Annotated in this window: 54 protein-coding genes, 1 tRNA gene and 3 pseudogenes (1 of these 58 running past the window's edge); 33 read left to right on the forward strand and 25 right to left on the reverse strand. The window is 61.6% G+C overall.

The annotated features are described in order from the left end of the window. Positions 1-32 precede the first annotated feature (32 nt). The 11 genes from eno (at position 33) to X760_RS46445 (ending at position 10377) form a co-directional block, all read left to right on the forward strand. Entirely contained in the window at positions 33-1307 is a 1275-nt protein-coding gene (eno, locus tag X760_RS46395) for a phosphopyruvate hydratase (protein WP_023717560.1), read from the forward strand. Between the two features lie 209 nt (positions 1308-1516). After that, the gene (locus X760_RS46400) at positions 1517-1837 is read left to right on the forward strand and encodes a septum formation initiator family protein (RefSeq protein ID WP_023717561.1); all 321 of its coding nucleotides are present in this window, start codon (positions 1517-1519) and stop codon (positions 1835-1837) included. A 225-nt stretch (positions 1838-2062) separates the two neighbouring features. Continuing rightward, a complete protein-coding gene (gene pdhA / locus X760_RS46405; protein ID WP_245278530.1) occupies positions 2063-3049 on the forward strand; it encodes a pyruvate dehydrogenase (acetyl-transferring) E1 component subunit alpha in 987 nt (328 codons plus the stop codon). Positions 3050-3064: 15 nt separating this feature from the next. Next, positions 3065-4486 (forward strand): pyruvate dehydrogenase complex E1 component subunit beta, encoded by a 1422-nt coding sequence (locus X760_RS46410; RefSeq protein WP_023717563.1) that lies wholly within the window; start codon positions 3065-3067, stop codon positions 4484-4486. Between the two features lie 18 nt (positions 4487-4504). Then, on the forward strand, positions 4505-5920 hold the full coding sequence (locus tag X760_RS46415; RefSeq protein ID WP_023717564.1) for a pyruvate dehydrogenase complex dihydrolipoamide acetyltransferase: 1416 nt from the start codon (positions 4505-4507) through the stop codon (positions 5918-5920). A 17-nt stretch (positions 5921-5937) separates the two neighbouring features. Beyond that, the gene (locus X760_RS46420; RefSeq protein ID WP_023717565.1) at positions 5938-6357 is read left to right on the forward strand and encodes a hypothetical protein; all 420 of its coding nucleotides are present in this window, start codon (positions 5938-5940) and stop codon (positions 6355-6357) included. Further along, positions 6354-6992: an SGNH/GDSL hydrolase family protein gene (locus X760_RS46425; protein ID WP_023717566.1), complete on the forward strand. Its 639-nt coding sequence runs from the start codon at positions 6354-6356 to the stop codon at positions 6990-6992. Before X760_RS46420 ends, X760_RS46425 begins: the two co-directional genes overlap by 4 nt. Before the next feature lie 12 nt (positions 6993-7004). After that, positions 7005-8450 (forward strand): dihydrolipoyl dehydrogenase, encoded by a 1446-nt coding sequence (gene lpdA / locus X760_RS46430; protein ID WP_023717567.1) that lies wholly within the window; start codon positions 7005-7007, stop codon positions 8448-8450. A gap of 95 nt (positions 8451-8545) precedes the next feature. After that, positions 8546-8803 carry a GlsB/YeaQ/YmgE family stress response membrane protein gene (locus tag X760_RS46435; protein WP_023717568.1) on the forward strand — a complete coding sequence of 86 codons (258 nt, stop codon included), beginning with the start codon at positions 8546-8548 and terminating at the stop codon, positions 8801-8803. A gap of 134 nt (positions 8804-8937) precedes the next feature. Further along, positions 8938-9903 (forward strand): lipoyl synthase, encoded by a 966-nt coding sequence (gene lipA / locus X760_RS46440; protein WP_023717570.1) that lies wholly within the window; start codon positions 8938-8940, stop codon positions 9901-9903. A gap of 12 nt (positions 9904-9915) precedes the next feature. Further along, positions 9916-10377, forward strand: coding sequence for a type II toxin-antitoxin system RatA family toxin (locus X760_RS46445; protein WP_023717571.1), 462 nt, complete (start codon positions 9916-9918; stop codon positions 10375-10377). Here the strand turns inward: X760_RS46445 and X760_RS46450 are convergent. Together X760_RS46450 and X760_RS46455 are read right to left on the reverse strand one after the other, a co-directional pair. After that, on the reverse strand, positions 10353-10862 hold the full coding sequence (locus X760_RS46450; RefSeq protein WP_023717572.1) for a CinA family protein: 510 nt from the start codon (positions 10860-10862) through the stop codon (positions 10353-10355). The two genes, X760_RS46445 and X760_RS46450, sit on opposite strands and share 25 nt — an antisense overlap. Continuing rightward, entirely contained in the window at positions 10859-12079 is a 1221-nt protein-coding gene (locus X760_RS46455; RefSeq protein ID WP_023717573.1) for a bifunctional 2-C-methyl-D-erythritol 4-phosphate cytidylyltransferase/2-C-methyl-D-erythritol 2,4-cyclodiphosphate synthase, read from the reverse strand. Before X760_RS46455 ends, X760_RS46450 begins: the two co-directional genes overlap by 4 nt. A gap of 181 nt (positions 12080-12260) precedes the next feature. Between X760_RS46455 and dusB the strand changes: the two genes are divergently transcribed. The 8 genes from dusB to hflX all read left to right on the forward strand — a co-directional run bounded on the left by dusB (position 12261) and on the right by hflX (position 22478). After that, positions 12261-13286, forward strand: a complete 1026-nt coding sequence (gene dusB, locus X760_RS46460; RefSeq protein ID WP_023717574.1) for a tRNA dihydrouridine synthase DusB — start codon at positions 12261-12263, stop codon at positions 13284-13286. Next, on the forward strand, positions 13283-14422 hold the full coding sequence (locus tag X760_RS46465) for a nitrogen regulation protein NR(II) (RefSeq protein WP_023717575.1): 1140 nt from the start codon (positions 13283-13285) through the stop codon (positions 14420-14422). The genes dusB and X760_RS46465 overlap by 4 nt, the downstream gene beginning before the upstream one ends. Continuing rightward, positions 14419-15879, forward strand: coding sequence for a nitrogen regulation protein NR(I) (ntrC, locus tag X760_RS46470; protein WP_023717576.1), 1461 nt, complete (start codon positions 14419-14421; stop codon positions 15877-15879). Before X760_RS46465 ends, ntrC begins: the two co-directional genes overlap by 4 nt. 127 nt (positions 15880-16006) lie before the next feature. Next, on the forward strand, positions 16007-18292 hold the full coding sequence (locus tag X760_RS46475; protein ID WP_023717577.1) for a PAS domain-containing sensor histidine kinase: 2286 nt from the start codon (positions 16007-16009) through the stop codon (positions 18290-18292). After that, a complete protein-coding gene (locus X760_RS46480) occupies positions 18282-19643 on the forward strand; it encodes a sigma-54 dependent transcriptional regulator (protein ID WP_023717578.1) in 1362 nt (453 codons plus the stop codon). The genes X760_RS46475 and X760_RS46480 overlap by 11 nt, the downstream gene beginning before the upstream one ends. 188 nt (positions 19644-19831) lie before the next feature. Further along, positions 19832-20695, forward strand: a complete 864-nt coding sequence (locus tag X760_RS46485) for a D-amino-acid transaminase (protein WP_023717579.1) — start codon at positions 19832-19834, stop codon at positions 20693-20695. Between the two features lie 145 nt (positions 20696-20840). Beyond that, positions 20841-21086, forward strand: a complete 246-nt coding sequence (hfq, locus tag X760_RS46490) for an RNA chaperone Hfq (protein WP_006202172.1) — start codon at positions 20841-20843, stop codon at positions 21084-21086. After that, complete coding sequence (gene hflX / locus X760_RS46495) at positions 21087-22478, forward strand: GTPase HflX (RefSeq protein WP_023717580.1); 1392 nt, start codon at positions 21087-21089, stop codon at positions 22476-22478. A gap of 5 nt (positions 22479-22483) precedes the next feature. On the opposite strand, the gene mazG is transcribed toward hflX, so the two are convergent. After that, on the reverse strand, positions 22484-23308 hold the full coding sequence (gene mazG / locus X760_RS46500) for a nucleoside triphosphate pyrophosphohydrolase (RefSeq protein WP_023717581.1): 825 nt from the start codon (positions 23306-23308) through the stop codon (positions 22484-22486). Between the two features lie 135 nt (positions 23309-23443). After that, positions 23444-24628, reverse strand: a complete 1185-nt coding sequence (locus tag X760_RS46505) for an amino acid aminotransferase (protein ID WP_023717582.1) — start codon at positions 24626-24628, stop codon at positions 23444-23446. A gap of 227 nt (positions 24629-24855) precedes the next feature. Here X760_RS46505 and X760_RS46510 point away from each other — a divergent pair, with 227 nt between their 5' ends. From X760_RS46510 to X760_RS46525, 4 genes are read left to right on the forward strand one after another with little or no spacing between them, the layout of a single operon-like run. Continuing rightward, the gene (locus tag X760_RS46510; RefSeq protein WP_198030460.1) at positions 24856-25377 is read left to right on the forward strand and encodes a sigma-70 family RNA polymerase sigma factor; all 522 of its coding nucleotides are present in this window, start codon (positions 24856-24858) and stop codon (positions 25375-25377) included. Next, positions 25374-26147: an anti-sigma factor gene (locus X760_RS46515; protein WP_023717584.1), complete on the forward strand. Its 774-nt coding sequence runs from the start codon at positions 25374-25376 to the stop codon at positions 26145-26147. Before X760_RS46510 ends, X760_RS46515 begins: the two co-directional genes overlap by 4 nt. A 27-nt stretch (positions 26148-26174) precedes the next feature. After that, positions 26175-26882 (forward strand): Bax inhibitor-1/YccA family protein, encoded by a 708-nt coding sequence (locus X760_RS46520; protein WP_023717585.1) that lies wholly within the window; start codon positions 26175-26177, stop codon positions 26880-26882. Between the two features lie 31 nt (positions 26883-26913). Further along, positions 26914-27408: a DUF2076 family protein gene (locus X760_RS46525; RefSeq protein ID WP_156948023.1), complete on the forward strand. Its 495-nt coding sequence runs from the start codon at positions 26914-26916 to the stop codon at positions 27406-27408. 121 nt (positions 27409-27529) lie between these two features. On the opposite strand, the gene X760_RS46530 is transcribed toward X760_RS46525, so the two are convergent. The 11 genes and pseudogenes from X760_RS46530 to X760_RS46560 all read right to left on the reverse strand — a co-directional run bounded on the left by X760_RS46530 (position 27530) and on the right by X760_RS46560 (position 37209). Further along, the gene (locus X760_RS46530; RefSeq protein ID WP_023717586.1) at positions 27530-28114 is read right to left on the reverse strand and encodes a hypothetical protein; all 585 of its coding nucleotides are present in this window, start codon (positions 28112-28114) and stop codon (positions 27530-27532) included. 204 nt (positions 28115-28318) lie between these two features. After that, positions 28319-29137: an MBL fold metallo-hydrolase gene (locus X760_RS46535; RefSeq protein ID WP_023717587.1), complete on the reverse strand. Its 819-nt coding sequence runs from the start codon at positions 29135-29137 to the stop codon at positions 28319-28321. 3 nt (positions 29138-29140) lie between these two features. Continuing rightward, positions 29141-29848 (reverse strand): annotated as a pseudogene (locus tag X760_RS0137180) (TatD family hydrolase); the annotation flags it as partial. Next, complete coding sequence (locus tag X760_RS0137185) at positions 29833-30090, reverse strand: TatD family hydrolase (protein ID WP_031193561.1); 258 nt, start codon at positions 30088-30090, stop codon at positions 29833-29835. The gene X760_RS0137185 and the pseudogene X760_RS0137180, both read right to left, overlap by 16 nt. Beyond that, positions 30090-31676: a methionine--tRNA ligase gene (gene metG, locus X760_RS46540; protein ID WP_280940409.1), complete on the reverse strand. Its 1587-nt coding sequence runs from the start codon at positions 31674-31676 to the stop codon at positions 30090-30092. The genes X760_RS0137185 and metG overlap by 1 nt, the downstream gene beginning before the upstream one ends. 120 nt (positions 31677-31796) lie before the next feature. Next, entirely contained in the window at positions 31797-32852 is a 1056-nt protein-coding gene (locus X760_RS46545) for a DNA polymerase III subunit delta' (protein WP_023717589.1), read from the reverse strand. Next, positions 32849-33274 (reverse strand): annotated as a pseudogene (locus X760_RS0137190) (thymidylate kinase); the annotation flags it as partial. The gene X760_RS46545 and the pseudogene X760_RS0137190, both read right to left, overlap by 4 nt. A 45-nt stretch (positions 33275-33319) precedes the next feature. Further along, positions 33320-33642 (reverse strand): annotated as a pseudogene (gene tmk / locus X760_RS0137195) (dTMP kinase); the annotation flags it as partial. A gap of 64 nt (positions 33643-33706) precedes the next feature. After that, on the reverse strand, positions 33707-34837 hold the full coding sequence (locus X760_RS46550; protein WP_036244342.1) for a D-alanyl-D-alanine carboxypeptidase family protein: 1131 nt from the start codon (positions 34835-34837) through the stop codon (positions 33707-33709). A 132-nt stretch (positions 34838-34969) separates the two neighbouring features. After that, positions 34970-36187: a septal ring lytic transglycosylase RlpA family protein gene (locus X760_RS46555; RefSeq protein WP_023717591.1), complete on the reverse strand. Its 1218-nt coding sequence runs from the start codon at positions 36185-36187 to the stop codon at positions 34970-34972. A 275-nt stretch (positions 36188-36462) separates the two neighbouring features. After that, positions 36463-37209, reverse strand: coding sequence for a hypothetical protein (locus tag X760_RS46560; protein WP_245278523.1), 747 nt, complete (start codon positions 37207-37209; stop codon positions 36463-36465). Between the two features lie 447 nt (positions 37210-37656). Here X760_RS46560 and X760_RS46565 point away from each other — a divergent pair. The 5 genes from X760_RS46565 (at position 37657) to rimO (ending at position 41325) form a co-directional block, all read left to right on the forward strand. Next, positions 37657-37746: transfer RNA gene (locus tag X760_RS46565), tRNA-Ser, on the forward strand. A gap of 27 nt (positions 37747-37773) precedes the next feature. Further along, a complete protein-coding gene (locus X760_RS46570; RefSeq protein WP_023717593.1) occupies positions 37774-38595 on the forward strand; it encodes a hypothetical protein in 822 nt (273 codons plus the stop codon). 15 nt (positions 38596-38610) lie between these two features. Continuing rightward, entirely contained in the window at positions 38611-39012 is a 402-nt protein-coding gene (locus X760_RS46575) for a DUF930 domain-containing protein (RefSeq protein ID WP_023717594.1), read from the forward strand. 193 nt (positions 39013-39205) lie between these two features. Next, positions 39206-39865, forward strand: coding sequence for a TerC family protein (locus X760_RS46580; RefSeq protein WP_023717595.1), 660 nt, complete (start codon positions 39206-39208; stop codon positions 39863-39865). A 146-nt stretch (positions 39866-40011) separates the two neighbouring features. Beyond that, the gene (gene rimO, locus X760_RS46585; RefSeq protein ID WP_023717596.1) at positions 40012-41325 is read left to right on the forward strand and encodes a 30S ribosomal protein S12 methylthiotransferase RimO; all 1314 of its coding nucleotides are present in this window, start codon (positions 40012-40014) and stop codon (positions 41323-41325) included. Between the two features lie 66 nt (positions 41326-41391). On the opposite strand, the gene X760_RS46590 is transcribed toward rimO, so the two are convergent. The 8 genes from X760_RS46590 to X760_RS46625 form a co-directional block, all read right to left on the reverse strand. Beyond that, the gene (locus tag X760_RS46590; RefSeq protein ID WP_023717597.1) at positions 41392-42459 is read right to left on the reverse strand and encodes a BMP family ABC transporter substrate-binding protein; all 1068 of its coding nucleotides are present in this window, start codon (positions 42457-42459) and stop codon (positions 41392-41394) included. Positions 42460-42506: 47 nt separating this feature from the next. After that, positions 42507-43427: an ABC transporter permease gene (locus X760_RS46595; protein WP_031193566.1), complete on the reverse strand. Its 921-nt coding sequence runs from the start codon at positions 43425-43427 to the stop codon at positions 42507-42509. Next, on the reverse strand, positions 43427-44539 hold the full coding sequence (locus X760_RS46600; RefSeq protein ID WP_031193567.1) for an ABC transporter permease: 1113 nt from the start codon (positions 44537-44539) through the stop codon (positions 43427-43429). The genes X760_RS46595 and X760_RS46600 overlap by 1 nt, the downstream gene beginning before the upstream one ends. After that, entirely contained in the window at positions 44536-46101 is a 1566-nt protein-coding gene (locus X760_RS46605) for an ABC transporter ATP-binding protein (protein WP_023717600.1), read from the reverse strand. Before X760_RS46605 ends, X760_RS46600 begins: the two co-directional genes overlap by 4 nt. A 179-nt stretch (positions 46102-46280) precedes the next feature. Beyond that, entirely contained in the window at positions 46281-47258 is a 978-nt protein-coding gene (locus X760_RS46610; RefSeq protein ID WP_023717601.1) for a quinone oxidoreductase, read from the reverse strand. Between the two features lie 18 nt (positions 47259-47276). After that, positions 47277-48092, reverse strand: a complete 816-nt coding sequence (gene pcsA / locus X760_RS46615; RefSeq protein WP_023717602.1) for a phosphatidylcholine synthase — start codon at positions 48090-48092, stop codon at positions 47277-47279. Then, on the reverse strand, positions 48089-48703 hold the full coding sequence (locus X760_RS46620; protein ID WP_023717603.1) for a DUF1326 domain-containing protein: 615 nt from the start codon (positions 48701-48703) through the stop codon (positions 48089-48091). Before X760_RS46620 ends, pcsA begins: the two co-directional genes overlap by 4 nt. Before the next feature lie 13 nt (positions 48704-48716). Next, entirely contained in the window at positions 48717-49655 is a 939-nt protein-coding gene (locus X760_RS46625; RefSeq protein WP_023717604.1) for a DUF2182 domain-containing protein, read from the reverse strand. Between the two features lie 61 nt (positions 49656-49716). Here X760_RS46625 and X760_RS46630 point away from each other — a divergent pair, with 61 nt between their 5' ends. Next, positions 49717-50928, forward strand: a complete 1212-nt coding sequence (locus X760_RS46630) for a UbiH/UbiF family hydroxylase (RefSeq protein ID WP_023717605.1) — start codon at positions 49717-49719, stop codon at positions 50926-50928. Between the two features lie 220 nt (positions 50929-51148). Next, positions 51149-51472 (forward strand): heat shock protein HspQ, encoded by a 324-nt coding sequence (gene hspQ / locus X760_RS46635; RefSeq protein WP_023717606.1) that lies wholly within the window; start codon positions 51149-51151, stop codon positions 51470-51472. 123 nt (positions 51473-51595) lie between these two features. Here the strand turns inward: hspQ and X760_RS46640 are convergent, their stop codons facing one another. After that, entirely contained in the window at positions 51596-52225 is a 630-nt protein-coding gene (locus X760_RS46640; protein WP_023717607.1) for an invasion associated locus B family protein, read from the reverse strand. A 230-nt stretch (positions 52226-52455) separates the two neighbouring features. On the opposite strand from X760_RS46640, the gene X760_RS46645 reads away from it, so the two are divergent. Together X760_RS46645 and X760_RS46650 are read left to right on the forward strand one after the other, a co-directional pair. After that, the gene (locus tag X760_RS46645; RefSeq protein ID WP_023717608.1) at positions 52456-54276 is read left to right on the forward strand and encodes an extracellular solute-binding protein; all 1821 of its coding nucleotides are present in this window, start codon (positions 52456-52458) and stop codon (positions 54274-54276) included. A gap of 23 nt (positions 54277-54299) precedes the next feature. Next, positions 54300-54977, forward strand: a complete 678-nt coding sequence (locus X760_RS46650) for a DsbA family protein (RefSeq protein ID WP_023717609.1) — start codon at positions 54300-54302, stop codon at positions 54975-54977. A gap of 6 nt (positions 54978-54983) precedes the next feature. On the opposite strand, the gene X760_RS46655 is transcribed toward X760_RS46650, so the two are convergent. Beyond that, on the reverse strand, positions 54984-55418 hold the full coding sequence (locus X760_RS46655; RefSeq protein WP_023717610.1) for a hypothetical protein: 435 nt from the start codon (positions 55416-55418) through the stop codon (positions 54984-54986). 642 nt (positions 55419-56060) lie between these two features. On the opposite strand from X760_RS46655, the gene X760_RS46660 reads away from it, so the two are divergent. Continuing rightward, a protein-coding gene (locus X760_RS46660; protein ID WP_023717611.1) for an ABC transporter ATP-binding protein/permease crosses the window boundary here: on the forward strand, positions 56061-57398 show its 5' portion. It continues 552 nt past the right edge of the window; 1338 of the gene's 1890 nt are visible here — the first part of the coding sequence; its start codon is at positions 56061-56063; its stop codon lies off the right edge, out of view.

Consider the following 57398-nt stretch of genomic DNA (forward strand, 5'->3'; position numbering starts at 1 on the left):
GACGCTTCAATCGATCAATCGGGGACATCGCAATGACGGCCATCATCGACATTGTCGGGCGTGAAATCCTGGACAGCCGCGGAAATCCGACCGTCGAGGTCGACGTCGTGCTCGAAGACGGCTCAATGGGCCGCGCCGCGGTGCCGTCCGGCGCATCGACCGGCGCGCATGAGGCGGTCGAACTGCGCGACGGCGGCCCCCGCTATCTCGGCAAGGGCGTGCTCAGGGCGGTTGAGGCAGTGAACGGCGAGCTGTTCGAGGCGATCGGCGGCATGGAGGCCGAGAATCAGATCCACATCGACCAAACCATGATCGAGCTCGATGGTACGCCCAACAAGAGCCGGCTCGGCGCCAATGCCATTCTCGGTGTGTCGCTGGCCGTGGCCAAGGCCGCGGCCGAAGCGGCCGGCCTGCCGCTCTACCGTTATGTCGGCGGCACCAAGGCGCATGTGCTGCCGGTGCCGATGATGAACATCATCAACGGCGGTGCGCATGCCGACAACCCGATCGATTTCCAGGAATTCATGATTCTGCCGATCGGCGCGCCGACGCTGCGCGATGGCGTGCGCTGGGGCTCGGAGATATTCCACACGCTGCGGAAGAGGCTGAAGGATGCCGGCCATAACACCAATGTCGGCGACGAGGGCGGCTTTGCCCCCAACCTGAAAAGCGCGCCGGCCGCGCTCGACTTCATCATGGAATCGATCGAGAAGGCCGGCTTCAGGCCAGGCGAGGAGGTCGCACTCGGACTCGACTGCGCGGCGACCGAGTTCTTCAAGGACGGCAACTACGTCTATGAAGGCGAGAAGAAGACCCGCGACCCGAAGGCGCAAGCCAAATATCTGGCCAAGCTCGCTGCCGACTACCCGATCATCACCATCGAGGACGGCCTGGCCGAGGACGACTGGGACGGCTGGAAAATGCTGACCGACCTCATCGGCAAGCAAACGCAGCTGGTTGGCGACGATCTGTTCGTCACCAACACGGCGCGGTTGCGCGACGGCATCCGCATGGGTGTCGCCAATTCGATCCTGGTCAAGGTCAACCAGATCGGCTCGCTTACCGAAACGCTCGACGCCGTCGAGACCGCGCACAAGGCCGGCTATACCGCGGTGATGTCGCACCGCTCGGGCGAGACCGAGGATTCGACCATCGCCGACCTCGCCGTTGCCACCAATTGCGGGCAGATCAAGACTGGCTCGCTGTCACGCTCGGACCGCATGGCCAAGTACAACCAGCTCATCCGCATCGAAGAGGAGCTCGGCAAGCAGGCGCGGTATGCCGGCAAGTCGATCGTTAAAAGCTGATTTTCGACAGAAAATCCGAGCGAGCGAGGGCGGGGACATTCCCGCCCTTTTGCTTTCAGGGCTCCGAATCCAGCAATCCGTAACCGTCCATTAAGCACAATCGGGCGACAAAGGCGGCGCAGAGGATTCGGACCATGTGGACACGCCAGCACAAGCAANCGTCCATTAAGCACAATCGGGCGACAAAGGCGGCGCAGAGGATTCGGACCATGTGGACACGCCAGCACAAGCAAAGAAACACCGGCCGGCTGATCATCCCCTCGCTCTGCGTGGTGTTCCTGACCTATTTCGGCTTCCATGCCTATCATGGCGAGTTCGGCATCTATTCCAAGTATCGGCTCGAAGCCGAGACTGTCGAATTGCAGGGCAGGCTTGATGCCGTCAAGGCACGCCGGATCGACCTGGAGCGCCGCGTCCAGCTGATGCATGAGGGCACGCTCGAGAAGGACATGCTGGACGAGCAGGCGCGCAAGGCGCTCAATCTGTCCCATGCCGACGAGATCACCATCATGCTGCCGGTCGCAAGATAACGCAATTTCAGTTAATCGGCGATATTTGCAATGATTTTAGGCGCTTAGATGCATGACAGCCATGCGTTTTCGGCATGGCGAAAGCCTTCCCTGCATGTTAGCCTGCCTCAAATCGGTGGGAGAACTGATCTCCCTCGCTGTCCGCCAAGAGACGCCAACAGGGAGTGATGCATGGCCACCGCCGCCAGAAAAGCGCCTGCCAAATCCAAATCCGACGGCAAAACGATGGGCCTTTCCACCCCAAAGCCTGTTGAATTCACCAAAGACCAGGAGCTTGCCGCCTACCGGCACATGCTGCTCATCCGCCGCTTCGAGGAAAAGGCCGGCCAGCTTTACGGCATGGGCTTCATCGGCGGTTTCTGCCATCTCTACATCGGCCAGGAGGCGGTCGTTACCGGCATGAAGATGGCGCTGATCGATGGCGACCAGATGATCACCGCCTATCGCGACCATGGCCATATGCTGGCCATGGAGTTGTCGCCGCGCGGCGTCATGGCCGAACTGACCGGGCGCCGTAGCGGCCTGTCGAGAGGCAAGGGCGGCTCCATGCACATGTTCTCCAAGGAGAAGCATTTTTACGGCGGCCACGGCATCGTCGGCGCGCAAGTGTCGCTCGGCACCGGCATTGCCTTCGCCAACCGCTATCGCGGCAACAACAATATGACGCTGACCTATTTCGGCGATGGCGCCGCGAATCAGGGCCAGGTCTACGAAAGCTTCAATATGGCCTCGCTATGGAAGCTTCCGGTGGTCTACATCATCGAGAACAACCGCTACGCCATGGGCACCTCGGTCTCGCGCTCGTCGGCCGAGACGGATTTTTCGCATCGCGGCGCCTCCTTCAAGATTCCAGGCATCCAGGTCGACGGCATGGATGTGCGCGCCGTCAAGGCCGCCGGCGACCTCGCCGCCGAATGGTGCCGCGCCGGCAACGGGCCGCTCATTCTCGAAATGCAGACCTACCGCTACCGCGGCCATTCGATGTCGGATCCAGCAAAATACCGCTCCAAGGAAGAAGTGCAGAAAATGCGCTCCGAACGTGACCCGATCGAACAGGTCAAGGCACGGTTGCTCGACAAGAAATGGGCAAGCGAGGACGAGCTCAAGGCCATCGACAAGGAAGTCCGCGACGTTGTCGCCGACGCTGCAGAATTTGCCCAGAACGACGCGGAGCCGGATCCGTCCGAGCTCTGGACCAATATCGTACTTTAACGAGAGGGCAAGGACATGCCGATCGAAATTCTCATGCCCGCCCTCTCGCCGACCATGGAAGAGGGTAATGTTTCCAAGTGGTTGAAGAAAGAAGGCGACAAAGTCGCAGCCGGTGACGCCATTGCCGAGATCGAAACCGACAAGGCAACGATGGAAGTCGAAGCCGTCGATGAAGGCACACTTGCCAAGATCGTGGTTCCTGCCGGCACCGAAGGCGTCAAGGTCAACACGCTGATCGCTGTGCTGGCCCTCGATGGCGAAGACATCGACGAGGCGGGCGAAGGCATTGGCGAGGAGGCTGTCGAGTCGCAAGCGGCAGCGCCCGCGGCTGCTCCGGCCCCCGCGGCTGCTCCGGCCCCCGCTGCTGCTCCGGCCAAGAGCGAAGCGGCAACACCTGTTGCCGCCGCGCCCAAGCTGGAAATTGCCGCCGATCCGGACATCCCGGCCGGCACCGAAATGGTCTCGACCACGGTGCGTGAAGCGTTGCGCGACGCAATGGCGGAGGAAATGCGCCGCGACGGCGACGTCTTCGTCATGGGCGAGGAAGTCGCCGAGTACCAGGGCGCCTACAAGATCACACAAGGCCTGTTGCAGGAATTCGGTCCGAGACGCGTGGTCGACACGCCGATCACCGAGCACGGCTTTGCCGGCGTTGGTGTTGGCGCGGCGATGGCCGGCCTGAAGCCGATCGTCGAATTCATGACCTTCAACTTCGCCATGCAGGCGATCGACCAGATCATCAATTCAGCCGCCAAGACGCTCTACATGTCCGGCGGCCAGATGGGCGCCCCGATCGTCTTTCGCGGCCCGAACGGCGCTGCTGCCCGCGTCGCCGCGCAGCATTCGCAGTGCTATGCCGCCTGGTACAGCCATATTCCTGGATTGAAGGTGGTGATGCCTTATACCGCCGCCGACGCCAAGGGTCTGCTCAAGGCGGCGATCCGCGATCCGAACCCGGTCATCTTCCTCGAAAACGAAATCCTTTACGGCCACTCCTTCGACGTGCCGAAGATGGACGATTTCGTGTTGCCGATCGGCAAGGCGCGCATTCACAAATCCGGCAAGGACGCGACCATCGTCTCGTTCGGCATCGGCATGACCTACGCGATCAAGGCGGAGGCGGAGTTGCGCGGCATGGGCATCGATGCCGAGATCATCGACTTGCGCACTATCCGCCCGCTCGACTTCGACACGATCATCGCCTCGGTCAAAAAGACCAATCGCCTGGTGGTGGTCGAGGAAGGCTTTCCGCAGAACTCGGTCGGCGACCATATCGCCAATCAGGTCTCACAGCGCGCCTTCGATTTCCTCGACGCACCGGTCATTACCATTGCCGGCAAGGACGTGCCGATGCCCTATGCGGCGAACCTCGAAAAGCTGGCGCTGCCCAATGTCGGCGAGGTCGTCGAGGCGGTCAAAGCCGTCACGTATCGCTGAGCAGGGCGGGAGGACAAAATGCCGATCAACATCACCATGCCGGCGCTGTCGCCCACGATGGAAGAGGGCAATCTTTCCAAGTGGTTGGTCAAGGAAGGCGACAAGGTTTCGCCGGGCGACGTGATTGCCGAAATCGAGACCGACAAGGCAACGATGGAAGTCGAAGCCGTCGACGAAGGCACGGTTGCCAAGCTGGTGGTTCCGGCCGGCACTGAAGGCGTCAAGGTCAATGCGCTGATCGCGGTGCTGGCGGCGGAGGGCGAGGATGCTGCTTCTGCCGCCAAAAGCGGTGATGGCGCTGCGCCGGCAAAGGCTGAGGCGAAGCAGGAAAAAGCGCCAATCTCCCCACCCGTGGGGGAGATGTCGACGAAGTCGACAGAGGGGGGCGCTGTCCCTCCTGCCGCAGGGAGCGAGGCGCCCCCCTCTGGCCTGCCGGCCATCTCCCCCACACGGGGGGAGATCAGCCAATCCGCGAACGGCCGCATCTTCGCCTCGCCGCTGGCCCGCCGCATCGCCAAGGAAGCCGGTGTCGATGTGTCGGCGGTGACGGGCTCCGGCCCGCATGGTCGCGTGGTCAGGGCCGATGTCGAGGCCGCAATTTCCAGTGGCGGCGCCAAGGCGGCACCAGCAGCAAAAGCAGCGGCCGCCGGTGCTCCGGCACCTGCGGCAGCAGCACCCAAGCCAATGTCCGACGAGCAGGTGCTCAAACTGTTTGCCGAAGGCTCCTACGAGCTGGTCCCCCACGACAATATGCGCAAGACAATTGCGCGGCGGCTGGTCGAGGCCAAGACCACCATCCCGCATTTCTATCTGACGCTCGACTGCGAGCTCGACGCACTTCTGGCCCTGCGCACGCAGATCAATGCGGCCGCCCCGGTGAAGAAGACCGAGAAGGGGGAAACGCCGGCCTATAAGCTTTCCGTCAATGACATGGTCATCAAGGCTCTGGCCATGGCGCTGATGGCGGTGCCGGATGCCAATGCGTCGTGGACAGAAAACGCCATGGTCAAGCACAAGCATGCCGATGTCGGTGTTGCAGTGTCGATCCCCGGCGGCTTGATCACGCCAATCATCCGGCGTGCCGACGAAAAGACGCTGTCCGTTATCTCCAACGAGATGAAGGATCTTGCCGGCCGCGCCCGCAGCCGCAAGCTGAAGCCGGAAGAATATCAGGGCGGCACCACGGCAGTGTCCAATCTCGGCATGTTCGGCATCAAGGATTTTTCTGCCGTCATCAACCCACCGCATGCGACGATCCTGGCGGTCGGCGCCGGAGAGCAACGCGCGGTGGTCAAGAACGGCGAGATCAAGATCGCCACGATCATGTCGGTGACGTTGTCGACCGATCACCGCGCCGTCGACGGTGCGCTCGGCGCCGAGCTGCTCGTCGCCTTCAAACGCATGGTCGAAAACCCGATGGGCATGCTGGTCTAAGAGAAGGGAACAGGGCGGTGCGGAAATTCTTCACCAGCCTTTTTGCCTTCTTTCTTTCCGGTTTGGCCGGCGGATTGGTGGCGCAGTGGCTCGCCGTCGCAACCAATGCCGACGTAGAGTACATCCTTGTGTTTATGATCTCGGCTCTCGTCACCGTCCTCGTGACGGTCGCGTTCTTCATCGCACAATTCATGTCGGACCCACGACGGGCAACAAAGCTGACGGCGACCATAGGGGTAGCGTTTTTTGTGCTCGTTGGAGTTTCCCTGATCGGCTGGACTTTCTCCCAGCCCCCAGGCAAGAGCCAATGGTCGGGCGATCTTCCCATAGTCGCGGGTCTCGTCCTGCCGGGCATCGCTACGGTGCTGGTCCAGTGGCTTTTCGTGCGCTGGCGATTGGCGCGCTCGCAACCAGGTTTCGGCGGGGCAGGCACATGAAGACGGTCCTCTGCTACGGCGATTCGCTTACTTGGGGCTATGACGCGGCAAACCTCGGCCGACATCCGCTGGAAGATCGCTGGCCGAGCGTGCTGCAGGCGGCATTGGGCAGCGGCGTCGAGGTCATCGCCGAAGGCCTGAATGGCCGAACCACCGCCTTCGACGATCACTTGGCCGGAGCGGACCGCAATGGCGCAAGGCTGTTGCCAACGATCCTGACGACTCATGCGCCGATCGATTTGATCGTCATCATGCTCGGCGCCAACGATATGAAGCCGTGGATTCACGGCAATCCGGTCGCGGCCAAACAAGGCGTGCAACGCCTGATCGATATTGTGCGCGGTCATGATTACCCGTTCGATTGGCCGGCGCCGCAGATCCTGATCGTCGCGCCGCCCGTAGTCAGCCGCACGGAAAACGCCGAGTTCAAAGAAATGTTCGCCGGCGGAGATGACGCGTCAAAGCGGCTGGCGCCGCAATATTCCGCCCTTGCCGACGAGGCCGGCTGCGGCTTCTTCAATGCGGGCACGGTGGCCGAAACGACGCCGCTGGACGGCGTCCACCTTGACGCGGAAAACACGCGGAGCATCGGGCAAGCGCTGACGCCGCTCGTGCGCGTCATGCTGGAATTGTGAAGGAGAAAAGCCGTGGCTGAGAACTACGACGTTATCATCATCGGCTCCGGCCCCGGCGGCTATGTCACTGCAGTGCGTTCGGCGCAGCTTGGCTTCAAGACGGCGATTGTCGAGCGCGAGCACTTGGGCGGCATCTGCCTCAACTGGGGCTGCATTCCGACCAAAGCGCTGCTGCGCTCGGCCGAGATCATGCACTATTCGGATCATCTGAAGGATTACGGCCTGAAGATCGACGGCAAGGTCAGCGTCGACACCGCCGCCGTCGTCGATCGCTCGCGAAAGGTCTCGCTGCGGCTCAACGGCGGCGTCGGCTTCCTGATGAAGAAGAACAAGGTCGACGTCATCTGGGGCGAAGCCAAACTGACGAAACCCGGCGAGATCGTCGTGTCGAAATCGTCGAAGAAGCCGATGGAGCCGCAGCCGCCGGCGCCCAAGGGCGTCAAAGGCGAGGGCACCTACACCGCCAAGCACATCATCCTGGCGACCGGAGCCAGGCCGCGCGCATTGCCCGGCATCGAGCCGGACGGCAAGTTGATCTGGACCTATTTCGAGGCGATGGTGCCGAAAGAGATGCCGAAGTCGCTGCTGGTGATGGGCTCGGGCGCCATCGGCATCGAGTTCGCCTCGTTTTACCGCACTATGGGCGCAGAGGTGACGGTGGTTGAACTGCTGCCGGCTGTGATGCCGGTCGAGGACGCCGAAGTGTCGAAGTTTGCGCAAAAGCAGTTCGAGAAGCAGGGCATGAAGATCATCCTCGAGGCCAAGGTGACCAAGGTCGAGAAGGGCGCCAATTCGGTCACCGCGCATGTCGAGATGAAGGACGGCAAGGTCGAGAAGATCACCGCCGACCGCATGATTTCAGCCGTCGGGGTACAGGGCAATATTGAAAATCTCGGCCTCGAGGCGCTCGGCGTGAAGACCGAACGCGGTTGCATCGTCGTCGACGGCTACGGCAAGACCAACGTGCCCGGCATCTATGCCATCGGCGATGTCGCCGGACCGCCGATGCTCGCCCACAAGGCCGAGCATGAGGGCGTGGTGTGTGTGGAAAAGATTGCCAATTTCGCCGGCGTGCATGCCATCGACAAGCTGAAGATCCCGGGCTGCACCTATTGCAATCCGCAAGTCGCCTCGGTCGGACTGACGGAAGCCAAAGCGAAAGCCGATGGCAAGGACATCCGCGTCGGCCGCTTCCAGTTCGCCGCAAACGGCAAGGCGATTGCGCTGGGCGAAGACCAAGGCTTCGTCAAGACCATTTTCGACAAGAAGACCGGCCAGTTGCTGGGTGCCCACATGGTTGGCGCAGAAGTAACCGAACTGATCCAGGGCTTCGTCGTGGCTATGAACCTGGAAACCACCGAGGAAGAGCTGATGCACACAATCTTCCCGCACCCGACGCTGTCGGAGATGATGAAGGAGAGTGTTCTCGACGCCTATGGCCGTGCGCTGAACGCATGATAAATTGGCTGCGCGAGACTCACACATGTATGTCAAGGAACTCGACGGCAAGGTAATTCGTTTCCGGATGCATTCATCACCACAGGAGAGGGCATATGGACGTGAACGGCGTGGGCTGGGTAGCAGCCATCATCATCGGCGGTTTGGCAGGCTGGTTTGCCGAGATGTTCATGAAGAGCAACACCGGCATCTTGATGAACATCATTCTTGGCATCGTCGGCGCGATCGTGCTGAATGCCATCCTGCAGGCGCTCAACATCGGCGCCTTCGGCGCCGGCTGGATCGCCTATCTGATCACCGGTTTCATTGGTGCCTGCCTGCTGATCTGGGTAGGACGCATGGTGCGCCGTTAATTGCTGAACTCATGCCATGCGAAAACGGCTGTGGCGGCATGCGCCGCCGCGGCCTTTTTCTTTGCAGCGAAAAGTCCTAGATGACTTGGGAAAGCGAACGTCGGACAGGCGATCGCGAATGAACCGGATTTCATATGGTCACCGTCCTCGACACGATCGCCAATGCGCCGCGCCTGCGGCATCCCGAAAAGGCGCACAAGCCCGACCAGGATGTGCTGCGCAAGCCCGACTGGATCCGCGTCAAGGCGCCGATGTCGAAAGGCTATGCCGAGACGCGCGAGATCGTGAAGTCGCATAAGCTGGTGACGGTGTGCGAAGAGGCCGGTTGCCCCAACATCGGCGAGTGCTGGGAAAAGAAGCACGCCACCTTCATGATCATGGGCGAGATCTGCACGCGCGCCTGCGCGTTCTGCAACGTGGCTACCGGTATACCGACCGCACTCGATCCCGACGAGCCGGCGCGCGTCGCACACGCCGTCAAGCAAATGGGCCTAAGCCATGTCGTCATCACCTCAGTCGACCGCGACGATCTCGCCGATGGCGGAGCTCAGCACTTTGCCGAGGTCATCCGCGCCATCCGGGCGGCAACGCCTCTGACGACGATCGAAATCCTGACGCCCGACTTCCTGCGCAAGGACGGTGCACTGGAGATCGTCGTGGCGGCCAAGCCCGACGTTTTCAATCATAATCTCGAGACCGTGCCGTCGAACTATCTGACGGTTCGGCCGGGTGCGCGCTATTTCCACTCGATCAGGCTCTTGCAGCGAGTCAAGGAACTCGACCCCTCGATCTTCACCAAGTCCGGCATCATGGTTGGCCTTGGCGAGGAGCGGAACGAAATCCTGCAACTGATGGACGATCTGCGTTCGGCCAATGTCGACTTCATGACCATCGGCCAATATCTTCAGCCGTCGAAGAAGCACCATCCGGTGATCCGCTTTGTCACACCGGAGGAGTTCAAGTCTTTCGAGACGATCGGCCGGACCAAGGGCTTCCTGCTGGTGGCGTCGAGCCCGCTGACGCGCTCGTCGCATCATGCCGGCGACGATTTCGCCAGGTTGCGCGCGGCGCGCGAAGCGTTTCTCAGGAAGTCCGCCTAACAAACTGGTTTCATGCCACAATTCGAAGCCCATCGCCGCGTCGCGCATACGCCTGAACAGATGTTCGCTCTGGTCGCGGATATCGAATCCTATCCGCAATTCCTGCCGCTTTGCGAGGCACTTACGGTTCGTTCGCGCAAGGAACGCGACGGACGCACGCTGCTCATCGCCGACATGAGCATTGGCTACAAGGCGATCCGCGAGACTTTCACCACGCAGGTGCTGCTGAAGCCTGACGAGAACGCCATCGACGTCAAATATATCGACGGCCCGTTCAAATATCTGAGCAATGTCTGGCGCTTCGACCCGGCGGACGGCGGTGGTTGCAACGTCTGCTTCTTTATCGACTATGAGTTCAAGAGCCGCATTTTGGGTGCGCTCATGGGAACCATGTTCGACCGCGCCTTCCGCATGTTCTCCGAGGCGTTCGAGAAACGCGCCGAAATCATCTACGGCACGCCATCGGCGGCCTGATCCGCAGCGAGCGCGCGCAGACCCAGTTCAAGCGCATGCCGGACCGTCTCCCGGCGGATGAAATCACGGCCCTTGTCGCCGAACAGCTGGCATTCGCTGACCACCGGTCGGCCAGCCACGGCAACGCCGAACCAGACCAGGCCGACAGGTTTTTCCGCTGAGCCACCGCCCGGACCGGCGATGCCGGTCACCGCGAGCGCAAGCCCGGCGCGCGAATGGGCCAAGGCGCCGGCCGCCATCTCCACCGCAGTCTCGCGCGAGACCGCCCCGTTCGCCTCGAGTGTAGCGGCCGAGACGCCGAGCATCTCGGTCTTGGCCTGGTTGGAATAGGTGATGAAGCCGCGATCGACCACAGTGGAAGAGCCGGCAATGTCGGTCAGCGTGGCGATGATCATGCCGCCGGTGCAGCTCTCCGCCGTCGCCAGCATGATGCCGCGCTGCTGGCAGGCCTGAAGCAGGGCATCTGCGAGATCGCTATTGCTCATTCGGGGACATCCCCTGGAAACACAACGCTGGCGGTCGCGATGGCCGCTATGCCTTCCTCACGGCCGACGAAGCCGAGCTTCTCATTGGTTGTCGCCTTGATCGAGATGCGGTCGCGCGAAATTCGCAACATTGCGGAAAGCGTTTCGGTCATGGCCTCGCGATGCGGGCCGACGCGCGGCGCCTCGCAAACCAATGTGATGTCGGCGTTGGCGATGCGCCCGCCGCGCTCGCGCACCAGCTTCGCTGCGTGTTCGACGAAGATGCGTGAAGCGGCCCCTTTCCACTGCGGGTCGGAGGGCGGGAAATGCGTGCCGATGTCACCGGCGCCGCAGGTGGCGAGCAGCGCGTCGGTCAACGCATGCAGGCCGACATCGGCATCCGAATGGCCGGACAATTTCCTGTCGTGCGGAATAGCGACACCGCACAGGGTGACATGGTCGCCGGGCTCGAAGGCATGGACGTCGTAGCCGTTGCCGGTTCGGATGTCCGGAAAACGTGAGGCGCTGGAAAGCCGCTGATCCGCCATCGCAATATCCCGTGCCCAGGTCAGTTTGACATTGTCCGGCGAGCCGGGAACGATCTTCACCGGAATATGCGCCCATTCGGCGATTGCCGCATCGTCGGTGAAATCCGCCTTGCCCAATTGATGAGCCTTTTCGTGCGCGGCCAGGATCGGCCAGAACGGAAAGCCTTGTGGTGTCTGTGCGGCATGGAGCCCGGCCCTGGACACTGTTTCGCCGCTCATGCCTTCGGCCGTTTCGCGCTTCAGCGTATCGGCAACGGGCAAAGCAGGCAGCGCTCCCTGGCGCTCTTCAATGGCGGCGATCGTGCGATCTATCAGTTCCGCATCGACAAACGGCCGAGCCGCATCATGGATCAGGACCCGGCCCGGCGCATGGCTTCTCAACGCCAGCAGTCCAAGCCGGACGGACTCCTGCCGTGACGTACCGCCGATCACAGCGACGACACGGTCGGCGTTCGCGCCGGCGGCGCGGCGGAAAAGCGCGCCGTCTTCGGCATGGATAGCAACGACGACAGGTCCAATTTTCGGATGCGTCAGAAAGGCGTCGAGCGTGCGTGCGATAACGGCGCCGCCGCCAATCTGCTGGTACTGCTTCGGCCCATTGGCCTGCCCCGCGCGCGCGCCGCGCCCGGCAGCAACGATGACCACGGCGACCTTGTCGTCGGCAGCTGGCTTTTCGCTGACATGTCTCATGCCGAGACGCTTAGCGCATGATCCTGAAAAGTGGTATCGCTTTCACAAGACCTAGGATTGATGCCGTCCGGCGATCCATATTTTTCCCAAATGCGCCTTAATGTCACGACATTGCGCGTTGCACATTGCCGTCGTTCTGGCTAGAGAATGTGCAGCAATCGAAGGTGCTTGGTTTTTGTGCATGCCTGATGTGACCAAATTGGCTTCGCCGCTGGAGGTGGGTGGCGTGAGAATCCGCAACCGCGTGTTTCTCGCGCCGATGTCGGGCATTACCGACGAACCGTTCCGGCAGCGCGCCCATGCGCATGGCGCCGGGCTGGTTGTATCGGAAATGGTGGCGAGCGGCGAGCTTGCAAAGGGCAGGGCTGGCTCGGGCCTGCGCATCCGTCATTCCGGGCTGCCTGTCCACATGGTCCAGCTTGCCGGCCGCGACGCGGTGCACATGGCCGAGGGCGCACGAATCGCAGCCGGCGAAGGCGCCGACATCATCGACATCAACATGGGCTGTCCGGCCAAGAAGGTGACGGGCGGCTATGCCGGTTCGGCACTGATGCGAGACCTCGACCACGCGCTGTCGCTGATCGAAGCGGTAGTCGGCGCGGTCGACGTGCCGGTCACGGTCAAGATGCGGCTTGGCTGGGACGAGAGCGCGCTCAACGCGCCGATGCTGGCGCGACGCGCCGAGCAGGCCGGCGTCAGGATGGTGACGGTGCACGGCCGCACACGTTGCCAGTTCTATCAGGGCACGGCCGACTGGCGTGCCATCGCACGCGTCAAGCAGGCCGTCTCCATCCCTGTGGTTGCCAATGGCGATGTCGGCTCGCCGGCAGAGGCAGCCTTGATCCTCGACCAGTCCGGCGCCGACGCGGTGATGATCGGCCGTGCGCACTATGGCGCGCCGTGGACTGCCGGCAGCATTGTAGCGGCCGCGCTGGCCGAGCCAGTATCCGGCATGCCGGACAGCCCGCAAGCGCTGACCGACTACGTCATTGCCCATTACGAAGACATGCTGACGCTCTATGGCGCCGAAAGCGGATTGCGCCAGGCGCGCAAGCATCTCGGCTGGTATCTCGACCGCCATGCCGTCACAAGCGATGACTGGCGCAAGGCCATCCTCACGTCTTTCGAGCCTGGGCGGGTCATTGCCTTGCTGCGCGACATGTTTTCAAGCGCTCCCGAAGCGCCGAATCTGCGGAGTGCGGCATGAACGCCACCGTCACACAGAGCACGGACATGGCGGACGCCGCGCATATTGTGCTCAACACAATTCGTCGGCCGGTGATCATGGTCGATCCGCAAGGCTTCGTCACCTTCGCCAATGCCGATGCCGAGGATTTTTTCCGCTCGAGCGCCACGATGCTCGCCCGCAACACGCTGCACAAGCTCATTCCTTTCGGCAGTCCGCTGCTGACGCTTGTCGACCAGGTGCGCGAGCGCCGTGCGCCGGTGAACGAATACCGGGTGGACGTGTCGTCGCCGCGTCTCGGCATCGAGAAGGTGGTCGATCTCTACGTCGCGCCGGTGACGGAATTTCCAGGCTCCGTCGTGGTGATGTTCCAGGAACGCTCAATGGCCGACAAGATCGACCGGCAGATGACGCATCGCGGTGCGGCGCGCTCGGTCACCGGCCTTGCCGCGATGCTTGCCCATGAGATCAAGAACCCGCTGTCCGGCATTCGTGGCGCCGCGCAGCTGCTTGAGCTGTCGGCGTCCGACGAGGATCGCGCGCTGACGCGTTTGATCACCGACGAGACCGACCGCATTGTCTCGCTGGTCGACCGCATGGAGGTGTTTTCGGACGAGCGGCCGATCGACCGCTACCCCGTCAACATCCATGTCGTGCTCGACCATGTCAAAGCAATCGCCAAGAACGGTTTTGCCAAGCGGATCAAGATATTAGAGGACTATGATCCATCATTGCCTCCGGTTTTTGCCAATCGCGACCAGCTCATCCAGGTGTTCCTCAATCTGGTAAAAAATGCCGCCGAGGCGATCGGCAGCGATCCGCAGGGCGAGATCACGCTGTCGACTGCCTTCCGCCCGGGCATCCGTGTTTCCGTGCCCGGAACGCAGGACCGGGTGTCGCTGCCATTGGAATTCTGCGTGCGCGACAACGGTTCGGGTGTCTCCGAGGATATCCTGCCGATCCTGTTCGATCCCTTCATCACCACCAAGCCGAACGGCTCCGGTCTCGGTCTGGCGCTGGTCGCAAAGATCGTCGGCGAGCATGGCGGCATCATTGAATGCGAATCGACGCCGCGCGGGACCACCTTCCGCATCCTGATGCCGGCGTGGAAAGAAACCCAGTTTGCCGACGACGACGGTGAAGGAGACCGCAAATGACCATTCGCGGCAATATTCTCGTCGCCGACGACGATGCGGCCATCCGCACTGTCCTCAACCAGGCGCTTTCGCGCGTCGGTCACGACGTGCGCGTCACCTCCAATGCCTCGACGCTGTGGCGCTGGGTGGCCGCGGGCGAGGGGGATCTGGTCATCACCGACGTTGTCATGCCTGACGAGAACGCCTTCGACATGCTACCGCGCATCAAGAAGGCGCGACCGGAACTGCCGGTCATCGTCATGAGTGCGCAGAACACGTTCATGACGGCGATCCGGGCCTCCGAAACCGGAGCCTATGAATATCTGCCAAAACCGTTCGACCTGACGGAGCTGCTCAACATCGTCAATCGGGCGCTTTCCGAGCCGCGGCGGCCCAAGATCGATACGCGTGCCGACGAGCCGCCTGAAACGATGCCGCTGGTCGGCCGCTCGGCGGCCATGCAGGACATCTACCGCATGCTGGCGCGGATGATGCAGACCGACCTGACGGTGATGATCTCAGGCGAATCGGGTACCGGCAAGGAACTGGTGGCGCGCGCGCTGCATGAATATGGCCGTCGTCGTGGTGGCCCCTTCGTCGCGATCAACATGGCGGCGATCCCGCGCGACCTGATCGAATCGGAACTATTCGGGCACGAGAAGGGCGCCTTTACCGGCGCACAGAGCCGCTCCACTGGCCGTTTCGAGCAGGCCGAAGGCGGCACGCTGTTCCTCGACGAGATCGGCGATATGCCGATGGAAGCGCAGACGCGGCTTCTGCGTGTGTTGCAGCAGGGCGAATACACCACGGTCGGCGGCCGCACGCCGATCAAGACCGACGTGCGCATCGTCGCTGCCACCAACAAGGACCTGCGCACGCTGATCAATCAGGGGCTTTTCCGCGAGGACCTGTTCTACCGCTTGAACGTTGTGCCGCTCAGGCTGCCGGCGCTGCGCGAGCGATCGGAGGACATTCCGGACCTCGTCCGGCACTTCTTCAAGCTCGGCGCCAGTGAAGGCCTGCAGACCAAGCGCATTTCCACCGGCGGCATCGAGCTGATGAAGCGCTACCCATGGCCTGGCAACGTGCGCGAACTCGAAAACCTCATCCGCAGGCTGGCTGCACTGTATTCGCAGGACGAGATATCCGCCGAGATCATCGAGGCGGAGTTGAAGACTGGCGAAAGGCCTGTCGTTCCAGGTGGCGGCAACCTCATTCCCGACGACCTTTCCATCGGCCAGGCGGTGGAGCATTTCCTGCAGCGCTATTTTGCCTCGTTTGCCGGCGACTTGCCGCCGGCCGGCCTCTATCAGCGAATCCTCTCCGAGGTCGAGTATCCACTGGTCCTCGCCTCGATGACCGCAACGCGCGGTAACCAGATCAAGGCCGCCGAATTGCTAGGACTCAACCGCAACACGCTGCGCAAGAAGATTCGCGAACTCGGCGTCAACGTCTACAAGTCCTCCAGGCAGGTCTAGACGAACCCCTTACGAGCGCTTTCCAGGGGATCGATCGCCGAAAGATTTCCGTCTCGGCCACACTTGTTGCATAATCGCCACAATGCGTTGCATACATCCGACGCAATCACTGGCTCTAGACGGCGACATGGCTCTGCACGCACCGACACTGAGCAAACCGCATTTCAGCACTACCGGCGCGCGAGACGGTCGCCGGCTGCTTGCGCTGCCCGGCGTGGTCGCCATTGCCGGTGCGCTGGTGACGGCGGCGATCTCCTTCGCCATTCTGGTTGGCGCCACGCCGATCACGCCCGACGCGCGGACGACGCTGGCGCTGATCGCGCTTAACGCCGCGTTCGTCCTGTTTCTGATCTTGCTGGTCGGCCGCGAAGTGCATCGCATCCTGATGGCACGCCGGCACGGCAAGGCTGCGTCGCGCCTGCATGTGCGCATCGTGGCGATGTTTGCGCTGGTCGCCGCCATCCCCGCGATCATGGTGGCGATCATCGCGTCGATCACGCTCGACATCGGCCTCGACCGCTGGTTCGAGATCCGCACCAAGACGATCGTCAATTCGTCGTTGTCGATCGCCGACGCCTATGTGCAGGAAAACGCACGAAATCTTCAGGGCACGACGTTGTCGATGGCTTACGACCTCGACGCTTCGCGCACGCTTTACGGCCTCGATCGGACCGGCTTCCTTGACCTCATGAACAAGGAGGCGGTTGGACGCTCCCTGGCACACGCAGCACTCATCAAGCCCGATGGTTCCTTCGTCATGAGCGCCAAGACCGACGCGGACTTTGCCATGCCGGAGCCGCCGGAGGGCGCTGTGGCAAGCGCGGCCAACGGCAAGCCGGTGCTGATCGAGCCGCGCACCCGTAACATCATGGGGGCCATCGTCAAGCTGCGCGAGATCGACGGGCTCTATCTCTACACCATTCGCCTCGTCGATCCCGAGGTGATCAAGGCACGGCAGATCGTCAAATCCAACACCGCAGAATATCGCGGTCTCGAAGACAATCGCCGCACCTCGCAAGTGGCTTTCGCGCTTCCCTATCTGTCGCTGACGCTGATCATCATCCTGTCCGCCATCTGGACCGGCATTGCGGTGGCCGACCGCCTGGTGCGGCCGATTCGTCAGCTCATCGGCGCGGCCGACGAGGTCGCTACCGGCAATCTCGATGTGGCCGTGCCAGTCCGCCCCTCCGATGGCGACGTCGCCTCGCTCGGCGACACCTTCAACAAGATGCTGATGGAGCTGAAATCGCAGCGCAACGAGATCCTGTCGGCCAAGGATCTGATCGACGAGCGGCGGCGCTTTTCGGAGGCTGTGCTTGCCGGCGTCACCGCCGGGGTCATCGGCGTCGATCCATATGGCATCGTCACCATCGTCAATCGTTCGGCCGAAACGATGCTGGCCATATCCGCCACCGCGGCGCTTGGGCAGAACCTTTCCGCCGTGCTACCGCATGTCGGCCGCGTCTTCGAGATCGGCCGCAAGTCGGGCAAGCCGGTCTATCGCGAACAGGTCACCTTCTATCGTGCCGGCACCGAACGGACCTTCAACGTGCAGATCACGATTGAAGCCGGCGACGACGGTTCGGAGGATAAATCCTACGTCGTGACAGTCGACGACATTACCGATCTGGTCCAGGCACAGCGTTCCTCTGCATGGGCCGACGTGGCGCGGCGCATCGCCCACGAGATCAAGAACCCGCTGACGCCGATCCAGCTTTCGGCCGAGCGTATCAAGCGCCGTTACGGCAAGGTCATCACCGAGGACCGTGAGGTTTTCGATCAATGCACCGACACCATCATCCGGCAAGTGGAGGACATCGGCCGCATGGTCGACGAGTTCTCAGCGTTCGCCCGCATGCCGAAACCCGAAATGAAGGCCATCGATCTGCGCGATTCGTTGCGCGAGGCCTCGTTCCTAGTCGAAGTGAGCCGCGCCGACATCACCTTCGAGCGCGTCTTCGGCAATGAGCCGCTCAAAGGCACGTTCGACAGCCGCCTGATGGCGCAGGCTTTCGGCAACGTCATCAAGAATGCTGCCGAAGCTATCGACGGACTTGATGCAGAGGATCGTCCGCACGGCATAATCCGGATTCAAGCCGGGCGTCAGAATGGCGCGATTCGAATCGACGTCATCGACAACGGCAGGGGCTTGCCGCGCGAAAACCGGCAGCGCTTGCTCGAGCCTTACATGACGACACGCGAGAAAGGCACCGGGCTTGGCCTCGCTATCGTCAAGAAGATCGTGGAGGACCATGGCGGGCGACTCGAATTGCACGATGCACCAGCGGAATTCCACGATGGGCGGGGTGCGATGATCAGCATCATCCTGCCGGTTGCCGCCACCGTTCCGATACGCGGCGAAAGCAAGACGGAACACGAAAAAGAAACTGAAAAGGTCGGTAATGGCGTCTGATATTCTCATCGTCGACGACGAGGAAGACATCCGCGAACTCGTCGCCGGTATCCTGAGCGACGAAGGTCACGAAACCCGCACGGCGTTTGACGCCGACAGCGCGCTGGCGGTGGTTGCCGACCGGGCACCCAGGCTGATCTTCCTCGACATCTGGCTGCAGGGTTCGCGGCTCGATGGCCTCGCTTTGCTGGACAAGATCAAGACGATGCACCCGAACCTGCCGGTGGTGATGATCTCGGGCCACGGCAATATCGAAACGGCAGTCTCGGCCATCCGCCGCGGCGCCTATGATTTTATCGAAAAGCCGTTCAAGGCCGACAGGCTGATCCTTATTGCCGAACGGGCGCTTGAAACGTCCAAATTGAGACGCGAGGTTTCGGATCTCAAGCTGCGCAGCGGCGAGACTTTCGACCTCATCGGCATGTCGTCGGCAATGAGCCAATTGCGCCAGACCATCGAGCGCGTCGCGCCGACCAACAGCCGCGTCATGATTATCGGCCCCTCCGGCTCGGGCAAGGAACTGGCGGCGCGCGCCATCCACGCACTGTCGGCGCGCAAGAGTGCACCGTTTGTGACGCTGAGTGCCGCCAACATCACGCCTGAGCGTATGGAGATCGAGTTGTTCGGCACCGAATCGAACGGCGTCGAACGCAAGGTCGGTGCGCTGGAGGAGGCCCATCGCGGCATTCTCTACATCGATGAAGTGGCCGACATGCCGCGTGAGACGCAAAACAAGATCCTGCGCGTGCTGGTCGAACAGCAGTTCGAGCGGGTAGGGGGCACCAAGCGGGTCAAGGTCGACGTACGCATCATCTCGTCGACCTCGCAGAACCTGGAAGCCATGATCGCCGACGGCCGTTTCCGTGAGGACCTTTATCATCGCCTGGCCGTGGTTCCGGTCATGGTGCCGGGACTGGCCGAGCGTCGCGAGGACATTCCTTATCTGGTCGACAATTTCATGAAGCAGATCGCTCGCCAGGCCGGCATCAAGCCGCGCCGCATCGGCGACGACGCGCTGGCGGTGCTGCAGGCGCACAACTGGCCGGGCAACGTTCGGCAGTTGCGCAACAATGTCGAGCGCCTGATGATCCTGGCGCGCGGCGACGATGTCGATGCGCCGATCACCGCCGACCTCCTGCCAGCCGAGATCGGCGACGTCATGCCGCGCACTCCAACCAAGTCCGATCAGCACATAATGGCACTGCCGCTGCGTGAAGCACGCGAACAATTCGAGAAGGACTATCTGATCGCCCAGATCAACCGTTTTGGCGGCAACATCTCGAAGACGGCAGAGTTTATCGGCATGGAACGCTCTGCACTGCACCGCAAGCTGAAGTCGCTGGGCGTCTGAGAGCCAAACCAGCCGTGGCCCACGCAATTATCGGTTACGGCGGTCGTGGAATCGCATAAGAGCACTGCAGCGCCGCGCGTCTTTGGGACGCACAAAGGAGGCTGTAGCATTTTGATTTTTGCGCATGATCCTTTCCGAAATCGATTCCGATTTTCGGGCTCATGCGCTGACTTCTCCAGGGGTTATCCATGCCGCGCATTGCCTATGTGAACGGACGCTATGTCGCTCACGCCGAAGCTTCCGTGCACATCGAGGACCGTGGCTATCAATTCGCCGACGGCGTCTACGAGGTCTGCGAGGTGGCGCGGGGCTTCATCGTCGACATGCCGCGCCATCTCGCCCGATTGAACCGCTCGCTCACCGAACTCTCGATCGACTGGCCGATCACGCGCGGCGTGCTGCCGCTCGTCATGGGCGAGGTGGTGCGCCGCAACCATGTCGTCGACGGCCTGGTCTATGTCCAGGTGACACGCGGTGTCGCCAGCCGTGAGTTTTTCTTCCCGCCGGCGGGCACGAAGCCGTCGCTGGTGGTGACCGCCAAAAAAGCCGATCCTGCAGCTGCCGCGAAGCGGGCCGAGAGCGGGATCCGGGTTATCACGGTGCCGGAGAACCGGTGGGATCGGGTCGATATCAAGTCGGTCGGCCTGTTGCCGAACGTGCTGGCCAAACAGAAAGCCAAGGAAGCAGGCGCCCAGGAGGCGTGGTTCGTCGATGTTGACGGCACCGTCAAGGAAGGTGGATCGTCGAACGCCTGGATCATCACCAGGGACGGCGTGCTGGTGACGCGGCCGGCCGAGCATGGCATCCTGCGCGGTATCACCCGCACGACACTGTTCGATGTCGCCGCCAAGCTCGGCCTGAAGATCGAGGAGCGCGGCTTTTCGGTTGCCGAGGCCAAGGCCGCGCGCGAGGTTTTCATCAGCTCCGCGACCACGATCGCCATGCCGGTGGTGGCAATCGATGGCGCTCCCGTCGCCAACGGCCACCCGGGCTCGATAACAGTTTCACTACGGCGGGCCTTTTTTGACGTTGCGGAAAAAAGTCCAGCCTGATAACCGCACAGATGGAATGAACATCAATATATCTCGTTCTGCTTGTCGTTACTGACGGCAAGATGGTGTTTGCGTGCTTGACATGTGCCAGCTAATTTGGCGCATTGGCTTGCAAACCGAAGGGGATCGGCGAAAGACAAGAACAATGGCGGAACGATCGCAAAATCTTCAGGACCTGTTCCTGAATTCAGTTCGCAAGAGCAAAAACCCACTCACCATCTTTCTCATCAACGGCGTGAAGCTGACCGGCGTGGTCACTTCGTTCGACAATTTCTGCGTTCTGCTGCGTCGCGACGGCCATTCCCAGCTCGTCTACAAGCACGCCATTTCCACGATCATGCCGAGCCAGCCGGTTCAGATGTTCGATGGTGAGGAAAGCCAGGGCGCCTGATTGGCACGTGAGAAAGACGCGGACCGCAGCGTTCGCGGAAAACCAGCACATCAGACCGGGACAGAGGCCAACGGTCCGACCCGGGCGGTGGTCATCGTGCCGGTGCTTACCCGGCAGCCGCGTGGCAACGACGACACCAATCGCCCGCGCCTGACCCGTTCCGCCGAGGCCCGTCGCGACGAGGCGGTCGGCCTCGCCAGCGCCATCGACCTTGACCTGGTCCACACGGCAGTGGTGACCGTCAACGATCCACGCCCGGCGACCTTGCTCGGCAGCGGCAAGGTCGCGGAGTTCGCCGAGATCGTCAAAGAGGGGCACGCGGAAGTGGTCATTGTCGATCATCCGCTGACACCGGTACAGCAGCGCAATCTCGAAAAAGAGTTGAACGCCAAGGTGCTCGACCGCACCGGGCTGATCCTGGAGATTTTCGGCGAGCGCGCCCGCACCAAGGAAGGCACGCTGCAGGTCGACCTTGCCCATCTCAACTACCAGAAGGGCCGCCTTGTGCGGAGCTGGACCCACCTTGAGCGCCAGCGCGGCGGCGCCGGCTTTCTCGGCGGCCCTGGCGAGACGCAGATCGAGTCGGATCGGCGTGTGTTGCAGGACAAGATCACCAAGCTGAAGCATGAGCTCGAAACGGTGCGCCGCACCCGCGACCTGCACCGCGCCAAGCGCAAGAAGGTGCCGTTTCCGGTGGTGGCGATCGTCGGCTACACCAATGCCGGCAAGTCGACGCTGTTCAACCGGCTGACCGGAGCAGGGGTGCTGGCGGAAGACATGCTGTTTGCCACGCTCGACCCGACGCTGCGCCGCGTGCGCCTGCGGCACGGAACGCCGGTCATCCTTTCCGATACGGTCGGCTTCATTTCCGACCTGCCAACGCATCTGGTCGCGGCCTTCAGGGCGACACTGGAGGAAGTGGTCGAGGCAGACCTCGTCATTCATCTGCGCGATATCTCCGACCCCGATACGGCCGCACAGGCCGAAGATGTCGAGCGCATCCTTGCCGATCTCGGCGTTGATGCCCGCGATAGCAAGCGCGTCATCGAAGTGTGGAACAAGATCGACCGGCTCGACGAGGGCAACCGCGCGCGGCTGCTTGCCGATGGTGCTGACGGCAGGAAGGCGCCGCCTATCGCCATATCGGCGGTTACCGGCGAAGGCATCGATGCGCTGAAGGCGATCATCGAGACGATGATGTCGGGCGAACTGGAGACGTTCACGGTCACGCTCAAGGCCGACCAACTCGGCGTCGTCGACTGGCTTTACCGCAACGGCGACATCGTCTCGCGTGATGACAATGAGGATGGCAGCGTGACCATCGCGCTCAAGGCCACACACAGTGCTCGACAAGAGATAGAAAGCCGATTGCGACGTCAAAACAATGGGTAGGGCGTTTATTTCGCGCTTTTTGCCTGCTGCCAGAGCGCTTCCATCTCGTCCAGCGTCGCCTCTTCGAGGTTGTTTCCCGACGCTTGCAGCGCCTGCTCGACATGGTGGAAGCGCGACCGGAATTTTTCGTTGGTGCCGCTGAGTGCCGCTTCGGAATCGATTTTGAGGTGCCGGCCGAGATTGACGATCGCAAACAGCATGTCGCCGAACTCGTCCTTGATCGGTGCGCTGTCGCCTTTGGCCAGCGCTTCGCGTAATTCGCCGATCTCCTCCTCGATCTTTTCGAGGATCGGTGCCGCCTCGCTCCAGTCGAAGCCGACGCGGGCGGCCTTTTCCTGCAGTTTGAGGGCCCGGGTCAGCGCGGGCAGGGCGACCGGCACGCTGTCGAGAAAGCCCTTGCCATGGTCCTCGGGGTCGAGCCCTCGGACGAGGCGGGCGCTGCGCTTCTCCGCTTTTTCCTCCGCTTTGATCTTTTCCCACATGCCCTTCGCCATGCCGGCGCTGCGCGCCTTTTCGTCGCCGAAAACATGCGGGTGGCGGCGGATCATTTTTGTGGTGATGGCCTCGACCACATCGCCGAATGAGAATTCGCCGGCCTCCTCGGCCATTTGCGCGTGGTAGACCACTTGCAACAGGAGATCGCCGAGTTCATCGCGCAGATCGTCCAGGTCGCCCCGCGCGATGGCGTCCGCCACTTCGTAGGCTTCCTCTACCGTGTATGGCGCGATTGTCGAAAAGTCCTGCTCGATATCCCACGGGCAGCCGGTTTCCGGCGCCCGCAGCGCTGCCATGATCTCGATCAGCCGGGAAATGTCTTTCGAGGGTTTCATCTGGGAAACGCTATCCTGTACACGGCTGTGCGGCCAACAGCTTCAGCCGGTGAGGGCGCCTTGTCCACAGATCGGCGGCCAGACCATGATCGTGGAAGCCGGTTTTCGGAAAAGATCATGGTCAAGCAAAAAGTATCAGTCGAGCACGGAGACAATCGCCTTGGCGAGCGCGTCCATGCCGTCCTCGGGCAGGCCGGCAACGTTGATGCGGCTGTCGCCGACCATGTAGATGCCATGCTCGGCGCGCAGCCGCTCGACTTGCGCTTCCGACAGGCCAAGCCGGGAAAACATGCCGCGATGGCTGGCGACGAAATCGAAACGGTCGGAGTTGGACTGCCGCCGCAGCGCTTCGGCGAACTGGACGCGCAGCCGCAGCATGCGCAGGCGCATCTCTTCAAGCTCTGCTTCCCAGTCGGCCCGCAACGTAGCGTCCTCGAGCACCATGCGCACCGCAGCCGCGCCATGGTCCGGCGGCATCGAATACATGGCGCGCGCCGCCGACAGCATCTGGCCCATCGCCATATCCGCCTGCGCACCGTCTTTCGCCATGATCAGCGCTGCACCAACGCGGTCGCGATAGACGGCAAAGTTCTTCGAGCAGCTCGAGGCAACGACCATTTCCGGAACTTTCGCCGCCAGCAGGCGCAAGCCGGCGGCATCCGCATCAAGCCCCTCGCCAAAGCCTTGATAGGCGATGTCGACAAAGGGCAGCAGACCACGCTCAACGACGAGATCGGCAACGGCAGCCCATTGCGAGATGTCTAGATTGGCGCCCGTCGGGTTATGGCAACAGCCATGCAACAGCACGACGTCGCCGGGATTCGCGGTTCTCAACGCATCCAGCATGTCGTCGAAGCGAACCGCACCAGAAGCAACGTCGAAATAGGGGTACTCGCGTATCTGCAGGCCAGCGGCGCGCATCACCGGCATGTGGTTCGGCCATGTCGGATCCGATAGCCAGACCGTCGCGTCGGCGCGGGTCCTTTTCAGCAGCTCTGCCACCAGCCGCAGCGCGCCGGAGCCGCCGGGCGCCTGTGCCGCACGAATGCGCGTCATGTCGGCTTTTGGGCCGAACACCAACCTAGCCATTGCCGCGTTGAAGGCGGTATCGCCGGCAAGGCCGAGATAGGTCTTGGTGTCCTGGCCTCGCAGCAGCCGCTTTTCGGCTTCGCGCACCGCGCGCATCACCGGCGTCTTGCCGTCGCGATCCTTATAGACGCCGACCCCAAGATCGACCTTGTCGGGACGCGGGTCGGCGCGATAGAGCCCGATCAAGGCAAGGATCTTGTCGGCGGGCGCGGGCTGGAGATTTTCGAACATCGATAAGGTTCCGTTGGCGGCGGAGTGATACGCAAACCGGCCGTGCTTTGCCAGCGGTTTCATATGCGCCAACTCGGCGCCGGTTTGCCTCGAGGGCGGCCGATACTATCTGCCGGGCGAGGGCAGGCCCGAGATCTCCCAGGACGAGAGCGCGGCGAGCCGAAAAAATTCGGGGAGAGCGGGATTAAAACCCCGACCTGCTCCGTAAACAGGACATGAAACGGCCGATGCCACGCTTCGATATTCTGGGACAGCTCGGTTCGCTGCGCCGCTACGCACGCTCGCTGACGCGCGACAGCGCCGATGCAGAGGATCTGGTGCATGATGCGCTGGTGCGTGCCTATGAGCGACGCGGCAGCTTCCGCTCAGGCGGAAATCTTCGCGTATGGCTGCTGTCAATCGTCCACAATGCGTTCATCGACGGCTTGCGATCCCGCAAATCCGAAGCGGTGCGCATCGAACAGGCCGGCCATCTCACCGAGGCCAGCGTCCAGGCTCCGCAGGAACATTCCGTCCGGCTGGCACAGGTGCGCGACGCTTTTTTCACATTGCCGGAAGAGCAACGTTGCGCGCTGCATCTCGTCGCCATCGAGGGGCTTAGCTACAGCGAGGCGGCCGAGGTTAGCGGCGTGCCGCTTGGCACGCTGATGTCGCGCATCGGCAGGGCGCGTGCGGCACTCCGCGAGATGGAGGACGCGGCACCGGCACGCACGAAAAGCCATCTGAAGATCGTCGGAGGTGGATCATGAACCAACTGCGCGATCCCGTCACCGACACCGATCTCGACGCCTATGTCGACGATCAGCTGGACGTTGCTCGTCGCATCGAGGTCGAGGCGTTCCTTTCGGCTCGCCCGGAAGCGGCCGCGCGGGTGATGACTGATCTGAGGACGCGTGACGAGCTGCGCGTGGCGCTTGCCGGATCGAAAGGCATGGCGCGGCCGGCGACGGCTGATGCGGCACGGCGGCTGGAGCGGGGGTTAGCGCGCGGCCGTGTCCTTGGTGCTTTGCAGCGTGCGGCGGCTGTCGCTGTTTTCGTCGCCGCCGGCTGGCTTGCGAACGGGCTCATCGGACCGATATCGGTGACGGAAGTCGTCGCTTCGACCCATCCGCCCGCCTATGTGGAGGACGCAGTCCGGGCGCATCGGACGACGCTCGTGCGCGAGGCGATGTCGTCACAACTCGAGGCGCCCGGCTACAATGCCGACGAAATCCGCGCCGCCACGGCGATCGTCATGCCATCGCTGCCAACGGACTGGACGGTCCGTGACGTGCAGATCTACCCATCGCAGTTCGGCCCGAGCGTCGAGATGGCTGTCGAGACAAAAGAGATGGGGCTGCTCTCGCTGTTCGCCATCCGGCCCGGAACATTCGACGTCGTCAAGCCGACTGTCGTTCCGTCGGGCGAGGTTTCCTCGGCCTATTTCCAGATCGGCGAGGTCGCCTACGCAGTCGTCGCACGTAGCGATGTCCGCGGCCTCGATCGCACGGCCGAAGCGCTCGCCAAAACACTCTACTGATCGACTACCTCTAAGAAGGAGAACCAAATGAACAATCTGGGATACATTGGGACCAGAGCCCGAGCCGGAGCCGTCTACGACGAAGGCCTGCGCCGGCACATGCTGCGCGTCTATAACTACATGGGCCTTGGCCTCGTCGTTACGGGCGTGATCGCCCTCGTGGTGGCCTCCACGCCCGCCCTTTACGTGCCGATCTTCTCCACCCCGCTGAAATGGGTGGTGATGCTGGCGCCGCTGGCCTTTGTGCTGCTGTTCTCGTTCCGTATGCAGACGATGTCGGCGGCCGGGGCCCAGGCAATGTTCTGGGCGTTCTGCGCGGTCATGGGTCTCTCGCTGGCTTCCGTGTTCCTGGTCTTTACCGGCACCAGCATCGCCCGCACCTTCTTCATCGCCGCCACCATGTTCGGCGCCACCAGCCTTTATGGCTATACGACCAGTCGCGACCTGACGCAGTTCTCGTCCTTCCTGATCATGGGCCTGATCGGCGTGGTGATCGCCAGCATCGTCAATATCTTCCTGGGTTCGACAGCGCTGCAGTTTGCGATCTCGGTGATCGGAATCGCCGTCTTCGTCGGGCTCACGGCCTGGGACACGCAGACGATCAAGGAGCAGTACGCCGAAAACTTCGGCGCCGAAACACAGCAAAAGCTCGCCGTTTTTGGTGCATTCTCGCTCTATCTGAACTTCGTCAACATCTTCCAGCTGTTGCTGAACTTCACCGGCGAGCGCGAATAGCCGCGTCGGACCGAGACCGGAATAGTACATCATGGACAGAAACGACCAGCAGGCGATCGGACAGCTCTTCGAGAAGCTCGCAAATGTCGAGCGCCAGGCGCCGCCGCGCGATGCCGAAGCGGAACGCTTGATCCAGGACCAGATCACCCAGCAGCCTGGGGCGCCATACTACATGGCACAGACGATCGTGGTGCAGGAGCGGGCCCTGAACGCAGCGCAGGCGCGCATCGAAGAGCTGGAGGAGCAGGCGCGGCAGCCTGCCGGCGGTGGACCGCTCAGTGGCTTCTTCGGCCGCAGCGGCGGCAGGCGCTCAGGCTCGGTTCCGCGGGTAGCGCGCACCGCCTCTGCTGCCGCGGAGGAGCCACAAGACCAGTCACAGCGGGCCGGCGGCGGGTTCCTTGCCGGCGCCGCGCAGACCGCGATGGGGGTGGCAGGCGGCGTGCTGCTCGGCAATGCGATCGCCGGCATGTTTGGCGGCACCGCAGCCGGACGAAGCCGACCAGGCAGACGATGCCAGCTCCGATAATGGCGGTGACTTCGGGGATATGGAATTCTGACGAGCGACCCAGCCTGTGCCGGCGCTCGTGACGGTTGCCGGTCACCGGGTAGGCGGGGGCAGCATCCGGCAAGCGAGCTCTCGCCGGCGGCTAATAGCCCAAGCGCTTCAATTCAGCCTTGACCGCCCTGATCGTCTTGAAACGGAAACGCTTCGTCGTGCCGTCGCGCCATCCGCAGTCGCAGGTGGCGTCGAACTTTTGGCTCACTTTCAATTGCGTCAGCGCCTTCTGGCCCGGTTTGGGGGCGTCGAAGATGCGAACTTCGTAGAGCGTCCCCGAAACGTCGTAGTGCGAAACAGGCCAGGCAAGTATGACAGTCAGTTCCTTTGCCGGATCGTGATCGGCGTTGACGAGGCCGAGCGCTGTAATCTCTGGCGTGCCGCCTTCGTGTTCGCCAAGCGTGACCTGGATTGTACGGTACCCGTCGGGTTGCTGCTGTAGTGCGACGAGTGGGCGTTCCGGATATTCCTCAGTGGTCTGGTAATCGACGAACAGTGTCTGGAGGCCGTTCCAGGTCACGGCTGTGGTGTGCGGATCAACGTTGTCCGCGAACCCAACCACACGTTTCGCGAAAGCCAGGTCATTCTCGCCTGGCGCACGATCAAAGTCCTGCGCTCGCGCGTCAGTGAATGCGCAGGCGAGGGTGAGGGCAAGACTTGCAAGCAGTGTGTTCATGATTCGCAACCCTAGCACGCCGTTGCCCCACAAATGCTGTCTCGCTGCCAACGGACGCTACAGGCTTCAGTGGACGCTACAGGCTTCAGTCGCATAAGATAGATTATGGAACTGACATGGCCGATAGGACGTGGCGAAGATAGCATAAGCGAGCCGCTGGGCGGTGAGCGAACTCTGTAACCCAGCTATGAAAACCTTGGTCCTTTACGCTGATTTGTAAGGGATTTCGATCGTCATGCCGTCATAGGCAGGCTCGACGTTGGCCGGCGTCTCGGCCATTACCGTGGCGTAGTCGAGCGGCACATGCATATGCGTCAGCACCGCGTTCTTCGGCGCCAGTCTTTCGATCCAGCCGAGCGCCTGGCCAAGCGACAGATGGCTCGGATGGAAGGTGTATTGCAGCGCGTCGATGACCAGCATGTCCAGCCCGCGCATACGCTCGGCTGTCGCTCCCGGAAAGTCGCTGATGTCAGGGCAATAAGCGAGATTGCCGATACGAAAACCCAGCGAGATGATGTCGCCGTGGATTTGCGGCAGCGGTTCGATGGTGAGGGCGCCGCCCTCGCCTTCGATCACCACCGGCCTGTTGTGGTCGATGATATGGGCGTTGACGATCGGCGGATACGAACTGCCTTTCGGTGTTTCGAAACAGTAGCGGAACGCTTCCCTCAGCCGCAGCATGGTAACCTGATCGGCATGGATGTCGATCCGATGGCGCTGCTCGAGCACGAAGCCGCGCAAATCGTCGATGCCGTGGATGTGGTCGGCATGCGGATGCGTATAGACGACCGCATCGATGCGCCTGACCGATGCCAGCAGCATCTGCTCGCGAAAATCCGGGCCGGTGTCGATGACGACCGTGGTCCTGGCGCCATTCGCCGCGATCCGCTCGACGAGCGCTGCGGTGCGCATGCGCCGGTTCTTTGGGTTGGTCGGATCACAATTACCCCAGTCGCCGGTGATGCGTGGCGTGCCCGGCGATGAGCCGCAGCCGAGGACGGTAAGACGCAACCGATCGCTCATGCGTCAGGCGCCCGGCGCGCTCGGGCGCGGCATTTTCCTGAACAACCGGAAGAAATTGTCGGTGGTGATAGCAGCGATCTCGGCCTCGCTGACGCCGATCGTGTCGGCCAGCACCTTGGCTGTATGCGCGACATAGGCAGGCTCGTTGCGCTTGCCGCGAAACGGGATCGGCGCAAGGTATGGCGCGTCGGTTTCGACCAGCAGACGGTCGCGCGGCACATCGGCGGCGACGGCGCGCAGCTCGGCGGAGTTCTTGAAAGTCAGGATGCCGGAAAACGAAACGTAGCCGCCGAGCGCCACGCCGATCTCGGCCAGCCGGCGCCCCGATGAAAAACAGTGCAAGATGAAGGGGAAGGCGCCCTTCCCTGTTTCTTCTTCGAGGATATCAGCCATGTTGTCGTCGGCGTCGCGTGAATGGATGACCAGCGGCAGACCGGTCTCACGAGCCGCGGCGATGTGGGTGCGAAAGCCCTGCGCCTGTGCATCGCGCGGCGCATGATCGTAGAAATAATCGAGCCCGGCCTCGCCGATCGCCACCACCTTGTGATGATCGGACAGCCGCACCAGATCCTCGACAGTCACATCAAGCTCTTCGGCCGCATTGTGCGGATGGGTACCGACCGAGCAATAGACCTCATCGAAAGTCTCCGCAATCTCAAGCACTTGTTGAAACCGCTTCACCCGCGTCGAGATCGTCACCATGCGGCCGACACNCGCACAAGGTCCTCAGCCGTCACATCCAGCTCTTCGCCGGCATTGTGAGGATGGGTGCCGACCGAGCAATAGATTTCGTCGAAACTCTCAGCAATCTCAAGCACTTGCGCAAACCGCTTCACGCGTGTCGAGATGGTCACCATGTGACCTATACCGGCAGCCTTTGCGCGGGCGACGATGGCCGCCCGCTCCTCGGCGAAATCCGGAAAGTCGAGATGGCAGTGACTGTCGACCAGCATCAGGCGCTTGTTTCCGTTTGCTCGACATAGCGTGGAAATACCGGTTCCGGCGCCGGCAGCGCCGTACCGGATACCAGCGCGTGAGCCTCGGCGACATTCGCGAAATCGCGGCTGTCCGCCGGCACCGCCAAAAGGTCGAGCAGCTTTGCCGCCGACTCCGGAATGAAGGGCTGGCAGAGCAGCCCGACACGCCGGATCACTTCAGCCGTGGTCCACAGCACCGTTTCCATGCGTGCCGGATCGGTCTTCTTCAGCGCCCATGGCTCCTGGCCGGCGAAATAGCGGTTGGCTTCCGCCACCACGCCAAAGATCGCCGCCAGCGCCAGATGGATGCCCTGGTCGGCCATCGTCCTGCGCGCCGTGACAAGGGCGGCATTGGCCTGATCGAGGATCGCCTTGTCGGCATTGCTCAATTCGCCGCGCTTAGGCACCACGCCGCCGCAGTTCTTGGCGATCATCGACAGCGAGCGCTGCGCCAGATTGCCGAGATCGTTGGCAAGATCGGCATTGGTGCGGTTGACGATGGCATCGTGACTGTAGCTGCCGTCCTGGCCAAACGGCACTTCGCGCATGAAGAAATAGCGCACCTGGTCAAGGCCGTAGTGCTCGATCATCGCGAACGGATCGACGACATTGCCGACCGACTTCGACATTTTCTCGCCACGGTTGAACAGAAAACCATGCGCGAACACGCGCTTCGGCAATTCGATGCCAGCCGACATCAGGAATGCCGGCCAGTAGACCGCGTGGAAGCGGATGATGTCCTTGCCGATGACGTGGGCGTTTGCCGGCCAGAAAGACCATCTCTCATTGGCCGGATCCGGATAGCCGGCAGCGGTGATGTAGTTGGTTAGTGCATCGACCCAGACATACATCACATGCTTCTCATCGCCGGGCACCGGCACGCCCCATTTGAATGTGGTGCGCGAGATCGACAGATCCTTCAGGCCGGATTTGACAAAGCTGATGATTTCGTTGCGCCGCTCCGCCGGTCCGACGAATTCGGGGCTGTTCTCGTAGAGCGCGAGCAGTCTGTCCTGATAGGCGGAAAGGCGGAAGAAATAGCTCTCTTCCTCGGTCCATTCGACGGGCGAGCCGAGTGGTTCGCGGCGCACGCCGTCGTCACCGACCTTGGTTTCGGCCTCGTCGAAATAGGCTTCCTGCCGCACCGAATACCAGCCGCTGTAGCGGTCGAGGTAGATGTCGCCATTCTCAGCCATGCGCGTCCAGATCGCCTGGCAGGCCTTGTAATGACGCTCCTCGGTGGTGCGGATGAAAACGTCGTTCGAGCAACCGGTCGCTTCGAGCATCGAGCGGAAGATCGCCGAGTTGCGATCGGCAAGCGCTTTCGGCGCTAAGCCTTCGGCGTCCGCCGTCTGCTGCATCTTCAAACCGTGCTCGTCGGTTCCCGAGACGAAGAAGACGTCCTTGCCGTCGAGCCGCTGGAAGCGGGCCAGCGTGTCGCTGGCGATGACATTGTAGGCATGGCCGATATGCGGCTTGCCGTTCGGATAGAAAATCGGCGTCGTGACGTAGTATTTTTCGCGTGCCATGGATGAGCCGTCATGAATGTCTGAATGAAAGATGTCGCGGTGAGATATCGCATCGAAACGGCAATTGCCATCCGACGCCAATGTGGTGGCTTCGAAGTTCCTGCGATTGATTGGGATCAAAACTCAGGGGCTTCAAAGCCACGCCAGCGGCCGTCACATTCGCATTGCAGAATTCAGGCGGTCGATCATGGTCAGGGCGTGCTGCTTCTTGTCGAGATTGTAGGTCTCGGTTTCAGATATAGCGTTCAAAGCCTCGTGCCAAGTATCCGACAGCGTTTTGGCCCGCGCCAAATCGCCGGCCAGCGCGGCCTGGCTGGCGCCGGCCGACAGAAGATCAAGTGCGCGGCGATTGAATGTCTCGAACGGGATCGCCTGGTCGCGGCCGGCGACCGCCTCGGCAAGACGGTAGGCGCCGGCGACATCTGTCTTTTTGGCCATCACCAGGGCGTCGAGGGTGGCGGCGATTTCCAGCCCGCCATATTGCGTCAACAGGATCGCAGTGCGGGCGCTGCCCCCTGCCCGTTCCGCCAGCGCCGCGCGCGCCGCAGGATCCTCCGGTGGCGGTGGCTCGATGCCCTCCAGAACCGTCATCAAGCTCTCGGCATCGAGCGGCGCCAACCGCACCATCTGGCAGCGCGACCGGATCGTCGGCAGCAGGCTGCCCGGCGCATGGACGATGAGGATGAACAAGGTGCGCGCCGGTGGTTCTTCAAGATTCTTCAGCAAGGCATTGGCAGCATTGGTGTTCATGTCGTCGGCGGGATCGACGATAACCACCCGGTAGCTGCCGTCATGCGAGGTCAGCGACAGAAAGCGGCTGACCTTGCGGATCTCGTCGACGGTGACCACGGTCTTGAAGCTCTTGGTCTTGTCGTTTGCGGGGCGCGTAAGATGCAGCACCGAAGGATGCGCGCCGGTGGCGATCTGACGAAACAGCGACGATGCCGGATCGGGAACGGCAAGGCTTTCCGGCGCCTGCCCGAAGGCCGCGTGCTTCAACAGGTGATGCGCCAGGTGAAAGGCCAGCGTCGCCTTGCCGATGCCGACCGGCCCGGCAAAGATCAGCGCGTGCGGCAGCTTTCCCGAGCGATAGGCGGCGGCAAGCATATCGGCGGCCTGAAGATGTCCGACGAGACGCGGCGTCTCGGATGGCTCCGGCACCCCGTCCAGCGTATCGTGCTGTTCGGGTGCGATGCGTTCGAAAATCATGCCGGCGCCGCCTGTCTGCTTTGCGCCGGCATCATCTTCTCGAGAGCCGCGAAGACGGTGGCGGTAACGACATCCTCCACCGTGTCCGGGTCGGCTGATGCATCGACGACGACGCAGCGTTCGGGTTCAGCCGCGGCGATCGTCAGAAACGCCTCGCGGCGGCGCTGGTGGATGGCCAATGTTTCCTTCTCGAAGCGGTCCGGGCCGTCACTGCTGCCCCGTCGGGCGGTAGCGCGCCTCAGTCCCTCGGCGGGGTCGATGTCGAAGATCAGCGTCATGTCCGGCACCATGCCGTTGATGGCGACCTTCTCCAACGCGTCCATGAATGCCGGGTCGAGGCCTCCGGTGACGCCCTGGTAGACGCGAGAGGAATCCATGAAGCGGTCGCAAAGCACGACCGAGCCGCGCTCGACTGCCGGCCGCCGCAAGAGATTGGGCTATCTCCAGCTTTTCCGTCGTCGTAAAGNACGCCCTGGTAGACGCGAGAGGAATCCATGAAGCGGTCGCAAAGCACGACCGAGCCGCGCTCGACTGCCGGCCGGATGACCTGTTCGACATGGTCGGAACGCGCGGCGGCGAAAAGCAGCGCTTCCATCTTGGGGCCGAACGGCTCGGCTGCGCCTGAAAGCAGGACATGCCTGACCGCCTCCGCGCCCGGCGAGCCACCCGGCTCACGCGTCACCAGTACATCGTATTTCTTGGCGCGCATCTTCTTTGCCAGCCGCCCGATCTGCGTCGACTTGCCTGCTCCTTCGCCGCCTTCAAAAGTGATGAAAAATCCGCGCGCCAAAGCCTTTGTCCATACTTCGGGGACCGTATAGTCCCGGCGGGAAAAAAGGTCCACCGCGACGGTGCTAACGCAGCCAGCCGACGGCCAGTTCCTTGGCGGCATCGAGCGCGCGTTGCGGCAACGAACCGACACCGATCGACTCGGCGGCAAAAAGCGGCGTCTCCTGGCTCAGCGTATCGCCGATCCAGACGCGCAGCGTACCCACCGGCTGCCCCTCCTCCACCGGCGCTGCCACCGGTCCGTCATAGACAATCCTGGCGGTGAGCTTGTCGCGGTTGGCGATCGGTAGGAAGATCTCCACGGGTCCATTAGCCTTTAACGCGACGCCGGATTTGGAGCCGCCAAAGACCTGGGCTTCGCCAACCACTTCGTCCTTGGCGAATATCTCCGTCTTCTCGAACGAGCGAACGCCCCAGTCGAGCAGCTTTCGCGCTTCCTCGGCGCGCTCGCGGTCGTTTGCCAGTCCGCTCATTGCCGCAATCATCCTTGTTCCATTGTGGCTGACCGAGCCGACTATGCCGAATCCGGATTGCTCGCTGGCGCCGACTGCAAGGCCGTCGGCGCCTATATCCATGGCCAGCAACGGGTTGCGGTTCCTCTGGGAAATCTTGTTCCAGCTAAAATCCTTCTGGCCATAATAGCGGTAGAGATCCGGGTAGTTGCGCCAGATATGCAGGGCCAGAAGCGCAAGCTCGCGAACGCTCGTTTGCTGCCCGTCGGCCGGCAGACCGGTGGAATTGACGAAGGTCGATTTCTGCAAGCCGATCTGGCGGGCGCGCTCGGTCATCTGCGCCGCGAAATTCGCTTCGGACCCGGCCATTCCTTCAGCGATGACGATACAGCCGTCATTGGCCGCCTGCACGGTCACGCCCTGGATCAGGTCCTCCAGCCGGATCGTCGACTTGAGTTTCGCGAACATGGTCGATGTCCCCGAAGGAGCGCCGCCCTTGCGCCAGGCGTTCTCGCTGACCACGAAAGTGTCGTCGAGCGTCATGCGCCCTGATTTGATGGCGTCGAAGACCACTTCCATCGTCATCAGCTTGGCCAGCGAGGCCGGCGGGATCAACCTGTCCGCATCCTTGGAAAACAGCACGGTGCCGGTTTCGGCGTCGATCATGAAGGCCTGCGCGGCCTTGGTCTCGAAAAGCTGTGCTGAGACCGGCACAAGCGAGAGCAGCAGCAGGCCGAGCGTCATGAGCCCGGTGGAAGGACGGAAAAATTTCATCGGGTTCGACCAGTCAGCCGGCGCTCTTTTGCAAGTTGGCCGAAGCTAGCAGGCTTTTCCACGGCGGATCAATCGCGCACGAGAAAGCCAGGCGACCCGCCATCAGTTGCGTACGGCAAGCGCATCCGGCGCACCATGCGACCACGCGGCCTGCAGCATCTCGTCCAGGCTGCCATGGCCGTCGGCATAGAGGTTGACCGAGTACCAGCCTTTGCCGTCGAGTTCGGAGCGCTGGATCTCGGTCTTGCCGAAGCTGGAAAGTTTGGCCGCCACCCGCTCGGCTTCGGCGGCATCCTCGAACGAACCCGCCGCGACATAGTCCGTGGGCGACCCGGCTGGAGGAGCTTGCCGTTTCCAGGATTGAAGAATCTCGGCGGGCGACATGCCGACGCCATCCAGCGCGGCGAAGGCGTTGGAGGCGCGCTGCACGCGCTCATTGGCATAGGACAGCGACGCCACAGTGAATGGCGATTGCGCCGGCAGGTTGATTTCCGGACGCTCCGGCACGATCGGTCCAAATTCGGGCAGCGTCACATCGCCGGAGGCCGGTGCCTGCGTCGCAACGACAGCTTCCGATGCCTGCCCGGAATTCGTCAGCTGACCGGGGAACGGCACCACCGCGGCGCTTACCGGCAGGCTCGGCGACGGCCCATTCATGGCGACCATGACACCGCTGGGCAGACCGTCCGATGGATCCGGTGCCCTGTTGCCGGGATGGTACGAGGCCATCAGATATTGACCGTCATTGCCTTCGAGCGGCGCACGGCCGACATATTCGACCTTCACCTCGGCCGTACCGATATTGGCATAATCGAGCATTTCAGCAGCGCGCTTAGACACATCGATGATGCGTCCATCATGATAGGGTCCGCGATCGTTGACGCGCACGATCACCGAGCTGCCGGTCTTCATGTTGGTGACACGCGCATAGCTCGGCAGCGGCATGGTCGGATGCGCCGCCGTCAGATCTGCCATGTCGTAGACTTCGCCGTTGGCGGTCAACCGGCCGTGGAAGGCCTCACCATACCAGGATGCGAGGCCAACCTTGGCGTAACGCTTGTCTTCCTTTGGATAGTACCACTTGCCGCGCACCTGATAGGGTCTGCCGAGCTGATCGCGTCCGCGAGACGTCTTGAACATCACGCGCGGGCTGGCTTTCACACCGTATTCGGCTTCGGAAAAATATTCCTTGGAGCGTGGTTTCTTGTTGACCATCGCCTTTTGCTGCGGCCCGGCACATGCCGCAAGAAAGGCTGCCGACAAGGCAAACAGCGCGAAAGCGGAAGCGCGACGAAGACGCGGGCGCGCCGTAGTCTGCATTTTCGATTGTCCCCTACAGTCTCGACGAAGGCACCGCAGCTTTAACGTTGGCGGTGCCAAAGCACCCACTCCAGAAACGCCGGCGACTCCCAACCCCAATCCTTTTGTGCGCAGGAATTGTTTATCACCGTATTAACCGATTGTGGTCGGAACCGGGCGAGATTGTGGCACGACCGTCTCGCCGATCGGCATGAAAATCATCGCGTATCGATCACCAGCGCCATTCGTGCCCGCACGCTTTGCTGCCCGGCGTTGGCATGTCTCCGAGCGCAGATTCAGGGACCGAATATCACAAGCTCGGTGAACGTCAGATCTCCAAGTGCGGGTGGTCTGGGGCCCTTGAAGTATTTCAGCCCCTTGTTGGCGCGGTACCACCCCAACAAACCTGGAATCGGCTCCTTGGCGTCGACAAAGCAAACCAGGATTCCCCTTCGCAAGAGAAAGCGCCCCACGGCACCGGCGCACCGGCTTAAATCCGCGAGCGAGCGGCAATAGATGATCTGATGGCATCGGATAAGACCGTGCAACATTCGGCGCGGCATCAACACCAAGGGAAACGCTGCTCCGTCGCAAATGCAGATCAACGACAGGCAGCCCAGCGTGGAGTGTTCAGAGAGTATGTATCTCTCACTCTCGGACAGCATCGCCAATTCCGGAAGATCGGGACGCGCTTCGAGCACGCGACATGACCGCTGCGCCGAACTTAAAGCCGGCACGAAGGTAAATTGTCCGCTGGAGAAGAGCCGAAAGCCGAGCGCCCGGTTGGCTTTCAATGTCGCTTGTGCCGGCGAAATGTTCGTGTAGGTCACATCCCTTCGCTTGAGAACCGCCGCAACCAACATGGCGCCGTAGGGACGGAATTCTGCGTCGACTGACCAGCTTGAAAGATTGCAGCGGATTTCGTCGCCCTCCGACCCCTGGTAGCGAGCATAAAGGGTGAGCACAACGCCGACGATCCGACCGGCATGCTCCAAAACAAAGCCATATTGTGGGAACTCGGCAACTGCGGGCCGCTGCGACAAACGGGTCAGAGCCTGTATCCAGTAACTCCGGTTACGCGCCGGAAAGCCCCTGCACAGACAGTCGACCACTCCCTCCCAGTCGGCTTCTCGAATTGGTCTACAGCGAAGACCGGGCGGGAGAGCGCCAAGTACGGCCAAAATCAACTCCGGAATACGATTTACTTACATGTGTTTAATGCGCCCAACATATCGGCGCACAACGATTAATAGTCTGTGCGGGTTTTAAAAACGATTTTCCACACTCAGCACAAAACACAGGTCGCCATGCCGGGCTGCTCACCGTCCTGAATCGCGCCCAAAGGTGCGGTCACCATGGTTGACTTGGTGTTGAATGCGGCTTTACAGGAATGAAGCGCGAACCGGTCGGGGAACGTCCTGGTGCCAATCCGGTACCGACTGCTCGAACCCGCCCTCTCGCGATATCCTAAGTGATTGAAAAATCACCTTGGAGGGATGGCCGAGCGGTTTAAGGCACCGGTCTTGAAAACCGGCGTGGGTGCAAGCCCACCGTGGGTTCGAATCCCACTCCCTCCGCCATGCCATTACGTGATAGTACCCTGTGCCATGATGGTTTCTGTCAACCCCCCTTCTCTCCAGGTGTTCGACATAGGCGGCGCTGCCGAGCGTCTGCCCAACCGCGCTCCGTTTCGCGCTATCGGCAAGGCGATTCGTCGTCGTGTGGAGGCAGGCTCCGCTCTTCTCGATCTAAAGTCCGCTTCCCACAAGGTGGCGATGCTCGCACGTCTTGTGGGGCGCGAAAGTGCTATTGTCGAAACCGAGTTTCAGGATGACGAGCGAGCATCGATTGGGGGCTCACTGTTCCAGCACGCCTTGCTGCTTTATGCGAGGGTTGCGACTTCGAATGACCAGCGCGGCGCGATGCCATTGACTAACGGTTGGACCGACGAACAGCGCGCAAAGCACAGACATCTCCTCGATCTACGGCGCAAGGTGGTAGCGCACTTCGGATACGGCGATCACTACGCGGATGGGACATGGGCGATGGACCGGCTTCTCCTCGTGCAGTTGGCTGACGGCCAGTTCACACAGGTCGATTATGGTCAACGGACGAATTACAAGCAGAACGACGCCAAACTACTGAGCGATATGCTTCCACTAGCCCTGTCATCGATCGAGCGGATCAAAGTTGAACGGGACACTGATCTAGATCAGCTTCTAACGAGCTTGCCGCCCGCCGATTTCGCTGTCTTCGCGAAAGCCCTCGGCAATCCCATTGACGGTGTGGAGAACCTCCCGGCCGAGCTGTTTGCTAGCCTCGGCACTCCGCCGCGCGACCTTTTTCACACGCTCAGCCCAGCAAAAGAGCCACCTTCGTTCGGGATGATCGATCAGCGTCCACCGGCAGCCGACGCCTCATCGGGTTGATTTCCGCGCCCGAATATGGTGCTTCTCCCGCCCATGAATAAACTTGCGGTCCTCGCATGCTTGATGCTGGCTTGGCCGGCCAGCGCCATGGACAGCGCATTGCGCGCCGGCCTGCTGAAACTCGATCCGCAAACCCGGCTGGAGCAGAGATGCGACGCCGAAATTCTCGACCGGATTACCCGCGACGACCACAAATACAGAGCCGATCGCGTCGTCGCTTACGCCTTCGCGACGCCCGAAATGGGCGCCGATGCGATCAGGAGCCCGGGCGCTGCCTTTCGCAGCAAGGGACAATGGTACCGGCTGAAATTCAAATGCGAGACAGCGCCGGACCATATGGAAGTCCTGCAACTCCGCTACCGGATCGGCGACGAAATTCCCGAAAGCGACTGGCCCAAATACAATCTCTACAACTAAGCATTCGCGACCTCTGGCCGCATTTTCGCCGGTGTTTCGGGCCGATCGTCGCAAACTCTGTATGTTGCCGCCGTGACGGGCGGTTTGCCGACCTTGTTCCAACCAGTCCCTTGACGCGCGGGAACCATACACGTTAGGGCCTCCAGGCATTCAACCCGAACGGCCGGCCAACCAGCAAGGGAACTCCCAGTCGATGGAAATTTTCACCGCCGCGGGCTTCTCTGCCCTGCTCCAGGTCATCGCCATCGATCTCGTGCTTGCAGGCGATAACGCCATTGTCATCGGCCTTGCCGCTGCCGGCCTGCCGGTCGAGCAGCGCAAGAGAGCGATCCTTATCGGCGTGGTGGCGGCGACGGTGCTGCGCATCGGTTTTGCAGCTATCACTGTCACTCTGCTCCAGATTGTCGGCCTGCTGCTGGCCGGCGGCATCCTGCTGCTGTGGGTGTGCTGGAAGATGTATCGCGAACTGCGCACCTCCCATGCCGACGAAGTGGAGGCGACCGAGGCGTTGTCCAATTCCGATATCAACAGCGATAATATGGTGGCCGGGAAGGCGCGTAAGAAGACGCTGGGTCAGGCTGCATTGCAGATCGTCATCGCCGACGTCTCTATGTCGCTCGACAACGTACTGGCAGTCGCCGGCGCAGCGCGCGATCACTTCCAGGTGCTGGTGATCGGCCTGGTCCTGTCGATCGCGCTGATGGGCCTTGCCGCGAGCTTCATCGCCAAGCTGCTGCACCGCCACCGCTGGATCGCCTATATCGGCCTTTTGATCATCTTCTATGTCGCGCTCGATATGATCTATCGAGGCGCGGTGGAAGTCTTGCCGCATGTCAGCAGTGCGGTGAGCTGACGCATCGACTCGAATTCGCATCGGCCGGCACTTCGACTTCGGCCAGCCTTCGGGGGCGCTTGCGTTTCGCTGCAGCCGCTGCCCATACCAATGCGGCAACAACTGTGGTACTGCGCCGCCAATCCTGAAAATCCGGAAAAGCTTTGATGTCCGCCCCTCGTGTCAGCTTCGTCAGTCTTGGATGCCCGAAAGCCCTTGTGGATTCGGAACGCATCATCACGCGCCTGCGCGCCGAAGGCTACGAGATCGCCCGCAAGCACGACGGCGCCGACCTGGTCGTCGTCAACACCTGTGGCTTCCTCGATTCGGCCCGCGACGAATCGCTCAACGCCATCAGCTCGGCACTTTCGGAGAATGGCAAGGTCATCGTCACCGGCTGCCTCGGCGCCGAACCGGACGTCATCCGTGAAAGACATCCCAACGTCCTCGCCATCACCGGCCCGCAAGCTTATGAAAGCGTGATGGCGGCAGTGCATGAGGCCGCTCCCCCGAGCCACGATCCCTATATCGACCTTTTGCCGCCGCAGGGCGTCAAGCTCACGCCGCGCCACTATGCCTATCTCAAGATTTCGGAAGGCTGCAACAACCGCTGCACCTTCTGCATCATCCCGGCGCTGCGCGGCGATCTCGTATCGCGGCCGGCCGCCGACGTGTTGCGCGAGGCCGAGAAGCTGGCCAAGGCCGGGGTCAAGGAGATCCTCGTCATCTCGCAGGACACCAGCGCCTACGGCATCGACATCAAATACCAGACCAGCATGTTCGGCGATCGCGAAGTGCGGGCGAAATTCCTCGATCTGTCGGAAGAGCTGGGTAAGCTCGGTGTCTGGGTGCGCATGCACTATGTCTATCCCTATCCGCATGTCGCCGACGTCATCCCACTGATGGCCGAAGGCACTATCCTTCCTTATCTCGATATCCCGTTCCAGCACGCCTCGCCGCAGGTGCTGAAGAACATGCGCCGGCCCGCCCATGGCGAGAAGACGCTCGAGCGCATTCGCGGCTGGCGCGAGATCTGTCCGGATCTCGCCATTCGCTCCACCTTCATCGTCGGTTTCCCCGGCGAGACGGACGACGATTTCGAGATGCTGCTCGACTGGCTGGACGAGGCCAGGATCGATCGTGCCGGCTGCTTCAAATACGAGCCGGTCAGAGGCGCCCGTGCCAACGAGCTCGGCCTCGAGCAAGTGCCTCAGGAGGTCAAGGAAGCCCGCTGGCACCGCTTCATGCAGCGCCAGCAGAAGATCTCGGCAACGCAACTCACCAAGAAAATCGGCAAGCGCCTGCCGGTCCTGATCGACGAAGCACATGGCAATTCGGCCAAGGGCCGGACCAAATACGATGCGCCCGAAATCGACGGTTCGGTCCATATCCAGTCGCGGCGGCCGTTGCGCGCCGGCGACATCGTCACGGTCAAGATCGATCGTGCCGACGCTTACGACCTCTACGGCTCGGCGGTCTGATATCGTTCAATCCAAAACAAAAAGGGCGCCGCGTGGCGCCCTTTCGTTCGATGTGTTTCCGGTTGCTTACTGTGGCAGCTTGTCGTCGACGCCCTTCACGTAGAAATTCATCCCAAGCAGCGTGCCGTCGTCAGCGACCTCGCCGTCCTTCAGCCATGGTGTGCCGTCCTGCTTGACGATCGGCCCGGTGAAGGGATTCCAGCCGTCGGCTATCTTCTTGGTGGTGGCCTCGGCCATCACCTTGACGTCGTCGGGCATATTGGTGAACGGCGCCAGCTTGACGGCGCCGTCCTTGATGCCGAGCCAGACATTGTCGGGCTTCCAGGTGCCGTCGAGCGCCGCCTGGACCCGGCTGATGTAGTACGGGCCCCACTCGTCGGTCAGCGAGGTCAGCTGCGCGTGCGGCGCGAACTTGATCATGTCGGAGGACTGGCCGAAGCCGTGCAGCTTGCGCTCCTCCGCCACCTGCAAAGCAGCGGTCGAGTCGGTGTGCTGGACGATGATGTCGGCGCCTTGGTCGAACAATGCCTTGGCTGCGTCGGCTTCCTTGCCCGGATCGAACCAGGAGTTCACCCAGACGATCTTCGCCTTGAAGTTCGGGTTGATCGACTGCGCGCCGAGCATGAAGGAATTTATGCCCATCACCACTTCCGGGATCGGGAAGGAAACGATGTAGCCGGCGACGCCCGACTTCGATTGCTTGGCGGCGATCTGGCCAAGCACGTAGCGGCCTTCATAGAAACGCGCATTGTAGATGCCGAGATTTTCGGCCGTCTTGTAGCCGGTGGCGTGCTCGAACATCACCTTGGGGAATTTCTTGGCGATCTTCACTTCCGGGTCCATGAAACCGAAGGACGTGCCGAAAATGATCTTGCAACCTTCGCGTGCCAGGCGTTCGAAGGCGCGATCGGCGTCGGGGCCTTCGGAGACGTTCTCGAGATAGGCGGTCTCGACCTTGTCGCCGAGTGCCTTTTCCACCTCGAGGCGGCCTTGGTCGTGCTGGTAGGAGTAACCGAAATCGCCTATCGGGCCGGTATAGACCCAGCAGGCCTTCAACTTGTCCGCCGCCTCGGCTGACGCCGCCAGTGACAATGCGGCCGTCGTCGCCATCAGGGCAATAAGCAGTTTTTTCATTGTGTTACCTCTCTGAGTTAAGCCTTGGAGCTTCCGTCTTTTTGTTGTCAACGATCCGGAACGAAGGGCTGGCCCAGGGAAGCCGGCGTGTTCATCATCGTCAGACGCTTGTTACGCGAGATTAGAACGAGAACCACGACGGTTGCCAGATAGGGCAGCGAAGAAAGCAGTTGCGAGGGGACCGGAATGCCAAATGCCTGTGCATGAAGCTGGCCGATCCAGACCGCGCCGAAAATATAGGCGCCGGCTAACACCCGCCATGGCCGCCAGGAGGCGAAGACGACCAGAGCCAGCGCGATCCACCCGCGGCCGGCGGTCATGTTCTCCACCCATTGCGGTGTATAGACCAGCGACAGGTGGCCGCCGGCAAGGCCTGCACAAGCGCCGCCGAAAATCACCGAAAGATAGCGGTAGCGGATGACGTGGATGCCAAGCGCATGGGCGGATGCATGACTGTCGCCGATCGAACGCAGAGTGAGCCCGGTGCGGGTCTTGAACAGGAACCACATGACGGCGGCGGTCAGCGCGATCGAGATGTAGAAGATCGGATCCTGACCGAACAGCAGCCTGCCGACGATGGGGATTGCGGTCAGGCCGGGAATATCGAGGTTAGGCAACCTCTCGCCGGGCTGGCCGACAAAATTCGTCCCCATCATGCCGGAAAGACCGAGGCCAAGCAGCGTCAGCGACAGGCCGGTGGCCACTTGATTGGTGGCCAGCGACAGGGTCATGACCGCGAACAGAAGCGAGAACACTGCCCCCATGGCAATTGCCGCCAACAGCCCTATCCACGGCGAGCCGGTCAGATAGCCGGCGCCGAAACCGCCGACCGCGCCCATGATCATCATGCCTTCGACGCCGAGATTGAGCACGCCGGAACGTTCGACCACCAGTTCGCCGATCGCCGCTATCAGCAGCGGCGTCGCCGCCGTGGCGATGGTCAAGAGGATGTTGACGGTGATGTCCATCAGCGGGCTTCCTCCAGCTTCGGTGCTGCCTCGAGTTTCGGCGCGGAAAGGCCGGTCAGGCGGATGCGATAGTGAATGAGCGTGTCGCAGCCGAGCACGAAGAACAAAAGCATCCCCTGGAACACACGCGCCACCTTGTCGGAAATGCCGAGCGCGCTTTGCACCGCCTCGCCGCCGAGATAGGTCAGCGCCAGCACAAGGCCGGCGGCAACGATGCCCAGCGGATTGAGCCGGCCGAGGAATGCCACGATGATGGCGGTAAATCCGTAGCCGGGCGAGATCACAGGCTGCAACTGCCCGATGGCGCCAGAGACCTCCGAAATGCCGGCAAGCCCGGCCAGTGCGCCCGATAGCAGAAAGGCAAAGAAAACCATGCGGCTGAGGCCAAAACCGGCGAAGCGCCCTGCCCTCGGGCTCGAGCCGAGTACGCGGACCTCGAAGCCTTTCAGCATACGGCTCATCAGAATCCAGATCAGCACTGCCGCGATCAGCGCGAAGACAAATCCCCAGTTCGCCCTGCCGGATTCCGGGAGGAGTTCCGGAAGGATAGCCGAGTCGTTGAACTGGATGGTCTGCGGGAAACCATGACCCTGCGGATCGCGCCACGGCCCGCGCACCAGCCAATCGAGGAAGAGCTGGGCGACATAGACCAGCATCAGGCTGGTCAGGATCTCGTTGGTGTTGAAGCGCGTCTTCAGCAGTGCCGGGATTGCGGCATAGGCGGCCCCACCGATCATGCCAAAAAGAAGCATCAACGGCAGCACCAATGGGCCTTCGAACTGCGGAAACAGCACGGGGAAGATCGAGCCGACAATGCCGCCCAGGATGAACTGGCCTTCGGCGCCGATGTTCCAGATGTTGGCCTTGTAGCAGACCGACAGTCCGACCGCGATCAGGATCAGGGGGGCGGCCTTGATCGCCAGTTCATGCAGCTGCCAGACTTGGCTGATCGGTTCGATGAAGTAGATGCGGAACGCGGTCAACGGGTTGACGCCGAGCAGCGCGAACATGATGGCGCCAGCAATGATCGTCAAAACGAAAGCGATGAAAGGCGACAGTGCTGAAAACAGCATCGAGCGCTGCGGGCGTTTTACAAGTTCGAGGCGCATCAAGCCGTCTCCAACGTATGTTCGGCATGCCCGGGTTCGGCGCCGCCCATCAGCAGTCCGATCTTCTCGAATGTCGCTTCAGCTATCGGCAGCGGCTTCGACAGTTCGCCATTGTGCATGACCGTGATCGCATCGGAAATCTCGAACAGCTCGTCGAGGTCCTGGCTGATCACCAGCACCGCCGAGCCGCTGCGCGCTAGCTCGATCAGCGCCTGGCGGATATGGGCCGCCGCACCCGCGTCGACCCCCCAGGTCGGCTGATTGACCACCAGGACGCTTGGCCGGCGGTCGAGTTCGCGGCCGACGATGAATTTCTGCAGATTGCCGCCCGAAAGAGCCGCAGCCTCCGGATCCGGCGCGCTCTTGCGCACGTCCATCACCTTTATGATGCGCTGGGCAGCGGTATAGATTGCATCGCTCTTGACCATTCCACCGGCGCCGACAAGCATCTTGCCGTCGGTGGCGTGGCGCGACAGGAGCAGGTTCTCCGAAAGCTTCATGCGGGGTGCTGCGCCATGGCCGAGCCGCTCTTCCGGGACGAAGGCAGCGCCCATCAGGCGCCTGCCGGTGATGGTGAGGCCTCCGGCATCCTTGCCGCGGATGCGGACCGAGCCGGCATCCTGCTGCAGCACCTCGCCGGAAACGGACTCGAAGAATTCGCCCTGGCCGTTGCCGGCCACACCGGCAATGCCGATCACCTCGCCGGCGCGGACCTCGAGATTGATGTTCCTGAGCGGGATCGAGAACGGGGTCGCCGGCTTGCGGGTGAGTTCGCGGATTTGAAGCAGCACCGGCGCGGTCTCGATATCTTCGGCCGGCGCCCGCACCACAGCCTGAATCTCGTTGCCCACCATCATCCGCGCCAACGAAGACGCGGTTTCCTGGCGCGGATTGCAATGGCCGACCACCTTGCCGTGACGCAGCACGGTGGCGCGGTCGCAAATGCGTTTGACCTCTTCCAGCCGGTGCGAAATGTAGAGGATGGATTTTCCTTCCGAACGCAGCCGCTCGAGCGTCTCGAACAGCTTATCGGCTTCCTGCGGCGTCAGCACCGAAGTCGGCTCGTCCAGGATGATGAGTTGCGGCGTCTGCAGCAGGCAGCGGATGATTTCGATACGCTGACGCTCGCCGACCGACAGATCACCGACCAGCGATAGCGGATCGAGAGGCAGGCCATAACTGTAGGAGAGCGCCCTCGCCTTGGCCGCGATCGTGCTGATCGGCGAGCCGTCATCCAGCGACAGCGCGATGTTCTCCGCCGCCGTCAGCGCCTCGAACAGCGAAAAATGCTGGAAAACCATGCCGATGCCGAGCTTTTTTGCGGTGCCGGGGCTGGTGATCCGGACTGCCTGGCCATTCCAGAAAATCTCGCCGGAATTCGGTTCCAGCGATCCGAACAACATTTTCACCAGCGTCGACTTGCCGGCGCCGTTCTCGCCAAGCAACGCATGGATCTCGCCCTTGGCGATGTTGAGATCGACATGGTCGCACGCCGTCAGCGTGCCGAATATCTTGGTGAGGCCGCGAACCTCCAGCAGGTTTGCGCCGTCTTGATCTGCACTCACAGTGCCTCCATCTGGTTTGCCAGATATGTTCTGTGTTCCCGCAAACATCGTATGCGCGCCCTGCTCTCGACGGTAAGCGCCTCACGACTTGAAAGAGCTTCAAGAATTTCAGCGGAAACTCAAGCGGTAAAGCGCAGTTCGCAAGAACCGCGGCGTCGGCGGGCCGAAACTGCGGGCGCTCAGGGGATAAGTATCGTTGTCCCGGTCGTCCTGCGCCCTTCGAGATCGGAATGCGCCTTGCCGGCATCGCTGAGCGCGTAACGCTGATTGATCTTGATCTTGACGGCACCGCTGAGCACGACATCGAACAAGGCGGCGGCGGAAGCCTCGAGGTCCTCGCGCTTGGCATTATAGACGAACAGCGTCGGCCGCGTTGCGAACAACGAGCCCTTCTGCGCCAGCAATGAGATGCTGAAGGGCGGGATCGGCCCAGACGATTGACCGAAGCTGACGAACGTGCCGAGCGGCCGCAGGCAATCGAGCGAGGCCGGGAACGTATCGTTGCCGACCGAATCGTAGACAACGTCGCATTTCTTGCCACCGGTGATGGCGGCAACACCGGCGACGAAATCCTGCTCGCGATAGTTGATCACGTGGTCGAAGCCGTGCGCCTTGGCGAGCTCGATCTTGTCGGTCGAACTTGCGGTGCCGATCACCGTCGCGCCGAGATGCTTGGCCCATTGGCCGAGGATCAGCCCGACACCGCCGGCCGCCGCGTGAAACAGGATCGTATCGCCCGCCTTCACTTTGAACGTACGGCGCAACAGGTACTCGGCGGTCATGCCCTTCAGCATCATAGCCGCAGCCTGTTCGTCGCTGATGCCGTCAGGCACCTTCACCACGCGGTCGGCGGCGATCACGCGCTGCCCGGCATAGGCGCCGGTGGTCACCGCATAGGCGACGCGATCCCCGGGCGTCAGCCAGTCGACATCTGTGCCGACCTCCAAAACCACGCCGGCCGCCTCACCGCCGGGGATCAGCGGAAATCCGCCCTGCGGCGGATAAAGGCCCGAGCGGTAATAGACGTCGATGAAATTGAGACCGATCGCGGTGTGCCTGACCAGAATCTGCCCCGAGCCCGGCCGCCCGGGATCGGTATCCTCATAGGTCAGGACCTCCGGACCGCCATTGGCGTGGATGCGGATCGCTTTGGACATTTTCCGGCTCTCTTGGGATCAGGCTTTCTTGTCCGGCTTGGCGCCGAGATTTGGAAAGAACTGCATGATAGCGCCGATGCAAGCGAGGTAAAGCCCGGTGACCGTAATTCCGATCTTGATGAAATCGCTGACCTGCTCGCCCAGCACGCCGATCTGGTCATAGAAGGAGGCAAGCGCGGCCTGCGCCAGCGCCAGCGCGCCGAAAGCACACCAAAGCAGCGTCATGCCGAGATTGACTGGCCGCAGCCGCTTCACCCGCACCGGATGGATGAAATGGATCGGCACGAAGGTGAGAATGCCGGCCACCACGACCACGGCGAAGGAAACCCATTGTCCGGGTTCGATGACGAACAGCGTGAACACCACCATGTTCCAGACGACTGGAAAGCCCTTGAAGAAATTCTCCTTCGTCTTCATGCCGGTATCGGCATAGTAGATTGCGCTCGACACCACGATGATCGCCGCCGACAGGAACGACAGGCGCTCGCCCATGAAGCCGCGCTGATAGAGCGCGAAGGCCGGAATCAGCACGTAGGTCACGTAGTCGATGATGTTGTCGAGGAGTTCGCCCGACCATGTCGGTAGGATTTCCTTGACGTCGAGCTTCCTGGCGATCGGCCCGTCGATGCCGTCGACGAACAGCGCCAGCCCTAGCCACCAGAACATCGCCGTCCAGCGCTGCTCGCTTGCTGCGACCAGCGACAGAAACGCCAGGAATGAGCCCGACGCGGTCAAGAGATGGACCGAGAACGCCCGCGCCTGCGGCCATGTGACTTTCTTCTTCGGCCGCGGAATCCGGTCGGCGATTTTCCTGGCCGTCGTCTTCTTGCTCACGGTCCCCGCCAGTCCAGCTTGCAGATTTCGGCCGAGCGGCCGGCAAAGTTCCAGTTGCGGCCAAAGGCCCGCATTTTGCTCCTGTCGGATTTGGCGACGATGATCTCCGGCGCGATCCAGTATTCCGAATTGGTGATGACCGTATCCTTGTCGCGATCCTTGCCGGTGATCGGCGTCACCGCGCCATCGATGATCTTCGGTATCTGAAAGATGCGCGTTTTCTCACGCGTCTCGTAGGTGATCGGCACCTGCTCGGCGCCGAGGAACTGTCCGACCAGGATCGAGAGCAGCGATGTGGTTCCGCCGGCCTTGCCGGTGAATATCTTCGTCAGTGCCTTCACAGCGTAGACCGAGGCGCGCTTGTCGATGAACAGGCCGGCAGTCCAGTTGCCGCGGCTCATATAGCCGGGGATTTCCATGATCAGCCCAAGATTGAGACCAGACAGGTCGACCTCGCCGAAATGGCCGGCATCGATGCGGAATCCGGCCCAGGTCTGGCAATAGCCTTCCGTCGGCGGATGATTGCCGAGCGACAGCACGCAAGGGCAAAAAACCGTGCAATTGCAGGAGAGGACGAGCTCTCCCTTCATTGCCCAGTTTTGGTCTGTCATCGAATTCTCCCCCTCATGTCGAGACTACTAGCAGCGTGGCTGCCCAGACAAGCAGTATCGCGCCGGCCAGCCGCGTCGGCAGATTGCCTGCCGTCTGTTTTTCGACCAGGCTAAACAGGCCGATGAGCGCCATCCAGAACACGTTCATCACGCCGACGGCAAACATTACCAGCATCAGCGCCCAGCAGCATCCAAGGCACCACAGGCCCTGCTCCATGCCGAGCCGGAAAATGCGAATGGGCCTGGCGCTCCAGTTGGCGAACAGGACCGAGAACGGATTTCTGCACTTCTCCAGACAGGCTTCCTTCAGCCAGCTGAACTGATAGAGACCAGCGATCGACAGCGCGGCTGCTCCGGCAATTCCAACCGCCGGATCGAGCATCTGCCCGGGTGACGCGAATGCATCGACTGCTAGCGTCAGGGCTGCGAACATTGCCGAGACGGCAAGCCAGACGCTTAAATATCCAGCGACGAGGACCAACGGATGGGCGACCGGCTCCCCCTTGATCCTGGCGGTATCTGCGATCTCGCAATAAGTTCGGATCATCGGCGCCGCGGAGGGCAGCATGGTCGCGATGGCCATCAACAGCCACATCGCGGTGAGTGCCCCGCCTTGCGCGCCTAGGCTTGCGTGAAGCGGCGCCGGCGCAAGGCAGAGGGCGAAGAAACGCGCAAGGAAATCCGGCAGCGGCAGTTGCGGCAGATATCTCAGCATAGTGTCACCGGGTGCATCGGTGCCCGGGAGCCGGCTTACGGCACCACGAACTGCAATTGCGCCGAGAAGGAGCCATGCAAGGGCGATGCCCATGCCAGCAACAACGCTCACCGTCAGTCGAGGGCTGCGCGCAACGCTCGCCATCGCACGGCCGATACCGTCCAGGTGGCTGAAATCGTCTTGTTGGCCGGTCATGGCAACCGAATGGGCCGAATCGCCGCGTTGATCAAGCGACATCACCTGACCTATATGGACCGGCAGGTCGGATAGGCCTCACCTCGCAATCGGGAAGCCGAATTTGGATCATCGGGAAACAGCACGGATACTCGTTGCCGGCAGCGGCCCCGCAGGGCTGATCGCGGCGCTTGGCTTTGCCGAGACCGGCTTTCCGGTGACGCTCGTCGGACCCGAGGCAGCCGGCCCCGATGCCCGGACGACAGCCTTGATGAACCCTGCCCTGAGGATGTTAGAACGGCTCGGGATCCTGGATAGAATCAGGCCGCACGCAGCGCCGCTCAAGGTGATGCGCATCGTCGATGCAACAAGCCGGCTGATCCGCGGCCCGACAGTGACCTTTCGCGCCAGCGAGATCGACGAAGAGCAATTCGGACTGAACGTGCCCAACAGCGTTCTCAACCGCGCGCTAGCCGAGGCTGTCGGCGCGCATGCGGGCATCGAGTGGCGAAAGTCGATGGTGGAGGCATGGCGCCTCGATGCCGACCATGCCCATGCCGTTCTCGCCGACGGCAGCGAGATTGAGGCGTCGTTGGCGGTTGCCGCCGATGGCCGTCAGTCGCCGGCCCGCGAGGCAGCCGGCATCCGGACATCGGTCCGATCCTATCCGCAGGCGGCGCTGGTGCTCAATTTCGGTCACCGCAGCGACCATGCCTTTACTTCGACCGAATTCCACACCGAGACCGGTCCGTTCACACAGGTTCCCCTGCCCGGCAACCGGTCCAGCCTTGTCTGGGTGCTCGAGCCCGATACCGCCAGGGACCTTGCAGCACTTGACGACGCCGAGCTTTCGACGCGGGTCGAACAGCGGATGCAATCGATGCTGGGCCGCGTGTCGGTTGAGCCCGGCCGACAGGTCTACCCCCTTTCAGCGGTGAGCCCGTGGCGGTTTGCGCAGGACCGCGTGGCGCTTGTCGGCGAAGCCGCCCATGTGTTTCCCCCAATCGGCGCGCAAGGCCTTAATCTCGGCATCAGGGACATCGACGACCTGATTGGTACCGCAAGCAGAAATCGCTCGGACCCGGGCGCCGCCAAGGCGCTTGCGACCTATGATTTCAAGCGGCGGCCGGACATCCTGGCGCGCAGTAGCGCGGTCAACCTGCTCAACATGTCGTTGCTTTCCGACATGCTGCCGGCCCAGTTGGCGCGCAGCGCTGGTCTTGGTGTGCTTGAAGGGTTTGCGCCGTTGCGGGCGTTTTTTATGCGCGAGGGTCTGCGACCCGGCAGCGGTTTTGCGGCATTTTTTGGTGGATTGCGAAAACCGGCTGAGCGCTAGCGATCTTGGGTACCGCCCTTGCTCCGCATCTTGCGAACTCAACCCGGCGTCACGCGCTTCGGGATTGAATTGACGCAGAGTCTGCGCCAAATAACGAACATGTCGACGGCAAGGTCTGGACCAATCTTTGCCGGACCGATGCGTTAGAGTCTAAAGTCTTGGAGCGTTCCTTGCGTGTTCCAGGATGCGTGGCGTCCAAGAAGTTCAAGTGGTGAGTGCGATGAAGACAGCCAAATTCTCGATCGGACAGGTGGTTCGCCACCGGCTGTTTCCGTTCCGTGGTGTCATTTTCGATGTCGACCCGCAATTCGCCAACACCGACGAATGGTACGAGGCGATCCCCGCTGACGTGCGACCGCGCAAGGACCAGCCCTTCTATCATCTGCTCGCCGAGAATTCGGAAACGGAATACATCGCCTATGTGTCCGAGCAGAATTTGCTCGAGGACCGGTCGGGCGAACCGGTCCGGCATCCACAGATAGGTGAGATGTTCGAGAAGAGGCCGGACGGGCGCTACGAACCGAAGCACCAATTGAGACATTGACTTAGTCGGGATATGGCTGGGAGCTGGGACAGGCTTGAGACATGGCTGGACCCGACAAACGGCCGGTCCAAACAAAAAAAGCGGGGCATGAACCCCGCTTTTTTTGGTTCGAAAACCCGTCGATCAGTTTGCGGCCTTCGCCTTTTCCTGCTCTTCCTTGAGCTTCTTGGCAAAATCCTGGTTGTTCTTGGCGACGAACTCCTGGAGCTTCTTCTGCCGGTCCTCGATGTCCGACTGCTGCAGCGGCGGGCCGTCGAAGGCGCCGCTGAAGCCGGTCAGCGCAATCTTGATCGGATTCGGCTGGTTCTGGAAATTGATCGAGGTTAGTGTCAGCGCCGATCCCTTCTTGAAGGATGCGACGAGCTGATCGGTCAGCGGCACTTCCGCCACGCAGCGGTCCGGGAAGCAGATCACATAGTCGAGCTTCTGCGCCTTGCCGCCGTCGATCTGGAGGCCGATGCCGGGAGGAACCAGCCGGCCGGTCGGAACCGTCACCTGGAACACCTTGCGGTTCACCTTGCCCTTCAATTCGATCAGGCTGACGCCGGTGATGAGCTGGCCGTTGCCGGCGGTGGTGATGTTCTGGACATTGCAGATGTCGACGTCTTCCTGCTTGGTGCAGGCCTTGAACCAGCCTTGCGGAATCTGCTGTTGCTGCTGCGCGGAAGCAGCGGGAATCCCGGCGCCGAGAATGCCGACCACGCCAGCGGCCATGACCGACAGGCGGTACGCGTTGCTGTTCAGGCTGGTCATGTCGTGCATTCCTCTCAAATGATCCCGGAACCGGCTTTTTCGCGCCGTGTGGTCCAGCTACCTGTTGCCGAAATGAGGCAACAGAATGACTTCGGACGGCGTGTTACACTGCAAGCGATGCCGAATCCAGCCCGAGCCTCGCGAATCTTGGCCGAAGGATTGGCTCAGGGGGTTGGCCGGTGCACGACCGGCTCATGTATGCTGCGCATCGAATCGGGAAGGAGACGGTCATGGGCCGCGTTGTCATTTGGCTGATCGCCACAATGTTGTTTGTCGGCCTTTCCCTGCAACCGGCCCTGTCGGAACCGAAGCACGCGCTTGCCATGCAGGGCGAGCCGGCGCTGCCGGCCGACTACAAGCATTTCAACTACGTCAACCCCGACGCGCCGAAGGGCGGCAGCATTACCTATTGCGTCGTCGGCAGCTTCGACAATCTGAATCCATTCATCCTGAAAAGCCTGCGCACGACGGCGCGCGGCATGATGGATCAAGCCTTTGGCAATCTCGTCTTCGAGCCGTTGATGCAGCGCAACTACGACGAGGCCTTCAGTCTCTACGGCCTGCTAGCCGATACCGCCGACATGGATCCCGAGCGCAAGGGCATCGAATTCCACCTCGATCCCAGGGCCAAATGGTCGGACGGCGAACCGGTGACGCCGGAAGACGTGTTGTTCACCTATGACGTCTTCACCGAGAAGGGCCGGCCACCTTACAGCCAGCGGATGAAAGCGATTGCCAAGCTCGAAAAGACCGGCGACCGCAGCGTGCGCTTCACCTTCAACGACAAGGCCGACCGCGAATTTCCGCTGATCATTGCGCTGACGCCGATCATCCCGAAACACGCTTTCAACAAGGACACATTCGACAGGACCACGCTGAAGCCGGTGGCCGGCAGCGGCCCTTACACGGTGGCGCAAGTCGTGCCCGGCCAGCGCATCGTGTTCAAGCGCAATCCGGACTATTGGGGCAAGGACGTTTCGTCCAAGCGCGGCTTCGACAATTACGACCAGATCACCATCGAATATTTCCTCAACGCCAACGCCAAGCAGGAAGCGTTCAAGAAAGGCATCTGCGCCATCGACGACGACAGCGACCCGGTCAAACGCGAGCGCGATCTCGACTTTCCGGCCTTCCACCGGGGCGAGGTCATCGCCGAAACTTTCGACACCGGCATTCCGCCGGTGGTCAACGGTTTTCTGTTCAACACGCGGCTGCCCAAATTTTCCAATCCGGTCGTGCGGCGTGCGCTCGGCATGCTCTACGATTTCGAATGGGCCAACAAGAATCTATTCGGCGGCAAATACACGCGAACGATGAGCTTTTGGCAGAATTCCGAACTCTCCGCGCTCGGCCACCCGGCCAGCGAAAAGGAAAAGGCCCTGCTGGCCCCCTACCCCGGCCGCGTGCCTGCAGATGTCATGGACGGCACCTACAGGCCGTCTGTCACCGACGGCTCTGGCCAGGACCGCAAGGTGCTGAAGGCCGCATTCGAGCTGCTGAAGAGCGCAGGCTATACGGTGCAGGACGGCGCGATGCTCGATCCCGAGGGAAAGCCGTTCGGTTTCGAGATCCTGACCGCCTCGCAGGACGAAGAGCGACTTGCCGCTATCTATCAGCGCACGCTTGAGAAGCTCGGCATCGATGTCGGTATCCGCAGCCTCGACGGTGATCAGATCCAGTCGCGCAAGCAGCGTTTCGATTTCGAGGTGCTGGTCGGCTCGACCGGTTTCAACAACTCGCTGTCGCCCGGTATCGAGCAAACCGGGCGCTGGGGATCCGCTGCCGCCAAGGCCGAAGGCTCGTTCAACCTCGCCGGCGTCGCCGATCCGGCGGTGGACGCGGCGATCGAGGCGATGTTGAGAGCTCGCTCGAAGGAGGACTATGTCGCCGCCGTCCGCGTCCTCGACCGGCTGTTGATCTCCGGTAACTACATGGTGCCGACGCAGCACAACAACCGGCAATGGCTCGCTTATTGGAACTATCTGGAACATCCGCAAAAGACGCCCATATACGGTTATCAGTTGCCGACCTGGTGGCGCAAACCGAAGTGACCTCTTCAGAACAGGAGATCAAGATGAACGACGAGAACTCGATTACCGTCGATGTGGTCTCCGACGTCGTCTGCCCCTGGTGCTTTATCGGCCAGAAACGGCTCGACAAGGCGATTGCCGCCGTCGATATCGACGTTCACATCCGCTGGCGGCCCTTCCAGCTCGACCCGACGATTCCGCCCGAAGGCAAGAACCGCCGCGACTACATGGTGGCGAAATTCGGCAGCGAGCAACGCATCCGCGAAATCCATGCCCGGATCGAGCCGTTGGGCGAGGCTGAAGGGATTTCCTTTGCCTTCGACGCCATCAAGGTCGCGCCCAATACGCTGGATGCGCACCGGCTCATTCGCTGGGCCGGGACTGCCGGCGAGGCCGTTCAGAACCGGCTGGTGCGCCGGCTGTTCCAGCTGAATTTCGAGGAAGGCGCCAATCTCGGCGATCATGCCGTGCTGATCGAAGCCGCCCGCGAGGCCGGCATGGATGCCTCCGTGGTCGAAACGCTGCTGCCGACCGACGCTGATGTCGAGGCGGTGCGCACCGAAATCGCCACCGCTTCGCGCATGGGCATATCGGGCGTGCCGTGCTTTCTGCTTGAGGGCAAATATGCCGTAATGGGAGCCCAGGACGCCGATACGCTTGCCGATGCGATCCGCCAGGTTGCAGCGGCCAAGGCACGCGGCGAGCTGGAAACGGCCAACTGAGCCGGACTATTTCACCGTCACCTTGGCCTTGCTGACGAAAAAGCCATGGCCATGCTTGCCGGTGCAGGTCAATCCCTTGGTGGATGACTGGCAGGAAAACGGCCCCTTGCTCCAGCTATTGCCGTAGGCCAGCTTGGTGACGTCGCCGCAGCAGCCTTGCTCGCCCGGATACTTGATCAGCGTCGCCGGGCGTTTCGGCCCGAGGATGATGGTGATGTAGCTGGGCTCGACACGCGAACAGCTCAGCTCCGGTCCGCCATCCTGCGGCTCGTAGGTGCTGGTGCCGCCCTTCGGCGTATAGATGCAGCCGATATTGCCGGACGGAGTGTTGAACTCGACCTGCCCCTCGGCGTTTGCAGGAACGGTCTGGCTGCCGGCATATGTTTGCGGCAGCCAGGCAAATGTTGCGAGCATCGCGGCAAAAAAAGTCCGTGCAAGCATGAAGAACTCCCCCCGGTTCAAACGTGGATGCGCCCCGGCAGGTTCGATCCGTAGCGCATCATTGTCAAACGCAGTTTTGTTCGCGCTCTAAAAAAGCATGGTCTAATGGATGTTGGTCCGCATCCTAGACTGTGCCGGAGAAGTCATTGCTTGGCTGATTACGGGTTCGTGACAAGGCGGCTTCAACCACGAATCATACGGTCACGTTCTGGCCACCGACGAGGTCGGACCTGACCGTAAAGGCGGGCTGAAGATCGGTTCAGCTTGTGAAAATCGACTGCTGGACGGCGCTTCTATGTTCACAAAGCTGTGTGAAGACCTTCCCTAGGGGAAGGTGTCTACCTGCTCTGGGGCGGGCAAGTAACTGTTTGAAATTGCGTTGATATTCCGCCCCTCGAAACGTGACAGCTTAGCGCCGTGAGCATTCATTCTGTTGCTCCACTGCAACGGCCGGCCAGCCAATCCACCTGCGGTTGGAGAAAAGCTAATGGAAAATGATCAATTGGTGTTACTGTCCGTAACAAAAGAAAAACCGTTTGGGCGGGATTAGTGATTCGGGTCGATAGACCAACGCGACATTCAATATCGGAAAAATGGCTCCGCGGTGCCGCAAGGCAGTCGCCCCTGACGCCCGTATCGTCGATGCGCAGCTTCTGGGGACTGATGCGGGCCTACTGGTTCTCAGACCGTTGGGTGGAAGCCTGGACGCTGACACTGGTGATCGCCCTGCTCACCGCGCTCTCCAGCAAGGCAGGCGTATGGTTTGCCGTAGCATCCGGAGAGCTGGTCAACTCGATCGCCTTTTTCCACGATGCCGCAAACACCACGCCGCTTCAGACATTGCTGACCAATGCCGGGATACTTGTCCTCCTGGTCGTGCTCAAAGATGCGGGTTTTACCGGTATCCGCAGCCTGGTATCCGCAACGTTGCATCGCAAATGGCGAGGCTGGCTCGACAGCCAGTTCAACGAAGCCCTGCTTGATTCCAATCACACGCATTTCCACGCTCAGCATGGTTCGTCAGGCGCCGCCGCTCCCGACAATATCGACCAGCGCATCCAGGAATCGATCAAGGATATGACGGGCGGAGCCATCGGCCTCGCCATGGGGGTCCTGGCCGTTGCTACTTCATTGTATTTCGTCGGCCAGCAACTGCTTGCACACTCGGCGGAGGTCAAAGGGTTGGAGTTCCTCGGCAGCTATGGCAGCGCCGTCCTCGCGTTTCTGGCAGTCGCCACCTACGTGCCGTTGAACACCTGGATCGCGGTCAAGCTGGGCAGGCTGCTGGAACGGCTCAATGTCAGAATGCAGCAGGCCGAAGGCAGCTATCGCGGCGAGCTGATCACGTTCCTACGCCGCAGTTTTCATGTCGCCGCATCGCAAGGCGAGAACGTGCAGAAGACGGTGCACAGCCAGCGCTATGTCGACATCGACCGCACCTGGGCGCGGCTGAACATCGTCAACACAGGCTACAATTCGTTCGAGCTGATCTACAATTTCATCGGCGCCCGCATTGTGGCCTACGGGCCTGGGCTAGTGCCGTTCATCCACAACGGGTTCGATCTCAAGGGTTACATAACTGGCTCTGAAATGGTCAATTCACTGATCAGCCAGTGTTCATGGTTCATCCACGTCATGCCTGCCATCGCCGCGGTGCGGGCCAACAGCCAGCGAGTCACCGAACTCGCAAATGCGATCGAAAACGTCCAGCACCCGCAGGAATTCTACGGGCTGACCGGCCGCTCCGATTTTCGTTACGACCGCCAGAACCCGGTGTTCGGCCTGACCATCCAGAAGCTCGAATTGGCGCATCAGGGCGAGGACGCCACCCCGTTCCTGAGCGCTGCAAACTTGCGCTTCCGGCGTGGCGAGTGGACGTTCCTGAAGGGCGAATCCGGATGCGGCAAAACCTCGCTGATCAAGGCGATCAACGGCCTGTGGCCTTATGGCCGCGGCACCATTGTCTTCCCTGAAGGGGTC

Origin of the sequence: Mesorhizobium sp. LSHC420B00 (genome assembly GCF_000503055.1) — a bacterium.
Taxonomy (GTDB): Bacteria; Pseudomonadota; Alphaproteobacteria; order Rhizobiales; family Rhizobiaceae; genus Mesorhizobium.

Coding starts and splice junctions, on each gene's coding strand:
- eno (WP_023717560.1), top strand. CDS start 33: ATGACGGCCATCATCGACATTGTCGGGCGTGAAATCCTGGACAGCCGC.
- X760_RS46400 (WP_023717561.1), top strand. CDS start 1,517: ATGTGGACACGCCAGCACAAGCAAAGAAACACCGGCCGGCTGATCATC.
- pdhA (WP_245278530.1), top strand. CDS start 2,063: ATGGGCCTTTCCACCCCAAAGCCTGTTGAATTCACCAAAGACCAGGAG.
- X760_RS46410 (WP_023717563.1), top strand. CDS start 3,065: ATGCCGATCGAAATTCTCATGCCCGCCCTCTCGCCGACCATGGAAGAG.
- X760_RS46415 (WP_023717564.1), top strand. CDS start 4,505: ATGCCGATCAACATCACCATGCCGGCGCTGTCGCCCACGATGGAAGAG.
- X760_RS46425 (WP_023717566.1), top strand. CDS start 6,354: ATGAAGACGGTCCTCTGCTACGGCGATTCGCTTACTTGGGGCTATGAC.
- X760_RS46435 (WP_023717568.1), top strand. CDS start 8,546: ATGGACGTGAACGGCGTGGGCTGGGTAGCAGCCATCATCATCGGCGGT.
- lipA (WP_023717570.1), top strand. CDS start 8,938: ATGGTCACCGTCCTCGACACGATCGCCAATGCGCCGCGCCTGCGGCAT.
- X760_RS46445 (WP_023717571.1), top strand. CDS start 9,916: ATGCCACAATTCGAAGCCCATCGCCGCGTCGCGCATACGCCTGAACAG.
- X760_RS46450 (WP_023717572.1), bottom strand. CDS start 10,862: ATGAGCAATAGCGATCTCGCAGATGCCCTGCTTCAGGCCTGCCAGCAG.
- X760_RS46455 (WP_023717573.1), bottom strand. CDS start 12,079: ATGAGACATGTCAGCGAAAAGCCAGCTGCCGACGACAAGGTCGCCGTG.
- dusB (WP_023717574.1), top strand. CDS start 12,261: ATGCCTGATGTGACCAAATTGGCTTCGCCGCTGGAGGTGGGTGGCGTG.
- X760_RS46465 (WP_023717575.1), top strand. CDS start 13,283: ATGAACGCCACCGTCACACAGAGCACGGACATGGCGGACGCCGCGCAT.
- ntrC (WP_023717576.1), top strand. CDS start 14,419: ATGACCATTCGCGGCAATATTCTCGTCGCCGACGACGATGCGGCCATC.
- X760_RS46475 (WP_023717577.1), top strand. CDS start 16,007: ATGGCTCTGCACGCACCGACACTGAGCAAACCGCATTTCAGCACTACC.
- X760_RS46480 (WP_023717578.1), top strand. CDS start 18,282: ATGGCGTCTGATATTCTCATCGTCGACGACGAGGAAGACATCCGCGAA.
- X760_RS46485 (WP_023717579.1), top strand. CDS start 19,832: ATGCCGCGCATTGCCTATGTGAACGGACGCTATGTCGCTCACGCCGAA.
- hfq (WP_006202172.1), top strand. CDS start 20,841: ATGGCGGAACGATCGCAAAATCTTCAGGACCTGTTCCTGAATTCAGTT.
- mazG (WP_023717581.1), bottom strand. CDS start 23,308: ATGAAACCCTCGAAAGACATTTCCCGGCTGATCGAGATCATGGCAGCG.
- X760_RS46505 (WP_023717582.1), bottom strand. CDS start 24,628: ATGTTCGAAAATCTCCAGCCCGCGCCCGCCGACAAGATCCTTGCCTTG.
- X760_RS46510 (WP_198030460.1), top strand. CDS start 24,856: ATGCCACGCTTCGATATTCTGGGACAGCTCGGTTCGCTGCGCCGCTAC.
- X760_RS46515 (WP_023717584.1), top strand. CDS start 25,374: ATGAACCAACTGCGCGATCCCGTCACCGACACCGATCTCGACGCCTAT.
- X760_RS46520 (WP_023717585.1), top strand. CDS start 26,175: ATGAACAATCTGGGATACATTGGGACCAGAGCCCGAGCCGGAGCCGTC.
- X760_RS46525 (WP_156948023.1), top strand. CDS start 26,914: ATGGACAGAAACGACCAGCAGGCGATCGGACAGCTCTTCGAGAAGCTC.
- X760_RS46530 (WP_023717586.1), bottom strand. CDS start 28,114: ATGAACACACTGCTTGCAAGTCTTGCCCTCACCCTCGCCTGCGCATTC.
- X760_RS46535 (WP_023717587.1), bottom strand. CDS start 29,137: ATGAGCGATCGGTTGCGTCTTACCGTCCTCGGCTGCGGCTCATCGCCG.
- X760_RS46545 (WP_023717589.1), bottom strand. CDS start 32,852: ATGATTTTCGAACGCATCGCACCCGAACAGCACGATACGCTGGACGGG.
- X760_RS46550 (WP_036244342.1), bottom strand. CDS start 34,837: ATGACGCTCGGCCTGCTGCTGCTCTCGCTTGTGCCGGTCTCAGCACAG.
- X760_RS46555 (WP_023717591.1), bottom strand. CDS start 36,187: ATGCAGACTACGGCGCGCCCGCGTCTTCGTCGCGCTTCCGCTTTCGCG.
- X760_RS46570 (WP_023717593.1), top strand. CDS start 37,774: ATGATGGTTTCTGTCAACCCCCCTTCTCTCCAGGTGTTCGACATAGGC.
- X760_RS46575 (WP_023717594.1), top strand. CDS start 38,611: ATGGTGCTTCTCCCGCCCATGAATAAACTTGCGGTCCTCGCATGCTTG.
- X760_RS46580 (WP_023717595.1), top strand. CDS start 39,206: ATGGAAATTTTCACCGCCGCGGGCTTCTCTGCCCTGCTCCAGGTCATC.
- rimO (WP_023717596.1), top strand. CDS start 40,012: ATGTCCGCCCCTCGTGTCAGCTTCGTCAGTCTTGGATGCCCGAAAGCC.
- X760_RS46590 (WP_023717597.1), bottom strand. CDS start 42,459: ATGAAAAAACTGCTTATTGCCCTGATGGCGACGACGGCCGCATTGTCA.
- X760_RS46595 (WP_031193566.1), bottom strand. CDS start 43,427: ATGGACATCACCGTCAACATCCTCTTGACCATCGCCACGGCGGCGACG.
- X760_RS46610 (WP_023717601.1), bottom strand. CDS start 47,258: ATGTCCAAAGCGATCCGCATCCACGCCAATGGCGGTCCGGAGGTCCTG.
- X760_RS46620 (WP_023717603.1), bottom strand. CDS start 48,703: ATGACAGACCAAAACTGGGCAATGAAGGGAGAGCTCGTCCTCTCCTGC.
- X760_RS46625 (WP_023717604.1), bottom strand. CDS start 49,655: ATGTCGCTTGATCAACGCGGCGATTCGGCCCATTCGGTTGCCATGACC.
- hspQ (WP_023717606.1), top strand. CDS start 51,149: ATGAAGACAGCCAAATTCTCGATCGGACAGGTGGTTCGCCACCGGCTG.
- X760_RS46640 (WP_023717607.1), bottom strand. CDS start 52,225: ATGACCAGCCTGAACAGCAACGCGTACCGCCTGTCGGTCATGGCCGCT.
- X760_RS46645 (WP_023717608.1), top strand. CDS start 52,456: ATGGGCCGCGTTGTCATTTGGCTGATCGCCACAATGTTGTTTGTCGGC.
- X760_RS46650 (WP_023717609.1), top strand. CDS start 54,300: ATGAACGACGAGAACTCGATTACCGTCGATGTGGTCTCCGACGTCGTC.
- X760_RS46655 (WP_023717610.1), bottom strand. CDS start 55,418: ATGCTTGCACGGACTTTTTTTGCCGCGATGCTCGCAACATTTGCCTGG.